The 57,671-nt window shown below is 59.5% G+C and carries 51 protein-coding genes, 1 pseudogene and 1 riboswitch (2 of these 53 cut by a window edge); of the genes and pseudogenes, 18 read left to right on the top strand and 34 right to left on the bottom strand.

What is annotated here, in order from left to right:
• Positions 1-200: the start of a zinc ABC transporter permease subunit ZnuB gene (gene znuB / locus GGD46_RS11710; RefSeq protein ID WP_184704260.1), read on the bottom strand. 628 nt of this gene lie to the left of the window's left edge; the window shows 200 of its 828 coding nt (coding positions 1-200); the start codon lies at positions 198-200; its stop codon lies off the left edge, out of view.
• Positions 193-1,086, bottom strand: a complete 894-nt coding sequence (locus GGD46_RS11705; protein ID WP_184703940.1) for a metal ABC transporter ATP-binding protein — start codon at positions 1,084-1,086, stop codon at positions 193-195. The genes znuB and GGD46_RS11705 overlap by 8 nt, the downstream gene beginning before the upstream one ends.
• A gap of 100 nt (positions 1,087-1,186) precedes the next feature.
• Here GGD46_RS11705 and GGD46_RS11700 point away from each other — a divergent pair, with 100 nt between their 5' ends.
• Together GGD46_RS11700 and zigA are read left to right on the top strand one after the other, a co-directional pair.
• On the top strand, positions 1,187-2,170 hold the full coding sequence (locus tag GGD46_RS11700) for a zinc ABC transporter substrate-binding protein (protein ID WP_184703939.1): 984 nt from the start codon (positions 1,187-1,189) through the stop codon (positions 2,168-2,170).
• A gap of 80 nt (positions 2,171-2,250) precedes the next feature.
• On the top strand, positions 2,251-3,456 hold the full coding sequence (gene zigA, locus GGD46_RS11695; protein WP_184703938.1) for a zinc metallochaperone GTPase ZigA: 1,206 nt from the start codon (positions 2,251-2,253) through the stop codon (positions 3,454-3,456).
• Between the two features lie 187 nt (positions 3,457-3,643).
• Here the strand turns inward: zigA and GGD46_RS11690 are convergent, their stop codons facing one another.
• The 14 genes from GGD46_RS11690 to GGD46_RS11625 all read right to left on the bottom strand — a co-directional run bounded on the left by GGD46_RS11690 (position 3,644) and on the right by GGD46_RS11625 (position 16,827).
• Entirely contained in the window at positions 3,644-4,366 is a 723-nt protein-coding gene (locus GGD46_RS11690) for a PAS domain-containing protein (protein WP_184704258.1), read from the bottom strand.
• A gap of 269 nt (positions 4,367-4,635) precedes the next feature.
• A complete protein-coding gene (locus GGD46_RS11685; RefSeq protein ID WP_184703937.1) occupies positions 4,636-5,568 on the bottom strand; it encodes a lipid A biosynthesis lauroyl acyltransferase in 933 nt (310 codons plus the stop codon).
• 5 nt (positions 5,569-5,573) lie between these two features.
• Positions 5,574-6,602: a zinc-binding dehydrogenase gene (locus tag GGD46_RS11680; RefSeq protein WP_004109346.1), complete on the bottom strand. Its 1,029-nt coding sequence runs from the start codon at positions 6,600-6,602 to the stop codon at positions 5,574-5,576.
• A gap of 54 nt (positions 6,603-6,656) precedes the next feature.
• Complete coding sequence (locus GGD46_RS11675; protein WP_184703936.1) at positions 6,657-7,943, bottom strand: beta-ketoacyl-ACP synthase; 1,287 nt, start codon at positions 7,941-7,943, stop codon at positions 6,657-6,659.
• A gap of 11 nt (positions 7,944-7,954) precedes the next feature.
• Complete coding sequence (locus GGD46_RS11670) at positions 7,955-9,160, bottom strand: beta-ketoacyl-ACP synthase (RefSeq protein ID WP_184703935.1); 1,206 nt, start codon at positions 9,158-9,160, stop codon at positions 7,955-7,957.
• Positions 9,161-9,202: 42 nt separating this feature from the next.
• A complete protein-coding gene (locus tag GGD46_RS11665; protein ID WP_184703934.1) occupies positions 9,203-9,676 on the bottom strand; it encodes a 3-hydroxyacyl-ACP dehydratase FabZ family protein in 474 nt (157 codons plus the stop codon).
• A gap of 122 nt (positions 9,677-9,798) precedes the next feature.
• Positions 9,799-10,077, bottom strand: coding sequence for an acyl carrier protein (locus GGD46_RS11660; protein WP_069613139.1), 279 nt, complete (start codon positions 10,075-10,077; stop codon positions 9,799-9,801).
• Between the two features lie 226 nt (positions 10,078-10,303).
• Positions 10,304-10,732: a L,D-transpeptidase gene (locus GGD46_RS11655; RefSeq protein WP_184703933.1), complete on the bottom strand. Its 429-nt coding sequence runs from the start codon at positions 10,730-10,732 to the stop codon at positions 10,304-10,306.
• A gap of 121 nt (positions 10,733-10,853) precedes the next feature.
• Entirely contained in the window at positions 10,854-11,834 is a 981-nt protein-coding gene (cbiB, locus tag GGD46_RS11650) for an adenosylcobinamide-phosphate synthase CbiB (protein WP_184703932.1), read from the bottom strand.
• A gap of 88 nt (positions 11,835-11,922) precedes the next feature.
• A complete protein-coding gene (gene cobD, locus GGD46_RS11645; protein ID WP_184703931.1) occupies positions 11,923-12,942 on the bottom strand; it encodes a threonine-phosphate decarboxylase CobD in 1,020 nt (339 codons plus the stop codon).
• On the bottom strand, positions 12,939-14,246 hold the full coding sequence (locus tag GGD46_RS11640) for a cobyrinate a,c-diamide synthase (protein WP_184703930.1): 1,308 nt from the start codon (positions 14,244-14,246) through the stop codon (positions 12,939-12,941). Before GGD46_RS11640 ends, cobD begins: the two co-directional genes overlap by 4 nt.
• Positions 14,243-15,091: a uroporphyrinogen-III C-methyltransferase gene (gene cobA / locus GGD46_RS11635; protein WP_184703929.1), complete on the bottom strand. Its 849-nt coding sequence runs from the start codon at positions 15,089-15,091 to the stop codon at positions 14,243-14,245. The genes GGD46_RS11640 and cobA overlap by 4 nt, the downstream gene beginning before the upstream one ends.
• Positions 15,092-15,301: 210 nt before the next feature.
• Positions 15,302-16,261, bottom strand: coding sequence for a nucleoside hydrolase (locus GGD46_RS11630; RefSeq protein WP_184703928.1), 960 nt, complete (start codon positions 16,259-16,261; stop codon positions 15,302-15,304).
• 161 nt (positions 16,262-16,422) lie between these two features.
• Positions 16,423-16,827 (bottom strand): cobalamin biosynthesis protein, encoded by a 405-nt coding sequence (locus tag GGD46_RS11625; protein ID WP_184703927.1) that lies wholly within the window; start codon positions 16,825-16,827, stop codon positions 16,423-16,425.
• Positions 16,828-16,976: 149 nt separating this feature from the next.
• On the opposite strand from GGD46_RS11625, the gene GGD46_RS11620 reads away from it, so the two are divergent.
• The 3 genes from GGD46_RS11620 (at position 16,977) to GGD46_RS11610 (ending at position 19,029) form a co-directional block, all read left to right on the top strand.
• Positions 16,977-17,762: a TSUP family transporter gene (locus tag GGD46_RS11620; RefSeq protein ID WP_184703926.1), complete on the top strand. Its 786-nt coding sequence runs from the start codon at positions 16,977-16,979 to the stop codon at positions 17,760-17,762.
• Positions 17,763-17,863: 101 nt separating this feature from the next.
• Positions 17,864-18,229, top strand: a complete 366-nt coding sequence (locus GGD46_RS11615) for a nuclear transport factor 2 family protein (RefSeq protein ID WP_184703925.1) — start codon at positions 17,864-17,866, stop codon at positions 18,227-18,229.
• Complete coding sequence (locus GGD46_RS11610; RefSeq protein ID WP_184703924.1) at positions 18,226-19,029, top strand: helix-turn-helix domain-containing protein; 804 nt, start codon at positions 18,226-18,228, stop codon at positions 19,027-19,029. The genes GGD46_RS11615 and GGD46_RS11610 overlap by 4 nt, the downstream gene beginning before the upstream one ends.
• A 15-nt stretch (positions 19,030-19,044) precedes the next feature.
• Here GGD46_RS11610 and cobO read toward each other — a convergent pair whose 3' ends face one another.
• Genes cobO through cobU form a run of 5 tightly spaced genes read right to left on the bottom strand, consistent with a single transcriptional unit; the run spans position 19,045 to position 25,677 of the window.
• On the bottom strand, positions 19,045-19,689 hold the full coding sequence (cobO, locus tag GGD46_RS11605) for a cob(I)yrinic acid a,c-diamide adenosyltransferase (protein ID WP_184703923.1): 645 nt from the start codon (positions 19,687-19,689) through the stop codon (positions 19,045-19,047).
• Complete coding sequence (locus GGD46_RS11600; protein WP_184703922.1) at positions 19,689-20,285, bottom strand: dimethylsulfonioproprionate lyase family protein; 597 nt, start codon at positions 20,283-20,285, stop codon at positions 19,689-19,691. Before GGD46_RS11600 ends, cobO begins: the two co-directional genes overlap by 1 nt.
• Positions 20,282-24,088, bottom strand: coding sequence for a cobaltochelatase subunit CobN (cobN, locus tag GGD46_RS11595; protein WP_184703921.1), 3,807 nt, complete (start codon positions 24,086-24,088; stop codon positions 20,282-20,284). The genes GGD46_RS11600 and cobN overlap by 4 nt, the downstream gene beginning before the upstream one ends.
• Positions 24,089-24,097: 9 nt before the next feature.
• The gene (gene cobW, locus GGD46_RS11590; protein WP_184703920.1) at positions 24,098-25,147 is read right to left on the bottom strand and encodes a cobalamin biosynthesis protein CobW; all 1,050 of its coding nucleotides are present in this window, start codon (positions 25,145-25,147) and stop codon (positions 24,098-24,100) included.
• Between the two features lie 5 nt (positions 25,148-25,152).
• Positions 25,153-25,677, bottom strand: coding sequence for a bifunctional adenosylcobinamide kinase/adenosylcobinamide-phosphate guanylyltransferase (cobU, locus tag GGD46_RS11585; protein WP_184703919.1), 525 nt, complete (start codon positions 25,675-25,677; stop codon positions 25,153-25,155).
• A 141-nt stretch (positions 25,678-25,818) separates the two neighbouring features.
• Positions 25,819-26,219: riboswitch (cobalamin riboswitch) on the bottom strand.
• A 179-nt stretch (positions 26,220-26,398) separates the two neighbouring features.
• Between cobU and GGD46_RS11580 the strand changes: the two genes are divergently transcribed.
• On the top strand, positions 26,399-28,195 hold the full coding sequence (locus GGD46_RS11580; RefSeq protein ID WP_184703918.1) for a chloride channel protein: 1,797 nt from the start codon (positions 26,399-26,401) through the stop codon (positions 28,193-28,195).
• Positions 28,196-28,216: 21 nt separating this feature from the next.
• On the opposite strand, the gene GGD46_RS11575 is transcribed toward GGD46_RS11580, so the two are convergent.
• Positions 28,217-29,671 (bottom strand): cobyric acid synthase, encoded by a 1,455-nt coding sequence (locus GGD46_RS11575; RefSeq protein WP_184703917.1) that lies wholly within the window; start codon positions 29,669-29,671, stop codon positions 28,217-28,219.
• 235 nt (positions 29,672-29,906) lie between these two features.
• Here GGD46_RS11575 and GGD46_RS11570 point away from each other — a divergent pair, with 235 nt between their 5' ends.
• The 5 genes from GGD46_RS11570 to bmt all read left to right on the top strand — a co-directional run bounded on the left by GGD46_RS11570 (position 29,907) and on the right by bmt (position 35,292).
• On the top strand, positions 29,907-30,050 hold the full coding sequence (locus GGD46_RS11570) for a hypothetical protein (RefSeq protein WP_184703916.1): 144 nt from the start codon (positions 29,907-29,909) through the stop codon (positions 30,048-30,050).
• Between the two features lie 921 nt (positions 30,051-30,971).
• On the top strand, positions 30,972-31,970 hold the full coding sequence (locus GGD46_RS11565) for an ABC transporter substrate-binding protein (RefSeq protein ID WP_184703915.1): 999 nt from the start codon (positions 30,972-30,974) through the stop codon (positions 31,968-31,970).
• Between the two features lie 234 nt (positions 31,971-32,204).
• Positions 32,205-33,116, top strand: a complete 912-nt coding sequence (locus GGD46_RS11560) for an ABC transporter permease (protein WP_184703914.1) — start codon at positions 32,205-32,207, stop codon at positions 33,114-33,116.
• Positions 33,109-34,161 (top strand): glycine betaine/L-proline ABC transporter ATP-binding protein, encoded by a 1,053-nt coding sequence (locus GGD46_RS11555; protein ID WP_184703913.1) that lies wholly within the window; start codon positions 33,109-33,111, stop codon positions 34,159-34,161. The genes GGD46_RS11560 and GGD46_RS11555 overlap by 8 nt, the downstream gene beginning before the upstream one ends.
• A 162-nt stretch (positions 34,162-34,323) precedes the next feature.
• Positions 34,324-35,292, top strand: coding sequence for a betaine--homocysteine S-methyltransferase (gene bmt / locus GGD46_RS11550; protein ID WP_184703912.1), 969 nt, complete (start codon positions 34,324-34,326; stop codon positions 35,290-35,292).
• Positions 35,293-35,448: 156 nt separating this feature from the next.
• On the opposite strand, the gene GGD46_RS11545 is transcribed toward bmt, so the two are convergent.
• From GGD46_RS11545 to GGD46_RS11535, 3 genes are all read right to left on the bottom strand, one after another.
• Entirely contained in the window at positions 35,449-37,266 is a 1,818-nt protein-coding gene (locus GGD46_RS11545; protein WP_184703911.1) for an FkbM family methyltransferase, read from the bottom strand.
• A 73-nt stretch (positions 37,267-37,339) separates the two neighbouring features.
• On the bottom strand, positions 37,340-38,818 hold the full coding sequence (locus GGD46_RS11540) for a glycosyltransferase family 2 protein (RefSeq protein ID WP_184703910.1): 1,479 nt from the start codon (positions 38,816-38,818) through the stop codon (positions 37,340-37,342).
• A gap of 106 nt (positions 38,819-38,924) precedes the next feature.
• Positions 38,925-39,671, bottom strand: a complete 747-nt coding sequence (locus GGD46_RS11535) for a phosphodiester glycosidase family protein (RefSeq protein WP_246806275.1) — start codon at positions 39,669-39,671, stop codon at positions 38,925-38,927.
• Positions 39,672-40,055: 384 nt separating this feature from the next.
• On the opposite strand from GGD46_RS11535, the gene GGD46_RS11530 reads away from it, so the two are divergent.
• The 3 genes from GGD46_RS11530 (at position 40,056) to GGD46_RS11520 (ending at position 42,282) form a co-directional block, all read left to right on the top strand.
• On the top strand, positions 40,056-40,634 hold the full coding sequence (locus GGD46_RS11530) for a methylenetetrahydrofolate reductase C-terminal domain-containing protein (RefSeq protein ID WP_184703909.1): 579 nt from the start codon (positions 40,056-40,058) through the stop codon (positions 40,632-40,634).
• A gap of 3 nt (positions 40,635-40,637) precedes the next feature.
• Positions 40,638-41,750 (top strand): methylenetetrahydrofolate reductase, encoded by a 1,113-nt coding sequence (locus tag GGD46_RS11525; RefSeq protein ID WP_184703908.1) that lies wholly within the window; start codon positions 40,638-40,640, stop codon positions 41,748-41,750.
• Between the two features lie 184 nt (positions 41,751-41,934).
• Positions 41,935-42,282, top strand: coding sequence for a hypothetical protein (locus GGD46_RS11520; protein WP_184703907.1), 348 nt, complete (start codon positions 41,935-41,937; stop codon positions 42,280-42,282).
• A gap of 56 nt (positions 42,283-42,338) precedes the next feature.
• Here the strand turns inward: GGD46_RS11520 and GGD46_RS11515 are convergent, their stop codons facing one another.
• A complete protein-coding gene (locus GGD46_RS11515; RefSeq protein WP_184703906.1) occupies positions 42,339-43,238 on the bottom strand; it encodes a LysR family transcriptional regulator in 900 nt (299 codons plus the stop codon).
• Between the two features lie 118 nt (positions 43,239-43,356).
• On the opposite strand from GGD46_RS11515, the gene GGD46_RS11510 reads away from it, so the two are divergent.
• The 3 genes from GGD46_RS11510 to GGD46_RS11500 all read left to right on the top strand — a co-directional run bounded on the left by GGD46_RS11510 (position 43,357) and on the right by GGD46_RS11500 (position 45,206).
• Positions 43,357-43,602, top strand: coding sequence for a hypothetical protein (locus GGD46_RS11510; protein ID WP_184703905.1), 246 nt, complete (start codon positions 43,357-43,359; stop codon positions 43,600-43,602).
• A 74-nt stretch (positions 43,603-43,676) separates the two neighbouring features.
• The gene (locus tag GGD46_RS11505) at positions 43,677-43,883 is read left to right on the top strand and encodes a hypothetical protein (RefSeq protein WP_184703904.1); all 207 of its coding nucleotides are present in this window, start codon (positions 43,677-43,679) and stop codon (positions 43,881-43,883) included.
• Between the two features lie 303 nt (positions 43,884-44,186).
• Positions 44,187-45,206: a GlxA family transcriptional regulator gene (locus GGD46_RS11500; RefSeq protein WP_409527678.1), complete on the top strand. Its 1,020-nt coding sequence runs from the start codon at positions 44,187-44,189 to the stop codon at positions 45,204-45,206.
• Positions 45,207-45,242: 36 nt separating this feature from the next.
• On the opposite strand, the gene GGD46_RS11495 is transcribed toward GGD46_RS11500, so the two are convergent.
• The 5 genes and pseudogenes from GGD46_RS11495 to GGD46_RS11475 form a co-directional block, all read right to left on the bottom strand.
• On the bottom strand, positions 45,243-46,574 hold the full coding sequence (locus tag GGD46_RS11495) for a diguanylate cyclase (RefSeq protein ID WP_184703902.1): 1,332 nt from the start codon (positions 46,572-46,574) through the stop codon (positions 45,243-45,245).
• A 188-nt stretch (positions 46,575-46,762) separates the two neighbouring features.
• On the bottom strand, positions 46,763-47,593 hold the full coding sequence (locus tag GGD46_RS11490) for a response regulator (protein ID WP_184703901.1): 831 nt from the start codon (positions 47,591-47,593) through the stop codon (positions 46,763-46,765).
• Between the two features lie 238 nt (positions 47,594-47,831).
• Positions 47,832-50,441, bottom strand: a complete 2,610-nt coding sequence (locus GGD46_RS11485) for a mechanosensitive ion channel family protein (RefSeq protein WP_184704254.1) — start codon at positions 50,439-50,441, stop codon at positions 47,832-47,834.
• 454 nt (positions 50,442-50,895) lie between these two features.
• On the bottom strand, positions 50,896-52,311 hold the full coding sequence (locus GGD46_RS11480) for an FAD/NAD(P)-binding protein (RefSeq protein ID WP_184703900.1): 1,416 nt from the start codon (positions 52,309-52,311) through the stop codon (positions 50,896-50,898).
• A 392-nt stretch (positions 52,312-52,703) separates the two neighbouring features.
• A pseudogene (locus GGD46_RS11475) lies at positions 52,704-53,304 on the bottom strand (RBBP9/YdeN family alpha/beta hydrolase).
• A gap of 194 nt (positions 53,305-53,498) precedes the next feature.
• On the opposite strand from GGD46_RS11475, the gene GGD46_RS11470 reads away from it, so the two are divergent.
• Positions 53,499-54,707 carry an SfnB family sulfur acquisition oxidoreductase gene (locus GGD46_RS11470; protein ID WP_184703899.1) on the top strand — a complete coding sequence of 403 codons (1,209 nt, stop codon included), beginning with the start codon at positions 53,499-53,501 and terminating at the stop codon, positions 54,705-54,707.
• A gap of 32 nt (positions 54,708-54,739) precedes the next feature.
• On the opposite strand, the gene GGD46_RS11465 is transcribed toward GGD46_RS11470, so the two are convergent.
• From GGD46_RS11465 to GGD46_RS11455, 3 genes are all read right to left on the bottom strand, one after another.
• Positions 54,740-55,210, bottom strand: a complete 471-nt coding sequence (locus GGD46_RS11465) for an RrF2 family transcriptional regulator (protein ID WP_184703898.1) — start codon at positions 55,208-55,210, stop codon at positions 54,740-54,742.
• 316 nt (positions 55,211-55,526) lie between these two features.
• Positions 55,527-56,987 carry an FAD/NAD(P)-binding protein gene (locus tag GGD46_RS11460; RefSeq protein ID WP_184703897.1) on the bottom strand — a complete coding sequence of 487 codons (1,461 nt, stop codon included), beginning with the start codon at positions 56,985-56,987 and terminating at the stop codon, positions 55,527-55,529.
• Positions 56,988-57,620: 633 nt separating this feature from the next.
• Positions 57,621-57,671: the end of an aminoglycoside adenylyltransferase domain-containing protein gene (locus GGD46_RS11455; protein WP_246806274.1), read on the bottom strand. The gene runs 693 nt beyond the window's last position; the window shows 51 of its 744 coding nt (coding positions 694-744); the start codon falls outside the window, past its right edge; the stop codon is at positions 57,621-57,623.

Below are 57,671 nucleotides of genomic sequence, written 5' to 3'. Positions count from 1 at the left end.
AGCGCCGCGACCGCGAAGACGGAGAGCGTCAGATTCAGCTGGAATAGCAACGATAGCGCCACGCCCAGCAGCGCCGAATGCGAGATCGTATCGCCAAAATAGGCCATGCGCCGCCAGATGATGAAGCAACCCAACGGCCCGGTGGTCAGCGCCAGCCCGACACCGGCAAGGATGGCACGCAGGAAGAAATCGTCAAACATGGCGTTCTCCCTCGGTGTGATCATGCCCGTGGTGATGATCGTGGTCATCGTGATCGTGGCTATAGTCGCCGTGCCCATGATGGTGGTGGCCATCTTCGGCATGGCAATGATCGGTGATCGAGCCATCTTCATGCTGCACGCGGCCGTCGGACAGATGCGTATGATCGTGATGATGGCTGTAGATCGCCAGCGATTGAGCCGCCCGCGTACCGAACAGCTTTACATATTCGGGACTCTGGCTCACCGCCTGCGGCGTACCTCGGCAGCAGACATGGCCGTTCAGGCAAACGACGGTATCGGTCGCGGCCATGACGACATGAAGATCGTGCGAAATCAGTAGGATACCGCAACCTTGCGAGTTGCGAATGGACTTGATGAGGTCATAAAGTGCGATCTCGCCGTTAAAATCGACCCCCTGCACCGGTTCGTCCAGCACCAGAAGATCGGGTTTACGGGCAATGGCACGCGCCAGCAACGCCCGCTGGAATTCGCCGCCGGAAAGATGCTGCACTTCAGCCTTGGCAAGATGCGCAATGCCGACCGCCTCAAGCGCAGTGACAAGCTCGTGCTCCGATAGAGGCCCTGTGAGAGTCATCAGGCGCTGTACGGTGAGCGGCAAGGTCCAGTCGACGGCAAGCTTCTGCGGCACGTAGCCGACCTTCAGATCGGCAATGCGATCGACGCGGCCCTCGTCCGGCTTCAACACGCCGATAGCCGTCTTGGCGCTGGTGGATTTGCCGGAACCATTCGGCCCGATCAGCGTAACGATCTCGCCGCGGCTCACGGAAAAATCCACACCCCGCACCAGCCAGCGGCCGCTGCGGCGGACGCCGACATCATGGAGCGACACCAGCGGTCGGCTCTTGCTGTCGATGGAAGAAAGCATGAAATTTCCAATTGCACTATTGCGCCATGCTATTGCACACGTTATAGCATAACGCAATTGATGTAATAACATAACATACCCATTCAAGGGCATTAATCGCATGAATGCAATAAAAGCTCTCCTACCTCTAGCCGCTTCTCTCCTGCTATCGGGCTTGCTTGCCAGCACCGCCGCGACCGCAGCCGATGCTCCAAAGGTGGTCGTCTCCATCAAGCCGATCCATTCGCTTGTCGCCGCCATCATGCAAGGTATCGGCACGCCGGACCTGATCGTCGACGGCGCCGCTTCGCCGCATACCTATGCGCTCAAGCCTTCGAATGCCCGCAGCCTCCAGCAGGCACAGGTGGTTTTCTGGGTCGGTCCCGGCATGGAGGCTTTCCTGCAGAAGCCGCTCTCTTCACTCGGTTCCAACGCCACGATCGTCGAGCTTGACCAGGCACCCGGCATCGCCAAGCTCAAATTCCGCGAAGGCGGCGTGTTCGAACCGCATGACGATGGTGATGGCGACGAGGCCCCAGCCGGCGATAGCCACGGACATGATCACGGCGACCATGATCACGGAGAATTCGACACCCATCTCTGGCTCGATCCGCACAATGCCAAGGCAATGGTCGCCGAGATCACCACGTCTCTGGTCGCCGCCGATCCGGTAAATGCACTGACTTATGAAACAAACCAGAAGACGTTGAACGACAAGCTCGATGCGCTGGATGCGGAGATCGCCTCGACACTCGCACCGGTGAGGGACAAGCCCTTCATCGTCTTCCACGACGCCTATCAATATTTCGAGCACCGTTATGGTGTACGCGTCTCCGGCTCCATCACCGTCAGCCCGGAAACCATTCCCGGCGCGCAGCGCGTCGCCGAGATCCACAGCAAGGTCGCAGATCTCGGTGCGACCTGCGTTTTCGCCGAGCCGCAATTCGAACCGAAGCTGGTCAATGTGGTGCTGGAAGGCACTTCGGCCAAATCAGGCGTCCTTGATCCCGAGGCCGCGACGCTGCCGCAGGGACCGGAACTTTATTTCGACCTGATGCGCGGCATTGCAAGCTCGCTGAAAAGCTGCCTCGCGGCGCAAGGCTGAAGCTCACCGAAGGAAGCGAGCCAGATGCTCGCTTTTTTCAGAACAAATCATGTAATGATATTACATTACAAGGAATTCTCATGAACAAGAAACTTCCGGTTACCGTCCTCTCCGGTTTCCTCGGCGCCGGCAAGACGACGCTACTCAACCATATCCTCAACAATCGCGATGGTTTGCGCGTTGCCGTAATCGTCAACGACATGAGCGAGGTGAATATCGATGCCGCCTTGGTGCGCGATGGTGGCGCCAATCTCTCTCGCACCGAAGAACAGCTTGTCGAAATGACCAACGGCTGCATCTGTTGCACCCTGCGCGACGATCTGCTGAAGGAGGTCCGGCAACTCGCCGAGCAGGATCGCTTCGACTACCTGCTGATCGAATCCACAGGGATCGCCGAGCCCCTGCCCGTCGCCACCACCTTCGAATTCCGCGCCGAAGACGGCAGCAGCCTTTCCGATATCGCCAGGCTCGACACTATGGTGACGGTCGTCGATGCGGCCAACCTTCTGGCCGATTACGGCTCGACGGATTTCCTCGCCGATCGCGGCGAAACCGCCGGCGACGGCGACAACAGGACCATCGTCGATCTCCTGGTCGAACAGATCGAGTTCGCCGACGTCGTCGTCCTCAACAAGGTCGGCGCGGCAACATCCGAGCAGCGCGACGCCGCCCGCAAGATCATGGTCGGCCTCAATCCCGACGCGCGGCTGATCGAAGCCGATTTCGGCGCTGTGGAGCCCGCAGAGGTGCTCGGCACCGGCCGTTTCGATATCGACCGCGCCGAAACGCATCCGCTCTGGTACAAGGAATTGCACGGCTTCAAGGATCATGTTCCCGAGACGGAGGAATACGGCATCCGCTCCTTCGTCTATCGCGCGAAAATGCCGTTCGACCCCATGAAATTCCAGGCATTTCTCAACCGGTCCTGGCCGGGTGTGGTGCGCGCCAAGGGTTTTTTCTGGCTTGCGACGCGCCCCTTTTATGTCGGTGAAATGAGCCAGGCCGGCGCGCTGGTACGTACCAGCAAGATGGGCCTTTGGTGGGCTGCCGTGCCGCAGGAACAATGGCCCCAAGATCCCTCGTTCAAGCAGGCTCTGTCGTCTTATCTCGATCCGGTCTGGGGCGATCGTCGTCAGGAACTGGTGTTCATTGGTGCCGATCCCATGAACCAGCAGCAGATTGTTGCCGAGCTGGATGCTTGCTTGCTCAAAGCAGATCGCTTCACGCCCGAGCGCTGGCGCGATCTGCCTGATCCCTTCGCAAGCTGGAGCCGGCCCGCGACATGAAAAAGCCGAAGGTAATCAGGTTTCGCTGCTATTGCATGGAGTGCGGCGCTGGCGATGAGCTGGGGGACGAGGCTTCGCAACGCGCCATAGCGGATTTGGATCGAAGCAGTGGCGCAAACAAGAAATTGGATCCGCCGCTAGCGGTGGATTCAATCGAAAGAATATTGTTCGGGGCCTGAACGCGCGTTCAGGCTACCAGCATGTTGGCCGGCACGACGCTGACTTCGTGCACGACGAGCAATGCACCGATCACCTGCGACCTCGCGCGCAACGGCGTCATGCTGCAATGAAACACCTTGCCCGGCTCTATCTGACGATAGGACGGGTAGAGGCACTCGGCCTTTTCGCCGGCAAAGCAGGCATCGAGCTTCACTTTGACGCTGTTCTCGAAATAGTCCGAGCCGACGAAATCAGCGATATGGCGGCCGACGAGTTCCATTTGCTTCGATTTCAGAAACTCTGAATTGGCAGGATTACTATAGAGATAGCGATAATCGCGCGTGATCACGGCAACGCGGTCCGGCAAACTGTCGAGGATGACATCGTTCAAGACGCTACCTTCGTCGAAGCCGAAGAGATTGTCGCGCTCTCCCCTGCCGGTCGAAAATCCCATCAAGACATCCGCCGCAGATTCGTTTGCGCCGCCAAAATAACGATCAATCAGCACAGACAGCGATGCAGAATTGCGCACAACCCGCGACCGATCATCCGACTCTTCCCGGATGAGATTGTTCAGGAATTGCAGCTGCATGTAAATTTCAAGCAGACTGGTGGCCTTGTAAGCCAAAATAGCTGCAATAAGTGGCTCCAGCTCGCTATCAAGCGAATCTACGAGCTCGTCGTCACCCAGTTTTATCGCACGCTGAATCTGACTGCATTTCATGGAAAACGCATGAAAGAGTGCCAGCAAATCACCCTCCTGTCCTTGACCATTGTCAAATACCGAGGCCTCGTTTCCCGGAGTTGCCATGCCCAAGGATATTCAGTTTGATGTCCGCATTCTCACCAAACTTTCTATAAGGTGAATTAACATGACTTACGGACCGTTTCAATCCGGGTGAATCGAACTTGTCCGCAAAGCAGAGCTTTCTGAAACCAAAGGCTTACCAAGGGTCGAGAATGCACTCGAACCGAGCAAATTGCTTTGCCAACGCCGCCGCGTGAAGCCATAACAGAGGATTAGAAAACCGCGTCCTTGATGTTCCAGCGATCATGGTACCAGAGCCATTGTTCAGGATGCTCCCTCACCCAGCCTTCGACCTTGTCGTTCAGCATTTGTGCGGTTGCAGTCAAATCCAGGTTGCCTTGTTCGTTGTAAGGCAATTCCAGCCTCGGCTCGATCTCAAGCCTGTAGCGATTGCCCGGCAGACGAATGCAGCGAGCCGGATAGACCTCGCAATTGAACTGGCGCACCAGTTTCGGCAGCAGCGGATTTGTCTTCACGTCGCGGCCGAAGAACAAGGTATTCAAACCCTTGCGGAATTTCTGGTCCACCAGCACGCCGACGCCGCGCTCGGCTTCGAGCTCCCTAGCAAGACTGAAAGAAGAGCCGGCATGCGACGGCACAAGTTTTCCCATGCGCTTCGCGCGGAAATCGAACACCTTCTTCGCCACATAGGGATTGTTTGGCGGCCGAAAGAGAACCGTCACGGTCAGGCCGAAGGCAGCCCCTGCGACGGGCAACAATTCGAAATTGCCGGTATGGCCGGTAAAAACGATGAAGGGGCGCGGATTGTCTCTAAGATCGAGAAAGATCGGAATGCCCGAAACTTCGACGCGGCCCGGCTTGTCGCTGTGGGGATCGAAATCGAACAGCCGGTCGAGAAAGACATATTCCGCCGCAAGCCTGCCCATATTGCCCCAGCTCGCCAGCGCAATCTCGCTGATCTCTGCCTCGCTCTTTTCAGGAAAGGCGTTGCGCAGGTTGGTCAACATCAGCTTGTGACGGCGCAGGCGTGGACCGATCTTGCGGGTCAGCCAATCGGCAAACCTGATGCCGCCGTCCGCTGGAAACAGCTTCAGAAAATTCAGGAATCCGAAGATGACCTGCGCCACCAGCCACTGCCGGAAATTTCTGAGCGCAAGGACGATCCGGGTGATGAAAAGCTTCACGCGGCTCAATCCATCTTCAGGATAATCTTGCCGAAGATCTGACGCGATTCCATCCGCTCCAGCGCCCGGTCGATATCGCTGAAGCTCACTTCGGTGTCGATGACCGGATGAACGAGCCCGCGCGCCATCTTCTGCATGGCATTGGCCATGTTTTCCATGCGGCAGCCGAAGGAGCCGAGCAGCTTCAACTGCTGCTGGAACAGCATCATCAGGTTCATTTCGGTGGAAACGCCGGAAGTCGAGCCACAGGTAACGAGACGGCCGCCGCGCTTCATGCAGAGCATCGAACCTGCCCAGGTATCCTTGCCGACATGCTCGAAAACAACGTCGACGCCCTTCTTCTTCGTCAGCTTGCGCACGACGCCCTCGAAGCGGTCGGTGCGATAGTTGATGACGTGATCGGCGCCCAGGGCCTTCGCCTTTTCGATCTTGTCGTCGGAGCCGACCGTGGTGATGACGGTGCAGCCGATCTTCTTGGCAAGCTGGATGGCAGCCGTGCCGATGCCCGAGCCGCCGGCATGAACGAGGATCGTTTCGCCCGGCTCAAGCTTGGCGTTGTCGAAAAGCATGTGCTCGACGGTCCCGAAGGTGACGGGGGCCAGTGCCGCGCCAACCGCATCGACGCCGGGAGGTGCCGGAACCAGCAGACGAGCCGGCAAATTGACCTTCTCCTGCGCGAAGCCATCAAGATGGAAGCCATGCACGCCGCCGACATGTTCGCAAAGATTGTCGCGGCCTTCGCGGCAGTGACGGCAGAGGCCGCAGGTGCGCGCACCGTAGATCGACACCAGCTGGCCCGGCAGCACGTTGGCAACGCCCGGTCCGATCGCTTCGACAACGCCGGCTGCCTCCGCACCGATGACGAGCGGCATCTTGCGCTTGGCGAATGCCATGCCGCGCCAACCCCATACATCGATATGGTTGAGGGCGACGGCCTTGACGCGCAAAGTCACTTCGCCAGCGCCAGGCGCCTCCGGCTCAGGCAGATCGGTGATCTCAAGTTTGCGGTCGTCGATCAGTTGCAAAGCACGCATGGCAAAGTCCTTCGCCCCTCGGGCGCAGTTATCATTTATGATTCAAAGGTCCGATTAAGCCGGTTCAAGCGCCATGACAAGGCTGGCGTTCTGACCGCCGAACCCGAAAGAGTTCGAAAGAACGGCATTCACCTGCTTTTCACGCTTCTTGTTCGGCACCACGTCAAGAATAATGGACGTATCCGGGTTGTTATAGTTGATGGTCGGCGGCAGCGTGCCCGTCAGCATGGTCTGCAGCGAGAAGACTGCCTCGACTGCGCCGGCGGCCGTGAGCGTATGACCGATCATCGACTTGTTCGACGACACTGGAATGCTCGGCAGCTCCGCGCCGAAAACGGCGGACATGGCGCCATACTCCATCTTGTCGTTTTCCGGTGTCGACGTGCCGTGCGCATTGATGTAGCCGATGTCGCCTTCATCCATTCCGGCATCGGCCAGCGCTGCACGGATAGTGGCGATCGCCGGGCCACCATCGGGCGAAGAGCGAGTGCGATGGAAGGAATCGGCCTTGTCGCCTGCTCCCTTCATGATGCCCAGGATCTTGGCGCCACGTGCAATTGCGGCTTCCAGCGATTCCAACACCAGCGTTGCCGCGCCTTCGGCAATGACGAAGCCGTCCCGGTCCTTGCTGAACGGCTTGGAAGCCTTGGTCGGCGGATCGTTTTGCGTCGAGAGAGCCGACAGAAGCGAGAAGCGGATCAACGCCTCGGCGCTCAACGAACCGTCGGTCGCAACCACCAGCGCCCGCGTCGTCCGTCCCTGACGGATCGATTCAATGCCTAGCTGGATGGCAGTGACACCCGATGCACAGGCGGTCGACAATGTTATCGGCAAACCGCGCGTGCCGAAGCGGTCGGCGAGACGCTCGGAAATCGCGCCGAAGAGCGCGGCCTCATGGAAGGCCGGATCCGGCCGCTGACGCATGGCAGCAAGGAAGCGCTCATAGGCATCACCTTCGTGCTCCGCTGGCGGCGAACGGTCGGCAAGCGCAAAGCGGGCGCTCCATTCCGGCTCGATCGGCGGCGCAGCAAGGAAGAGCGGTGCGTCGAAGTCGCCTGAAATTCCGGCTTGGGCCAGAGCTTCGATCGTCGTTTCGCGGGCGAACGCATAGGAACGCTCCACTGCATTCGGCGCCGGAATATCGATAAAATCCACGGTGCCGGCGATGCGCGTCGAAAGACCGTCGGTCGGGAAGCGCGTGATGTTGTGAATGCCTGAAACGCCCGAGGAAAGCGCGTTCCAATTGTCCTCAAGACCCTGGCCGAGCGAGGTGATGATACCCATGCCGGTGACGGCGACGATCGGGCGTCCGAGATGGTCCTTATAGGCGGATGCGGTCATGATGTTGGTCCTCACGCTTCAGCTGATAGTACGGCGATGCCTTCGCCGCGTACATGGCCAACAGTCGTTACAACAGCATTACGTGTACCGGCCGCCATCGGTTTTTCATGCGCGCCATCGAATGGCGGCACCTTGGCCTGATTGGCCACGGCCAGTGCAGCAAAAGCGATCCCGAGCGGGAACTGGACTTCCAGCCCGTGGCCGGAAATGCCGGAATAGGCGCGAATGGGCGAGTTTGGAATCTGCGCTTCCAGCACCGCCTTCTCGCGCTTGGCAAGATCGTGAATCGCCGTCGTGCCGGAAAAGACGATGTTCGCCTCGCCGTCCGCCTTCTTGGCAGGCGCCAGCATGCGCTCCAGCCGCGCTTCGAACTTGCCCTCATCGCGGCGGCCGCGGTCACCCTCGACCGAATCGATGGTTGCATAGATACGGGCGCCGCGGCTCTCGGCGTGAACTCGCGATTCGAGCACGAGGAAAGCGCTTACCGAACCCATGATCATGCCGCCGCCGTCTTCCGGCTTGCGCGACCAGAGGGGATGCCAGTCGCCGATCGCATGTGCATTGATCGATTCGATCAGCAGGATCATATCCAGACGCTCCGCCGAGAAGGCCGCGCCCACCAGCGCATGGCTCGACTCGCCGGACTTGATGCGGTGAAACGCCGTCTCGACGGCGGAAACGCCGGATGCTTCCTCGCCCATGAAAGTGCGCGACGAGCCCGTAACCTTGTGAACGATCGAGATATTGCCGGCGAGCAGGTTCGAAAGCTGGGCCAGGAAAAGGGTCGGCCGCAGTTCCGTCGTCAACTTCTCGTTCAACAGCAGCTCGCGGTCGTTGCGCTTCAGGCCTTCATTGACGATCAGCGTATCGACATTGATATCACGCTCGCCACCGCCGGCAGCAACGATCATGTCCATCGTGCCGCATGCTTCCAGATCATCCTTGAAACCGGCATCGTCGAGCGCCAGGCCGGCGGTGAAGACGCCGATGCGCTGCCAGTTTTCCATCTGGCGCTGATCGCCGCGCTTCGGGATCTGCTGCGACCAGTCGATTTCCGGCAGCGGATGCACCGGGTAGGGCTTGAACTTTTCGGTTTCTACGATGGTCGGCGGCGCCTTGTCCGCGGTCAGCAGGGCCACATGCGCATCCTTGCCGACGCCCTGACAGGTAACGATGCCGATACCCGTGATCACCACATCATTCTGAGCCTTGCTCATTCATCAATCCTCTTCGAATGCGGTATCCGCAAGCTGCCGGTGTCAACCGTTGGCGGCGATGGCGTCGAGAAGCCCGACCTCGCCTGCCCGCTTGCGCACGATATCGGCGAGCGGCACCTCATTAAACGGCATGGTGCGCAGCTTCAACTGCGCATCGCAGATCTTCTTTCCGGCAATCGTGATCCGCGCTTTGGTCACCGCGAACCCAGACCCGTCATGCTCCAGATCGGCTTCGATATCCAGCTCCGCTTCCGGCTCGACGAATGTCCGCATCTTGGCGCCATCGACCGACATCAGGAACGGCATATAGGCAAACTTCGTCGCGGCCAGCACAAGCATGCCGGAGGCCTGCGCCATGGTTTCGATCAATAGAACGCCAGGAACAAGCGGCATACCGGGGAAATGACCTTCGAAGACCGGGCTCTTTGCCGGAACGACGGAACGCGCCTTCAACCGGCCTTTAGACAGATCGACGGACTCGACCTTGTCGATCATCTGGAAATATTCCAGCAGCATCAACGCCTCCGCTTAAGACCCGCAACGCACGATGCCGCGGGCGGAATACGCTATTTAAGAATGAAACCGCCCGGCCGCCAGTTTCAGAGGCGGCTGGGCGTCAAAAAGTGCAAGGATGTTGCTCAACCCTTGGCGGCGCGCAACTCGTCGATCTTGGCGCAGAGGTTCTTCAGCACGAAGTATTCTTCGGTCGAAACCTTGCCTTCGTTGACTTCCTGCGTCCACTGTTCCAGCGGGATCTTGATGCCGAATTCCTTGTCGATAGCGAAGACGATATCCAGGAAGTCCAGGCTGTCGATGCCAAGGTCGTCGATCGTGTGGCTATCCGGAGTGATGGTGTCACGGTCGATTTCGCTGGTTTCAGCGATAATGTCGGCAACTTTGTCAAATGTAGCAGTCACTGCCCATACCTCTTGAAATAATAATTCAATCCCCCTCATAGGGAAATCCATTCCAAAAGCCAATGGTTTCCACCAGAAACCCCGGCAATTTGGCAGGACACTGTTGCGCAAACAGCAAAAATTACGGTTGCGCCGCAACCTAGAAGGACTGCTGCGCGACATGCGTGCAAGATGCGGCAGCATTGCGGCCGGCCGCATTCGCAAGATCTTCACACAATCCGTCCGCTCACTGGCTGATGACGATACGCGTATTGTGAAGCCCTACGTCAGACGCCAGTGCGAAGAAGGTGGCGGCATTGCGCGTCTCCAGCCGCACGCAGCCATGCGATGCCGGCCTGCCGAGATGCCTGACTTCGTAGGTGCCGTGAACGGCGTAACCGCCATTGAAAAACACCGCATAGGGCATCGGCGCATCGTCGTATTTCTTCGAACGATGATCCTTGGAAAGCCATTTGGCGGTATAGGAGCCAATCGGCGTGACATATCCCTTGCGGGCTGTCGATACCTTCCAGCGATACTTGAAAACACCATCCTCGGACACGGTCATCGTCTGCGAACGAAGATCGACCGTCGCAAGAACGGTTCCTGCATTTGCCGCACCGACGTGCAGCTGCGTACAAAGACATGCTATAGTGGCTACTGCTACATATTTCATCTTATCCCCTCCGGCTGCTTGCTTCTTCGTGAAGCAATTCAGACGATGGGAAAGCTTAACAGCAGGCCGATTATACCAAATTAATACGTATAGTGATCAGTCTATTAATTGAAACGACAGGTTACAATAAAATCAGAAAGCCCACGAAGGCGAAGAATGTCAGCACCGAGCACGCCGAATAGAAAATGGTGATCCCGGCTTCAATATCGCTGACAGTGGCCGTATCCCGGCCGGCGCCATTAATCATCGGCTCGCGCACCAGCTCACCACCATAAATTCGCGGCCCCGCGAGCTGGATGTCCAGCGCACCGGCCATGGCCGCTTCCGGCCTGCCGGAATTCGGCGACCGATGCAGGCCGCCATCCCTGACGGCAACGCGGATCGCATTGCCGAGTGCGGAGATCCCGCGCTTTGCAAGTGCGCCGATAGCGATCAGCAGGATAGACAGGCGCGCCGCTGGCCAATTCGCGATATCGTCCAGCTGCGCAGCAGCCCGACCGAAATCAATGTAAGTTTCCGATTTGTGGCCGATCATCGAATCAGCAGTGTTGAGCATCTTGTAGAGGAACAGGCCCGGTAGGCCGAAAATCCCGTACCAGAGCGCAGGCGCGACGACGCCGTCGGAAAAATTCTCAGCGAGGCTCTCGATCGCCGCGCGGCAGACGCCGGGCTCGTCCAGCGTCTCCGGATCACGACCGACAATGCGCGAAACGGCAAGACGGCCGCCTTCCAGTCCGTTGCTTCGCAAGGCCTGCGACACTTCGCCGACGTGATCGCCCAGGCTTTTCTGCGCGAGAAACACGGCAACGAGCGCTGCCTCGATCAATATACCGAGCCAGCCGAAGATGGCGAGGAACCCATGCACAGCCCAGCCGATGATCACAGCACCCATAAGCAGCGCGACGATCGACATGAAGCCGTTGCGGCGGCGAAGCACGCCCGAGAGATGTTTTCCATTGAAGCGCTGATCGAAGTAGGAAATCGCCTTGCCGAATAGCACGACAGGATGCGGCAGCCGTTGCCACAGCCAATCGGGATCTCCGACGATCCGGTCCAGCAGCAGTGCAAGCACGAGAATCAGCAAATGTTCGTCGGCGGTCATGTCGAATAATCCTCAAGAGCATGATGCCGAAAAGTGTCAGCGGTTTTCGGACGACATCATGCTCTACTTACTTTTTTCTGGAGCGGATTCAGATTTTAGGCCGAACAGACCTAAAATCATCTGACTCCAGTACCCCGGCGAGTCTTCGATCACCTTCCTCATCCGGAGCAAGGCCGAAGCGCAGCCAATTGCGCGCATAATCGAACTTGCGGACAAGAATGTGATGGCGGCAGAGATGCGTATATATGTCTTCCGCATGGTCGTCGGCAACCAGCGCGAACAGTGCCGTGCCGCCCGCGACGGATAGGCCGCCGCGGCGAAGAATCGTTTCCAGCGCGAAATGCCGATCGAGAATGCGTCGGCGAATGGCGCCCGTATCACCGTTCATAAGGGATGCCGCGATCGACAGCGCCGGCCCGGATACCGCCCAGGGGCCAAGCCAATCCTCGAAGCGCGCTATGACCGAAGCCTGGGCGATGACGAAGCCGAGCCGCAAGCCGGCCATGCCGAAGAACTTGCCGAACGAGCGGAAGATGATGAGGCCGGGCATGGACGCCGCGTATGGCGCGATACTGGCCTCCGGCTCGACATCGCCGAACGCCTCGTCAACCAATAGAAGGCCGCCGCGCCTATATTGCCTCTCGTGCAAATCGCGCAACTGACCGATTGAAAGCCGCCGCCCGTCCGGATTGTTGGGATTGACGACGACGACGAGCCTATCGTCCTCGGTCAGATCGTCCATCGTCGAAAGCTGACGCACCTTCTGGTTTGCGAGCGTGAAAGCGCGGGCATATTCGCCATAGGTCGGCGACAGGATGGCGACGCTTCCACCCGGCACCAGCCTTGGAAGCAACTGGATGACCGATTGCGTGCCGGGAACGGGCAAGGGCAGGATATCGCCGCTGCGATAATATCCTCTCGCCGCCTCGCGCGTCCGCTCCTGAAGATGCTGGTCTGGCAGCCGATGCCAGGCCGAAACGGGCACTTCCGGCAAAGCAACCGGGTTAGGATTGATACCAGTTGACAGATCCAGCCAATCTTCCGGCCGGCCGCCATATTGACGCGCCGCGGCAGTGATGCCGCCGCCATGTACGATCTTGCCCATCATTGCGTATCACCGGACAGATCGATCAGATGCATATAGGAACCGGCAACATTGGCACGCTGCAGGCCGGCCGCTGCCAGATCGGCGCCAAGCGCATCTTTGGCGGCAAACAGGCGATCCGCATCGCCTTCCGAAACGATGGTCGAGTAGTGAAACTCATGTGCCGTCATCGGCTTTTCGAAAAAAGAGCCGGCAAGTGGCATCAAGCGCCGATATCCCAGATGCCGCTGGCGCGTCTCGTAACTCGTGACGACCGGCAGCAGGCCGAGCATGGCGTGACGGGTTCCCGCCGCATCCACGAGCCCCTCGCCGAGCACCATGTAGCCTCCGCATTCGCCGTAGATTTTGGCCCCGCGCGCCGCCGCATCCCTGATCCCCGCCTGGAACTGATGGGCGCTTGCAAGCTTTCCCGCATGCAGTTCAGGATAACCGCCCGGCAGATAGACTGCATCTGCATCGGCCGCAGGCGCCTCGTCGGCCAAGGGGGAAAAGAAGGAAATCTCAGCACCGCGCCGCCGCCAGCCCAGCAGCATATGCTCATAGCAGAATGCGAACGCTATATCGCGCGCCACCGCGATCCGCTGCCCAAGCGGCATGAGCCGCGCGATGTTGGCAGCAGACGGGCGCACGATATTCTGTTGGCTAGCCCGGAGCAGCATCTCGATATTGCAGGCTTTGGATACGATGTCGGCGGCCGAATCAATGAAATGCTCCAGCGCGATGTGTTCCCCCGCCTGCACCAGTCCGAGATGCCTCTCGGGCAGCGTCAAGCCCTTGTCGTTGCCGATAGCGCCGAAAACGGGCATCCGCATCGCTTCCAGCGCCCGACGCAGCATCCCCTCATGTCTCTCGCTGGCGACACGATTGAGAACGACGCCTGCAATACGGATATCGGCGCGGAAATTGGCGAAGCCGCTGACGACGGCAGCAACCGACTGCGACATGCGCGAGACATCAACGACGAGCACGACGGGCAGGTTAAGCAGCATCGCGAGATCCGCAGGCGTACCGGAACCGTCGGCAGCGCCGTCGAACAATCCCATCATAGCCTCGATCACGAGCAATCGGCCGCCGGCGCGATGAAGCGCCGAATTCGCTGAAATCAATTCGGCGCGCATGGCCCAGGGATCGAAATTGAGACAGGGCGAACCGGCGGCAGCCGCGTGAAAGGCCGGATCGATGTAGTCCGGGCCAGCCTTGCCCGATGCGACAGCGACACCTTTCCGCCGGAGCGCCCGCAGGAGGCCAAGCGTGAATGTCGTTTTGCCGGAACCCGATGCCGGCGCAGCTATCATCAGACCGCTCATGCCGACACCTTATGGCCGTTTCCTGCCCGCACCTCCGTCGCAGGCAGAAGCTTGCGGCCGGAAAGAGCACCAAGCCAGTCGAGGGAGGGCCGCAATTTCACGACCTCGCCGACGACGACGATGGCGGGAGGCTCCAAACCGGAGGCTTCGACATCAGCCGTCGCCCGGCCGAGCGTCGTCTCCAGTACCTGCTGCGACGAGGTCGCCGCGCCACAGACGAATGCGACCGGCTCGTCCGGCGAACGGCCCGCCGCAATAAGATTGGCGCTGATCTGGGCGATATGCTTCATCGCCATATACATAACGATAACGGGCGATCCCCTGCCGATCGCATCCCAGTTGATCGCGTCGGGCACGAGGCCCGACGAATCATGACCGGTTAGGAAGGTCACGGCATGATTGACGTCGCGATGCGTAACGGGAATGCCGGCATAGGCAAGGCCGCCGATGCCGGCCGTGACGCCGGGAACGATGCGGAAAGGAATGCCATGCTCGACCAGCGTCAGGGCCTCTTCGCCACCGCGTCCGAATACGAAGGGATCGCCGCCCTTCAGCCTGAGAACGCGCTTGCCGGCGCGAGCAAGCTCCACGAGGCGCAGGGAAATATCCCGCTGCTTGGCCGACGGTTTGCCGCCGCGCTTGCCGGCATATTCGAACACGGCCCCTGGCCGGGCGAGCTTCAAGCAATCGTCGTTCACGAGGGCGTCATGCACGACGATATCCGCCTCGGCCAGCCCCTTGGCGGCCAGGAGGGTCAGCAGCCCTGCATCTCCCGGCCCGGCGCCTACAAGCCAGACGGTGCCCGGCTCCAGCGCCGGCAGATTGGAAAATAGGGTATCGCTCATCCCACCTGTCCTATGCCCGCATGGCCGAAATTGCAACGTTGAGAACGGGATAAGGCAGCGACGGCAACGCGAATGGCGTCCTGCTCGGTTTTGCGATTTTCCGAATTCGATCTGTTCGGAAATTCGACCGGCCACGGGCCAGGCTGGCAGGTCGGCCGCTTGGCGAAAATGGGGTGCGAGGAGGGCTGGATCGCCCTTCTCGCTTTAAGCTCAGTGCTTGACCTTGCCCAGGATCACGTCGCGGATCAGGTCGAGAACCTGCTGCGAACGAATGCCCGTGCAGGCGATCTGGCTCGGCAGATGGTCCCAATCGCCCGGCGGAAAGCGTCGGCCGTCCGGCTTGATGATCGTCTGGCCATCGGCGATGCCGCCGCACACGACGCGCATCGATCCCTCGATCGTGTCGAACAGCTCGGGTGCTACCACATAGACGCAGGCGCAGCTGTCATGAACCATCATGCCGTCTTCGACCGCATGCTTGTAGAAATCGATATAGGACTGCGACAGGTCCGCCAGCAACTGCACGGATGGACCGCCCTCCTTGGCCATATCGGTAAGGTAGCTGCGGCTCATCGTCGTCACAGACGTAACGTCGAGACCAACAACGACAACTTTCCAAGGCGCCTTGACGACGAAATCGGCAGCTTCCGGATCACCGTGGATATTGGCCTCCGCGACCGGGGATACGTTGCCCGGCACATAGAAGTTGCCGCCCATGATCACGACGCCCTTCACGAGCGAAGCGATCTCCGGGTCGTGCTTTACCGCCAGGGCTAGATTAGTCATGCGGCCGACAGCGACGAGGGTCACCTCGCCCGGATTGGCACGAACGGTATCGATGATGAACTGATAGGCCGGCCGCGGATCGGTCGGCAGGTCGATCGTTTCGGGCACAGCGATATCGCCGAGGCCATTGTGGCCATGAACCATCGTCGGCCAAGGGCGCTCCTGCCGCGAGGGATCGAAAGTGACGCTCGCGCCGCGTGCCACCGGGCACGGAATATTCCACTCGCGCTTCAGAAACAGCGCGTTGCGCGTCGTCGTATCTACGGAGGCGTTGCCGAAAACCGTCGTCACGCCCAGAAGGTCGATATTCGGGTGACGATGCAGGAAGAGAAGCGCCATGGCGTCATCGACGCCCGGATCCGTATCATAAATGACCTTGTGCATGATTTTTCCTTGCCAATATGCTGAATAAGCTTGATCTTCCGGAAATTTCCTCCCGTCGCGGATCATGCTTGAACTAGTGGAATACACGAGTTCCGCCGATGGCGAAACGTTGCCGTGACGAAGCGCGGATCAATTCTGAGAACATCGGGCGATTGCGGTGCCTATGCGATCCTCGCGATTGCCACGGTGGCAGAGCCTGACTTCATCTTGGGAAGCACGAGTTCCGCATCGGGGCCGGCCGCCGCCAAAGCCGCCGCTTCCGCAACGCCATGGCAACCGACATGGGCGAAGACAAGTTCGGACGGATTCTTAAGGCGAGGCGTTTCCTGCTCAAGCGCGGCCGCCTTGAAGAAGCGTACAGGCAGACGAAAATGGGTGGCGACCTCTAGGATGGCCGGCTCGTCCATGCGCGTATCGATCGAGACGACCGCCAGAAGCTGCTCGCTGCCGATACCAACCTCCCCCAAGGCCTGCTCCACAAGCGCACAGACCTCATTCCAGTCCGTGCCACGCTCACAGCCCAGGCCGAGAAAGTAGTTGCGGGTGGAATTGGCATATGTCGTCATATTCACTCCCCGGTGACGGCGGCGGACGCCGATAGCTGTAGCCACCGTATCGCGGCCCGTCAATTTTGACGGCTGTGTCCTGCGGGCGATTGCCACGGCGCTGCGGGAGTGCGAGAAGGCCCTTGATTTCTAGCCTCAGAGTTCCAGCCTTGCACGACATCACGCTTCAGATCCTGTTTCTGCTCTTTGCCACCGCTTTCTTTGCCGGTTTCGTCGACTCTATCGCGGGCGGCGGCGGGTTGGTGACCGTGCCGGCCATGTTGCTCGCAGGCATACCGCCGCTGCAGACGCTCGGCACCAACAAGGTGCAATCGATCTTCGGCTCCGCCTCGGCGACCATCGCCTATGCGCGGCAGGGACATGTGCACCTTCACGAACAACTGCCCATGGCGCTGATGGCCGTCATCGGCGGCATGTTCGGCGCGATGCTGGCAACGATCATGCCAAGTGAAGTGCTGCGTATCCTCCTGCCGTTCCTGCTGATCGCAATCGCACTCTATTTCGCCGTAAAGCCCAATCTGGGCGACGTCGAAAAACACAGGCGCATGAGCGCGTGGCTCTTTGGCATTACCTTCGTGCCCCTGATCGGTTTCTACGACGGCGCCTTCGGTCCAGGTACGGGCTCGTTCTTGATGCTCGCTTTCGTGACGCTCGCCGGCTTCGGCCTGCTGAAAGCGACCGCGCATACGAAGCTGCTCAATTTCGGCTCGAACCTCGGCAGCCTGATCGTCTTCATCTTCTCCGGCGCTATTCTTTGGAAGGTCGGACTGACCATGGGCGTCGGTCAGTTTCTGGGCGCCCAGGTCGGCTCGCGGCTTGCGATGCGCATCGGCGCAAAGCTGATCAAGCCGCTGCTGGTCGTCGTCTGCATCGCCTTTGCCGTCAAGCTTCTGGCGGATCCCGCCCATCCCGTGCGCATCTGGCTTGGGCTCTAAGAAACAGGCTTTTGATTACCTCTGACGTAATTGATACTGCTTCGGTACGCGCCGATGATCGCCCTGCCTGAACGGTTCAGGCGATCCAAAGGAGTTGACCGATGACTGATGTAAACGCCATTGCCGACCGCTATATCGCCATCTGGAACGAGGCCGATGCCGAGCGCCGGCGTGCGCTCATTGCCGAGGCCTGGACGGAAAACTGCAGCTATATCGACCCGATGATGCGTGCCGACAACCGGGAACAGATCCATGCGTTGGTCACTGCCGCTCACGACCGCTTCCCCGGCTTCCGCTTCACCTTGATCACGGATGGTGATCGTCACGGCGACAATCTCCGCTTCTCCTGGGGCTTCGGTCCGGCCGATGCTGAGCCGCTGATCAAGGGCACGGATTTTGCCATCCTGGAAGGCGATCGGCTGAAGTCGGTTCACGGCTTCATCGATCAGTTACCGGCCGCCGCATGATGAGCCCTGCCCGCTCTCTCGGCGATCATCTGCGCGAATGGCGGCGGCGACGCCGCCTGAGCCAGCTCGAGTTCGCCCTTGAAGCCGATATCTCGCAGCGACATCTAAGCTTCATCGAGAGCGGGCGCTCGCTTCCAAGCCGCGAAATGCTGATGCATCTCGCAGAAAGGTTGGGCATCCCCTTACGCGAGCGCAACCCGATGCTTCTTGCGGCGGGGTTCGCCCCGGTTTTTCGCGAACGCAAGCTGGACGATCCTGCCCTCGCTCCGGCGCGGCAAGCGATCGACCTCATTCTGAAGGGGCACGAGCCCTTCCCCGCCCTCGCAGTCGACCGGCACTGGACTCTGGTCGCGGCCAATGCTGCCGTCTCGCCGCTGCTTGCCGGCGTCGTCGATACCTCGCTGACCGAGGGGCCGATCAACGTCCTTCGGCTCAGCCTGCATCCGCAAGGCCTTGCGCCTAGAATCGCCAATCTCTTCGAATGGCGGGCGCATCTGCTGGAACGCCTGCGTCAGCAGATCGCCGCCACGGGTGACCCGGAGCTGACCAAACTGCTGGAGGAATTGTCCGCCTACCCAGCACCGGCGGCGCATCGATCAAACACCCCGGAGCGAGACTTCGCAGGCATCGCGGTGCCGCTTGAGCTTATCACCGGAGCGGGACAGCTTTCTTTCCTCTCGACGACGACAGTCTTCGGAACGCCCGTCGACGTGACGCTGTCGGAACTCGCGATTGAATCCTTCTTCCCCGCAAACCCGCAGACGGCCGAAGCGCTAAGGACGATGCTGCCGAGCCGCTGAAAGCCCGGCCTACGATCAGAATTCGACGCCCGGCTGGCCCTTGATGCCCGAGCGGAAAGGATGCTTGATCAGTTCCATCTCGGTGACGAGATCGGCAATCTCGATCAGCTCTTCCTTGGCGTTGCGACCCGTCAAGACCACATGCGTCATATAGGGCTTTTCATTCTTGAGGAATTCCAGCACCTCGTTGATATCGAGATAGTCGTAGCGAAGCGCGATGTTGATCTCATCGAGCAGGACCATGGAATTCCGCTCGTCGCGGATCAGTTCCTTGGCCTTTTCCCAGGCGGCAGAGGCAGCCGCGACGTCGCGGGCACGATCCTGCGTCTCCCAGGTGAAACCCTCGCCCATCGTATGGAACTGGCAGAGATCGGAGAAGTGCTTCTCGATCAGGTCGCGCTCGCCGGTCCACATGGCGCCCTTGATGAATTGCACGACGGCGCTCGGCTTGCCATGGGCGATGTGACGAAAGATCATGCCGAAAGCGGAAGATGATTTTCCCTTGCCCTTGCCGGTATGGACGATGATCAAGCCCTTCTCATCGGTCTTGGTCGCCATGATCTTGTCGCGCGCAGCCTTCTTCTTGGCCATCTTGTCGGCATGACGCGCGTCGTCGTTCCTCGGTGCTTCCGCGCCGGTTTCGGCCAGTTCGTCACTCATTATAGTCTCCCGGATATGATTGATTTTTGCGCCAGTGGGCCGCCGCGCCAAAGATAGAGCGCGACAAGCGGCTCGTCTTCCGTCCGCATGGCATGGCGAATATTCGAAGGGTGATGGATGATCCCGCCTGACCAGTGCGGCAGGAATGGCTGACCATCCTTGCTCCACAGGGAGCCATCGGTCAGCGGGATGTAGATTTCCTCTGCCGTATGATGATGGTCGGGATAGTGCACACCAGGGCCGAGCAAGAGAAAGCCGCCGGCCATCTCCGCACTTGCGAAATGCCCGCGTGTGCCGAAGAGCTCGACCCAGCCGTATCTCTGCAGGAAGTCGCTGCCGAAATCGGTGATGCTGTAGGTCTGAGCCCAATGAAGCGTATCAGCCGCCTGCAAGAGCCGATGGAATAATGCCCCTTCCGCTCCGTTCCCTGCCCGGTGGATCTCGCGAAGACTGCGGACGACAGGCAGATCATGCGAGGCAAGCGGCCGCTGCTCCATCGACCAGTCGAAACCCTCGATGAAATGCTTCAGCGTCAGGTCGCTGCGCGACAGGAGATAACCATGAAACGCAACCATAAGCTCGTCGACCGCACTCACGCCGCTACCTCTTTGCCATCCTTCAGGCTTTCCAGGTCGAATCTCGCCGAATTGCTTCTCGGCGTCCAGAGCTTGCGGTCGATCGCCTCCAGCAGACGCTCGCGCATATCCTTTAGCGCGGCCGGGTTCTTCTCCGCCATGAAATCGCGCACATGTTGGTCGACAACGAACGCTTGGTATACGGCTTCGAAGTGATGATTGCGGACCGCGCCTGTCGTCGCGGCAAAGGCGAAGAGATAGTCCACCGTTGCGGCAATCTCGAAGGCACCCTTGTAGCCGTGGCGCATGATGCCGTCGATCCACTTGGGATTGACAACGCGGCCACGCACCACTCGACCGATCTCTTCTTCGAGCGAGCGGATCACGGGCTTTTCCGGCCTCGAGTGATCGTTGTGATAGATCGAAGGCCGCGCCCCACCAAGCTGCTCGGCCGCTGCCGCCATGCCGCCCTCGAACTGATAATAATCGTCGCTGTCGAGCAGGTCGTGTTCGCGATTGTCCTGGTTCTGCACCACCGCCTGGATCGAGCGCAACCGCTCCTCGAAGACGCCGCGCTCCGCTCGGCCTTCCTCGCCGGCCCCATAGGCATAGCTGCCCCAGACGAGGTAGGCCTCGGCCAAATCGGCGCGCCGCTCCCAGCCCTTCTCATCGATGAGCGCCTGAAGGCCGGCACCATAGGCTCCGGGCTTGGAGCCGAAGATGCGATAGCCGGCCCGGCGGCTAGCGGAAGCCGTGTCGAGGCCAGCGGCTTCCAACCGCGCGATCTCGCCACGCATGCGCGCCGCAATGGGATTATCCGCCGCATCTTCATCAAGCATGCCGACGGCACGGATTGCCTTGTCGAACAGGGCGATCTGCTCGGGAAAAGCGTCACGGAAGAAGCCGGAGATTCGCAGCGTGACATCGACACGAGGCCGCCGCAGCATGGCAGGCGGAATGATCTCGTAGCCAGTGACACGACGCGAGGTCATATCCCATACGGGCTTGACGCCGATCAGCGCGAGCGCCTGTGCAACATCATCGCCGCCAGTGCGCATGTTCGAGGTTCCCCAGGCCGTCAGGCCGAAGGAGACCGGCCATTCGCCATGGTCCTGAACATAGCGGCGGATGAGTAGCTCAGCCGATTTGCTGCCGAGCTCGTAGGCAGCCGGCGTCGGCACGGCGCGGCTATCGACCGAATAGAAATTCCGCCCCGTCGGCAGAACATCCGGCCGTCCACGCGTCGGCGCGCCGGAAGGTCCGGGCGGAACAAAACGGCCGTCGAGGCCTTTGAGCAGAGCGGAGATTTCCGCATCGCCGCAGGCGAGGATGGACGGCTGGAGCTTGGAGGCAATCTCGTTGAGAACCATGCGGGTGTTTGGCCAATCTTCAGGGCAAACTGCTTCGCCATCCACGAGTTTTGCGGCCAGAAGTTCGATGCGCTCGACGGTATCGCCCTGAGTGCGCCAGGGGGCGTCTGAGATGTCTTGAAGGATTGGGGCGCGCGGGCCGGTCCAATCGGCGGCCATGTCGCAGTCCAGCGGGTCGAATGGTTTGCGTGGCGAGATACCCCCCTCTGTCAGCTTCGCTGACATCTCCCCCATAAAAGTATCCCACGCAATCGCCCGCTGCAGGCTCTGATCACCACCCTCGCCAAGCCCACGCGGCACCCGTGCCAGCGCCACCGTCAAATCCGTCAGCAACCGTCCGAACGGCGAAACGCCGAAAATGTGCAGGCCATCGCGGATCTGCATTTCCTTGAGATCGCAGAGATAGGCGTCGAGCTTGCGCAATGCCTCGTCTTCGCCCTCACCCTTGGCGATGCCTGCATCCTGATCGAGGCCGATATCGGCAACGAGATCGAGGATCTGCTTGCGCAGGAGACGGATACGGCGGGGATCGCCGCCCGAAGCCTCGTAGTACTCGTCAACCAGCGCCTCCAAATCCTTCAACGGACCATAGCTTTCGGCGCGTGTCAGCGGCGGTGTCAGATGGTCGATGATGACGGCACTGGTGCGACGCTTGGCCTGCGTACCCTCGCCGGGATCGTTGACGATGAAGGGATAGAGGTTCGGCAGCGGTCCGAGGATCGCTTCCGGATAGCAGCTTTCCGAAAGCGCCAGCGCCTTGCCCGGCAGCCATTCGAGATTGCCGTGCTTGCCCACGTGGATGACCGCATGGGCATCGAAGGAGCGGCGCAGGAAGGCATAGAAGGCCAGATAGCCGTGCGGCGGGACGAGATCGGGAGAATGATAGCTCTCCTTCGGATCGATATTGTATCCGCGCGCCGGCTGGATGCCGACAAGCACCTCGCCGAAGCGGGCAAACGGCAGGGCAAAGCCGCCATCGAGCGCGTAAGGGTCCGCCTCCGGCTCACCCCAGCGCGCAGTCATCTCATCCTGAATCTGCTTGGGAAGCGACGCAAAGAAATCCCTGTAGTGGCTAAAGGAAAGCGTCTCGCGAACAACGCGGCCATCATGCCCCGAATTTGTCGGGCCTTCCGCCAGATGCCGCATCAACGCATCGCCATCGGCGGGCACATCGGCAACACCATAGCCTGCCGTTCGCATCGCCTTTAGCACCTCGATCGTGCCGGCCGGCGTATCAAGCCCGACGCCGTTACCAAGGCGCCCATCGCGATTGGGATAATTCGCCATAACCAGCGCGACGCGGCGATCGCTGGGCGATGCGTTGCGCAGCCGCGCCCAATTGGCGGCGAGCCGTGCCGTATAGCGCACACGATCCTCAAGCGGTTCGCTGGCGACGATATTGGCCTCGACCCTTTCGTCATAGCGGGCGGCCGCCTTAAAGGACACGGCGCGGGCAAGAACGCGCCCATCGACCTCGGGCAACGCCACGTTCATACCGAGATCGCGGGCAGAAAGCCCTTGAGATGACGCCTCCCAGGCTTCTTTCGAAGAAGCCGAGAAGATGGCCTGCAGAACGACGGCCTCGCCCGTCTCCAGCACCGTCGCCTGACGATCCGCGCCCGGCGCCGAAACGGCAAAGCCCGTGGCGTTGATGACCACGACCGGCTTCAATTCGGTAAAGACACTCTCGAGAATGCCGACGGACACGGCATCCTTGAGACTATAGGCAAAGACCGGAAGGGGCCGCATGCCCTCAGCGACAAGCGCCTGCATCATGGCTTCGACAGGCTTTGTCTCACCGCTCTGGACCAGTGCGCGATAGAAGGAAATCGCTATCGTCGGGGGTTCGAGTCCCTCCGGGACCGCCACCTCCGAAACGGAAACCCTCCTCCATTCCTCAACGCCGATCACACCTTTGCCCGGCCACCAAATGCCGGCCTTCATCAGCGGCACGGCAGGCATGGGCTTCTCGGCGCCTGATAGCATCGCCTCGGCGTAAGCGAGAAATGCCTTGGAATTCGCTTCGCCGCCCTCGATCAGATAAGACCAGAGCGCATTGAGATCATCGAGCGCAACGTTGGAAAAAGGCGTCAGCCCCGGATCGGGCTTCGAATCCCCCGGCAGCACCGCAATCAAGGCACCCTGACGCGCCGCACAGGCATGCAGCGCCTCCAACGCGTAATGGAAGTAGCTTGCGCCTCCCAGCGCCCGCACGATGATCAGCTTCGCATGCCGGGCCGTCCTGTCGACATAGGTATCGACGGACATCGGATGCTTGAGGCTCATCAGACTTGCAAGCCGAAGGGAGCGACCACCCTCGCCGTGCGCTGCGGCAATCGCCGCAAGCTCGGTGTCGGCGGCCGACAGAAAGAGGATATCGCCGGGCGATTGCCCGAGGTCGATCGCCTCCTCACCGTCGCTGATCGTTCCCTTTTGAGCTAGGAGAAGGTGCATGGACTGACCTTAGACCAGCGCCTCGATCGCCTTGCGAACGATCGCCTCGTCCATCTCGTGCAGACCGATGACCACAAGCCGGGTTGCACGGGCTTCGCCCGGTGTCCAGGCGCGATCGAAGTAGGTATCGATACGGCTACCGACGGCCTGCAGCTGCAGGCGCATGGGCTTGCCGGGGACATCGACGAAGCCCTTGAGGCGCAGCACGTCATGCTCGGCGATCACGCCCCTCAGCGCATCGACAAAGGCGGCCGGGTCGGCAATGGGGCCGAGTTCGACGACGAAGCTATCGAATTCGTCGTGGTCGTGCGGCGTGCCATCCTCATGCTCCAGCTCGTGATGCGATTTGCGGTTGACGATATCGTCTTCCGTGCCGATGCCGAGGCCGAGCAATACGGCCGCCGGCACGTCGCCGTTCTTCGCTTCGATGATCGTCGGCTTGCGGGCGGTGCGCGAGGCGACCTCAGCACGGACGCGGCCGAGACCTTCACCGTCGATCAGATCGGTCTTGTTGAGCACGATGAGGTCGGCGCAGGTCAGCTGATCTTCGAACAGTTCTTCGATCGGGCTTTCGTGATCGAGCGAGTCATCCTCGATGCGGCGGGCTTCGACTGCGTCATGATCGTCGGCAAAGCGGCCAGCGGCAACGGCAGCGCTATCGACCACGGTGATCACGCCATCGACGGTAACGTGCGTACGGATATCAGGCCAGTTGAAGGCGGCGACCAGCGGCTGCGGCAGCGCAAGGCCCGAGGTCTCGATGACGATGTGGTCCGGGCGCGCATCGCGCTCCAGAAGTTTCGTCATGGTCGGGATGAAATCGTCGGCGACGGTGCAGCAGATACAGCCGTTGGTCAGTTCGATGATATCGTCTTCGGTGCAGTTCTCTGCGCCACAGCCCTTCAGCACGTCGCCATCGACGCCGAGATCTCCGAATTCATTGATGATCAAGGCAATCTTCTTGCCGCCGGCATTCTGCAGGAGGTTGCGGATCATCGTCGTCTTGCCGGCTCCAAGAAAGCCGGTGATGACGGTGGCGGGAATCTTTTCCTGATTCATATGGATTAACCCTTCATTTTCAGCGGCAAACCCGCTGCGATAAAATAGACTTCGGCACTTTCCGCCGCGACCATCTGGTGCAGACGGCCGGCATGATCACGAAACGCGCGCGCCATGCGATTTTCCGGCACGATTCCAAGACCCACCTCGTTGGAGACGAGAACAAGCCGCGATCGCGCCTTGGGCAGGAATTCCGTGAGAGCGGCAAACTCCGCCGCCATATCCCGCTCGGCCATCATCAGATTGGTAACCCAGAGCGTCAGACAATCCACGAGTATTGCGCGCCCTTCAGCGTCGACGGCGGCAAGCTGCGCCACCAGATCGAGCGGCTCCTCATGTGTCCGCCACAGGTCGCCGCGATCGGCACGATGCTGCGCGATGCGCTCGCGCATCTCATCGTCCCACGCCCGGCCTGTCGCCACGTAGTGACGTTCAAGCCTGGTGTCCACAATCAGGGATTCGGCGAATCTGGATTTGCCTGAGCGCGCCCCACCAAGAACGAAAACAGCCTGAGAAGTCGAAGAGGACATGTGCTATTTCCGCTCGCGCACAACGAGGCGTGTCGGCAGCACGTGGCTGAAACCGGAAAAATGGCGTCTACACGCCGAAAACTCGTCTTGCGCCATGACAACCTCCGTGCTGGCAGCGGAACTCGCGTTCCCGAAACAGGCTTTTCGCCCGGCACGCCTGGCAGGTCTCCTGGCTCGCGGATAAGGCGCCGCGACGGGGGCGGACCGAAACCGGTCGCCCCCGATCGTGCGCCAGCGGGTCTTTCTCGCCTTCCCGGCAATCCCATCATGAAAAGGCGGACGATTCGTAGAATGAGAGGCGTCCAACCCCGGTTGATCATGATGCCACGCCAGTGGCTTTTCCGGCTTACGCCTACCCCGCCTCGTTCGCCCCATGCGAATCATCGACGAAATAGGCTTCAAACCGAACGAAAGACCCTGACCGCTCTACAGTCGCGGGGTCGGCTGTGATGAGAACGCCCGGATTGGGTCCGTCCCTTCACATTCCCTTTTCATCCCATGCGGCAGATCGCCGCTTAGGAACCAATCGTTATGGCGATCATGATTAGGCTCTCGCCCAGTTCGAGTCAATCAAGGGCGTCATTGCGACATTCTCCGCTTCACGCGCGAACTCGTAGCAAATTCCCCAGAGAGCAGCAGTCTTTTTGCCGCATTTCTTTGATGTTAGGAGTTTATAGAGGTTAAGCCCCCACATTCGAGTAGAATATATCGTCCGCTCCCCATGCTACAGAAATTTCAACCTCGCCGTCTTGGCGTCTTCTCGGTCCTATTCGATCTCGGTCGTTTCAGGGCATTGCTGCGCCGTGGCGAACTGGGGCTTGTTTTTGCCGGCGCATTGGCAGGTGTGACCTCAGGCTGTGCCGTGATTGCGATGAGCTACATCTCGCGCAAGCTGCATAGCCTCATTTACGGCATAACGGACTACGAGCGCCTCAGCTCGGCAGCCGTCGCAATTCCCGACAAGTCGGTACTGCTGATTGCGCCGATCGCCGGCGGCATCATTCTCGGGATTCTTCTCTACATATTGTCGCGCACGCGCAAAAAGCCCATGGTCGACCCGATCGAGGCCAATGCGCTGCATGGCGGCCGCATGTCGCTCACCGACAGTATCATCGTCGCCGTGCAGAACCTGATCTCCAACGGGTTCGGCGCCTCCGTCGGGCTTGAGGCTGGTTATACGCAGCTTGCCGCCGGCATCGCTTCGAAGTTCGGTTACAAGATGCAGATGCGCCGTGCGGATCTGCGCATGCTCGTCGGCTGCGGCGCGGCGGGCGCCATTGCTGCCGCATTCAATGCACCGCTGACCGGCGCCTTCTACGCCTTCGAGCTGATCATCGGCAGCTATTCCATTCTGACACTGACGCCGGTCGTCGTTTCGGCGCTGATCTCCACGATGATCGCCCGGCTGCTCGCCGGAGACGATTTCGCCATCGATATCGATCATTTCGGTGCGATCGTCCCGGCAGACTACCTTCCGGCCGTCCTGCTCGGCGCCTTCTGCGCCGGTATCGGCATACTTATCATGCAGGGCGTCGCCTGGGTCGAGGAACTGGCGCGCAAGAGCGCCATCGCGATGCCCTTCCGGCCGGCCCTCGGCGGGCTGGTCGTCGGTCTGCTGGCGTTGATCTCGCCTCAGGTCCTGTCGGCCGGCCATGGCGCATTGCATCTCAATCTGTCCACGGACGTAACGCTGGGCGCGCTCGTCGGGCTTTTCCTCCTCAAGTCGCTCGCGTCAGCCGTATCGATCGGCTCCGGCTTCAGAGGCGGCCTGTTCTTCGCCTCCTTGTTCATGGGCGCGTTGCTCGGCAAGATCTTCGCCTATTGTGCGCCCTATCTCGATCACGCGACCCTGACGCCTGCCGTCTACGCGGTGGTCGGCATGAGTTCGCTGGCTGTCGCCATCATCGGCGGCCCGCTAACCATGACGTTCCTGGCCTTGGAAATTACCGGCGACTTCCCGATTACCGCGCTGGTGCTGGCGGCAGTCATCACGTCGTCGCTCGTGGTGCGCACCACCTTCGGCTACTCCTTCGCGACGTGGCGCTTCCATCTGCGCGGCGAAAGCATCCGCAGCGCGCACGATGTCGGCTGGATCCGCAACCTCACCGTTGCCCGCATGATGCGCCCCGATGTTCACACCGGCAGCATCGACATGAGCATCGAGGAATTCCGCAAGAACTTCCCGATCGGCTCGGCCCAGCGCGTCATCCTGATCGACAAGAACGAGAAATATTCCGGAATGGTTCTCGTGCCGGACGTTTATGCCAGCCCGATCGAAAAGGACGACGAAGAACACGGCCTTGCCGATTTCATCCGTCTTCGCAACGAGTTCCTGCAGCCGCAGATGAATGCCAAACAGGCCGCCGCGATGTTCGACCAGACCAAGAGCGAAGCGCTGGTAGTCGTCAACGACCTGATCGAGCGCAAGGTCATCGGCCTGCTGACGGAAAGCTATACGCTGCGGCGCTACAGCGAAGAACTCGATCGCCGTCGCCGCGAAGTTTCGGGCGAACTCTAGAACAGGCCACCGACACCGGTCTTAGTGAACGAGGCTGTCCAGCCAGGCGGGGTCAAGTACTTTTTCAAGCTCCCGGGCAATATCGTCCAGCGCCGCATCGACGCTGGCCCGATAGTCCATGCGTTCGCCGGCGAGACCAAAGCTTGCCAGCAGCTTTGCCCGATAGGCGTCGCTGCCGAACAGGCCGTGCAGATAGGTGCCCATCACGCGACCATCCGGCGATATGGCGCCATCGGGTCGCCCATCGATGACGGCCGACGGCCGCTCGCAGTCGCTCCCTGTCGTCACGCCGAGATGAATTTCATAGCCGGAGAGCGGAACATCGTACTCTTTGGAAACGGCAAGGCTGTTGCGCACCGTCTTTTCCGGCGCCATTTCCGTCTCGATATCAAGCAAGCCCAATCCAGGCGTTTCGGTAACCGTCCCCTCGATGCCGAGCGGATCATAGACCATCCGTCCAAGCATCTGATAGCCGCCGCAAATGCCAATAACGCGGCCGCCACGGCGCATATGCGCGGCAATATCGCGATCCCAGCCCTGTTCACGCAGGTCCAGCAGGTCGCCGATCGTAGACTTCGAGCCCGGCAGTACCACGAGTGCCGCATCGGCAGGCAAACGCTCGCCGGGGCGCACAAAGACGAGATCGACATCGGGCTCGGCCCGCAGCGGATCGAGATCGTCGAAATTGGCAATGCGCGACAGCACGGGCACAGCAACCTTCAGCGCACCCGCTGAACCGCGTGCGAGCCGTTCCAGCACGACGGAATCCTCGGCAGGCAGGCGCGATGCCGCCTTGAGCCACGGCACGACGCCATGGCATTGCCAGCCCGTGAAGCCGCCGATCGCCTCGATGCCCTCTGCGAACAAGGATACATCGCCGCGAAACTTGTTGATGAGGTAGCCGCGGATCATGCGCCGGTCCTCTTCCGGCAGGATATGGTAGGTGCCGACCAGCGACGCGATGACGCCGCCGCGATCGATATCGCCGACCAGAACCACGGGCACGTTGGCGCGCGTCGCAAAACCCATATTGGCGATGTCGCCCCGCCGCAGATTGATTTCGGCCGGCGAACCCGCCCCTTCGACGATGACCAGATCGGTTCCCGCCCGCATGGTGGCAAAGCTCTCGAGCACGGCCCCAAGCAGCTGCGGCTTCAGCGCCTGATAATCCCTGCCCTTGGCATGCCCCCAGACCTTGCCCTGCACGATAATCTGGCTGCCGATTTCCGATTGCGGCTTCAGCAGCACCGGGTTCATATGCACGGAAGACGGGACACGCGCAGCAAGCGACTGCAGCCACTGGGCACGGCCGATCTCGCCGCCATCCTCAGCTACGGCTGCATTATTGGACATGTTCTGCGGCTTGAATGGACGGACCCTTACGCCGCGATTGGCAAACAGGCGGCATAGTCCGGCGACCAATACCGTTTTTCCGACATCGGAGCCGGTTCCCTGCAGCATAATCGCCCTTGTCATTCCCCTGCGCTCCAAGATGGCGTGCCCCCTGAAAACCCGGCACTCTGCCTTGATTTCGCCGCGATCTTTAACGGCCAGATGCCATCTGCGCCAGGCAAAAATGCATCAGTCGTCATCATGCTCCATTTGCGACATCGGATGACGATTCCATCCGTTGTTAGTTATCCCGAAGAGGATTATTTCCATCGCGAAAAGATACAACGAAACGGGCCGCTGCGGCTCGGAGGAAACCCCAATGCTCTTCATCTTCAACAGACAGAATTCCATCCAGATCGCCTGGAATGGCAAGCTTCCGACGCACCGTCCGGAAAGCCGCGTACAGCAGCTGGACATACGCTTCGGCACGATCGGCTTTATCCGCACCTACAACGTCGGCTAATACCGGGTCAAGCCGCAGCTCCTCAGCGCGAAAAGCCGCCATGCGCCCGCATCGGCGGCTTTGTATTTTGTCGCTGCGGGAACGAAGCCGGCTGATTGGCCAATATTGGCACAGGCACGAAAGTGCATCGCGATCTCTAAGGTTCGCTCGTCGCGCTTCCGGCCTTTTGATTTCGCCCATGGTGCAAGTCGCAACACCGCTCAAGACACCTGTGCAACTTGCGTTAGAAACGCGAAAACCGCGCGATCCGAAGATCAGCGCGGTTTGCCAAAAACGCCGGCTTCCTTGCACATACGCCGCAAGGTTCGCTTCCCCCGGTACGCAATACCTGATCCGGAGAAGCAGCGGTGTCCCCCGCCACGCATTGATTGATAAACCGACATCGTTACCGGACGGTTATTAAGTGCTTAACCAAGAGTGAATTTGAATTTTTTTTGAAAATTTTCCCATTGTCGTTATGAAATCGCAAACGACGCAAATGGAATAAAAAACGTCTTCCAGGGACGCGATATTTTAGGCTTATTTAATTTCATCCAGGCCGGATGGCTTGCGCGGGGCTCGCATTGCCCATTTTGCAGCCGTGAATAGCAGAAAATAGGCTAATTCATAAGCTTATATCCGCTTCTCCAACAGGCACGATAAGTCCATGTCGTGGCCTGGCTGTTGATTTCTTTCTTTAAATCCTTAGGCTGCCCGTTGTCGATGCAAAGAATGCCCGACCGCGACAGGGTTCCGCGGTCGCAAAAAGACCAAATGCACGACAGCAGCAAAGGGGACCGTGCGGGCGTCGTCAGCGGCGTATGAACGGTTGTGGTTGAACCACCGCTGACAGGGATCGACAGACATCATGCCTGCTTCGCATATCATGCATATGTCGCGCCGATTTCCGCAACCTAACGAAAAATTGGGAGACATCATCAAATGAAGAAGCTTCTCGCTTCCGCCATCTTTGCATTTGGCGCCTATGCTTTGGCTGGCTCGGCGCACGCGGCATCATGCGGCGACGTATCGATCGCCGAGATGAACTGGGCCTCTGCCGGCGTCGCCGCTCAGGTCGATAAGATCATCCTTCAGAACGGCTACGGCTGTAACGTCACGCTGGTCACCGGCGATACGCAACCGACCTTCACTTCCATGAATGAAAAGGGCCAGCCCGACGTCGCGCCCGAGCTTTGGGTCAACGCCGTGCGCACGGCACTCGACAAGGCCGTATCCGAAGGCAGCCTGATCGAGGCTGCGCCGCTCCTCAGCGACGGCGGCGTCGAAGGTTGGTGGATTCCGAAATTCCTTGCCGACGCCCATCCCGATATCAAGACCGTTCAGGACGCGCTGAAGCATCCGGAACTCTTCCCTGCCCCTGAAGATTCCTCCAAGGGCGCGGTCTATAACTGCCCTGCAGGCTGGAACTGCCAGATCTCCACCGCCAACCTCTATAAGGCACTCGGCGCCGACAAGCTTGGCTTTACGCTGGTAGACACCGGCTCCGCTGCAGGACTCGACGGTTCGATCGCCAACGCCTTCGAAAAGAAGAGCGGCTGGCTCGGCTACTACTGGGCACCGACGGCCATCCTCGGCAAGTACGAGATGGTACGTCTGAGCTTCAACGTGCCGCATGACAAGAAGGAATGGGATGCCTGCACTGCGATCCAGGATTGCGCCAATCCGAAGGTAAACTCCTATCCCGTCTCTGACGTCTATACGGTCGTGACCAAGGCTTTTGCATCGAAGGCCGGCATCGCCATGGATTACATGAAGACCCGCAAGTGGGATAACGCCACCGTCGGCAAGGTTCTGGCCTGGATGACCGACAATCAGGGTACCAACGAGGACGGCGCCAAGTACTTCCTGAAGACCTACCCCGACATGTGGACCAAGTGGGTTTCGGCTGACGTCGCAACGAAGGTCAAGGCATCGCTCTGAGCAGCACGAAAGCATAGGCGGCAGGCCTACGCCTGTCGCCTATTTCATATTCGCTGGAGGCAACGACCGACGGACAGACGCGGTCGCAGGTCGCAACGAGCACAGATTGGCGCCGGCAAATGTAGTAGGAATTGAAAAGCAGCCTGCAGAACCGGTCGCAGCGCTGTAATACAGTTCGAACATGAAAGGCCACATGCTCAGACTGGACAGAACCGGATCAAGAAGGGGAAATACATGGCTATTCAATGTACGATCCTGCCGGACGTGCTTTGCAATTTTCCGGCAATAAACGAATCGCTCATACGCGCCGCACGCAAGAATATCGATGATGGATTCAGGGCATCCGTGCGCGCCTACGGCAATCTCATCGACGCCATAGTGCAGCCGCTGCAATGGTTTCTGAATTATTTGGAGTGGCTTTTCACCAACACGCCTTGGTTCATTGTGCTTGTCGTCATGATGCTCGTCGTCTATGCCGCCAGCCGAAACCTCAAGATCGTCGCCGGCACCGCCATTTCCATGATTCTCATCGGAGTGTGCGGCCTTTGGGGCGACACGATGATAACGCTCGCAATGGTGACGGTCTGTACGCTCATCGCCGTCGTCATCGGCCTGCCGATCGGCATATTGATGGCCCGGTCCGACCGGCTGCAGTCGATCGTCAACCCGATCCTCGACATCATGCAGACCATGCCGAGCTTCGTCTATCTCATTCCCGTCGTCATGATCTTCGGCATCGGCAAGGTACCGGGTCTCATCGCCGTCGTCATCTATGCCATCCCGCCGATGATCCGGCTGACCAACCTCGGTATCCGTCTCGTCGACAGAGAAGTGCTTGAGGCTGCGGATGCTTTCGGTTCATCGAACCGACAGAAGCTTTTCAACGTGCAGATTCCGCTCGCGCTGCCCACCATCATGGCCGGCATCAACCAGACTATCATGATGTCGCTCGCCATGGTCGTCGTCGCCTCCATGGTCGGTGTGGGTGGCCTCGGCAGGAATACGCTGGTGGCGATCAATAGCCAGTTCTTCACCGTCGGCTTCCTCAACGGCTTTGCGCTGGTCGCGATCGCCATCATTTTCGACCGCACGAGCCAAGCCTATGGCAGACGGCTCCAGAAGCACTCGGAGGTCATCCATGGCTAGTCACGCGATCCAGATCAAAAACCTCTACAAGATCTTCGGTCGCCATGGGCGCGACTGTGTCGATCTGGTCAAGGGCGGCATGGGCAAGGCGGAACTCAACGAGATACACGGCCACGTGCTCGGTCTGCAGGATATCAGCATCGATATGCCGGCCGGCGCGATCACCGTGGTCATGGGCCTGTCCGGATCCGGCAAGTCGACATTGATCCGCCATATCAACCGGCTGATCGATCCGACCGTTGGCGAAGTCCTCTATGACGGCGTCGACGTCTGCAAGATGAACGAGAATGCCCTGCGTGAATTCCGGCGCCACAAGACGGCGATGGTGTTCCAGAAATTCGCCTTGCTGCCTCACCGCACGGTTCTTGAAAACACCATCTACGGCCTGGACATTCAAGGCGTGGCGCGCAGCGAAAGCGAAAAGAAGGGCCACTACTGGATCGAACGGGTCGGCCTCAAGGGCTTCGAACGGCACTATCCGAACCAGCTTTCCGGCGGCATGCAGCAGCGCGTCGGGCTGGCCCGCGCTTTGACCAACGATGCCGATATCCTGCTGATGGACGAGGCCTATTCCGCGCTCGACCCGTTGATCCGCGTCGACATGCAGACCGTCCTGCTCGATCTGCAAAAGGAGTTGAAAAAGACCGTCGTTTTCATCACCCACGATCTGGACGAGGCGCTACGCCTCGGCGACAAGATCGCGATCCTGCGCGACGGCAAGGTCGTGCAGCAGGGAAGTGGCCAGCAGATCGTGCTGCAGCCGGCCGACGACTACATCACCGCCTTCGTCAAGGAAGTGAACCGCGGTCGCATCATCCAGGCCCAGACCATCATGAAGCCTTTTGCGGGCGAACCCAGCGGTACGCATGTCGCCGGCGACATGACGCTGGAAATCGTCGCCAAGCAGATAACCGAAGCGGGACAGACGGGAGCCACCGTCACCGATGCCGGCGGCAAGCCCATCGGCGCGATCGATCTGCAGAGCATTATCGCTGCCATGGTCACTCCCTCCACGCATCAAGCGGCGCAGATGGTAGCCGCATAGGCAAGCGCAGCTCTATCCGATCACCGAGAGCGCCCTCATCGGGCGCTCTCATTTCTAGCGGCGATCGGTCTTGCGTCGGGACCGTTCGCTCGTTGCGCCTGTCGGCAGATATGTCCATATTGACACCTCATACTTTTGCGCCCGCGTATCCCAAGAGATGTCATGCCGACCCCAGCCAATCCCCTCGCCGCTCTTCTTGCTGAAAAAGGCGTCCTGCTGGCCGACGGCGCAATGGGCACGAGCCTCTTCGCTTTGGGTCTGGAGCCCGGTCAAGCGCCCGAACTCTGGAACGAGCGGCACCCGGAACTGGTCGTAAAGCTGCATCGGGATTTTATCCAGGCCGGCGCCGACATCATTCTCACCAACAGCTTTGGCGGAACGCACCATCGCCTGAAATTGCACCATGCGCAGGAACGCGTGCACGGCATCAACAAGATAGCGGCAGAAATCGCCCGTTCCGTCGCCGATGAAGCCGATCGCACGATTATAGTCGCCGGATCGGTAGGGCCGACGGGCGAACCGCTGATGCCAACAGGCGCATTGGCCTATGAAGACACCGTTTCCGCCTTTGTCGAGCAGATCGAGGGATTGCAGGCTGGCGGCGTCGATATCGTCTGGATCGAGACCATGTCGTCTCCCCACGAAATTCGGGCCGCCGCCGAAGCCGCCGTCAAGGTCGGCCTGCCATATATCTATACCGCTTCATTCCACGTCGGGGGTAGGACCATGGCAGGCCTGCATCCAGAGGACATTCACGGCATAGCGGCAGATATAGGCGAAGGTCCCCTCGCCGTCGGCGCAAATTGCGGCACAGGTCCCGCTGATACACTAGCAAGCCTGCTCTTCATGACCGAGGCCAACCCATCGGCAGCGGTTGCGGTCAAGAGCAATTGCGGCATCCCGGAAGCTCACGACGGCCAGCTTCACTACCCAAGCACGCCACGGCTGATGGCTGACTATGCCAGCCTTGCCCGGGACGCCGGCGCTAGGATCATCGGCGGTTGCTGCGGCACCTCCTGCGATCATCTGGCCGCCATGCGGCAAGCACTGGACGATTATCGGCTTGGCCCTCGCCCGACGCTGGAGGCGATCATCGAACGGATCGGGCCGCTAAGTTCCCCGGGGAAGTAAGCCAAGCACAGCGCGCCAAAGCCCTGCAAACTCTACATATGCCGCCAGTGCCGGCGGAAAATTGCCGCCGGCTCACTGGAACGGCTTCGGCTCTCGTCGAGCCAGAGCACGCTCATTCATGCGGAATGGATCACGCCGGCGAAAACACCGTGGACGTCACATCGACGAGCGCTCTATCGGCTCGAACCAGTTTCCCCACTCGTCGGCATCCACCATCTTGAGTTCGTTGCCGTTGCGAAGCGTCCACGCCCGGATACGGCCGGCATGTTTCCACAGTAGTTCCTTATAGTTCGACACATGTTCGCCGCTGCGCGCGACAAGATGTACCTCGCAAAGAAACTCGGGGTGAAGCACCGTACGGCGCATATCGTCCGTCTCGTGATCGCAGGTGACGAAGATCACCGGATCGCGTTCACGTCCGCCCACGGCCAATATGAACTCCACCAAGCCATCAGCCTGGTCGGCATCGACAAGATAGATGATCGACGAGGCATCGGCTACGTCCGAACGCAACAGCGAGACCGGATATGCCGATGAGGGAATATCATCCCGCTTCGTCGAGCTGTCATAGGCCAAACCGAAGCCCATGTTCGATTGACCGTAACTCGCAGGTCGCTGCCCTTCTATCGGCTGCAGCCACCGCTCCCTTCTCGGTACGATATAAGCGGGAATGCCTTCACCATGGAGATATTCTGCGAAACAAGCATCCGCCGTCTTGCTATCCTGAAAATCGCTCAGCTTCATCTTCACCATGCTGGAATGGAAAGCAGAGGCGTTAGTGCCGACCACATGGACCCGGCGACGACGCATCAAAGCCCGTTCCAATTCGACAACGACCCGTTCGTCATGCGGGTAGTAGCCCCGGCTCGATTGCAGCATAATCGTGCCACGAACACCGACTGCCGCCAGACCGCGCGCTTGCGCCAGCTCGCCAATCATTCGCGCTACGAAATCGTCGGGATAGACGATGTCGTCATCGCAGGTAATGTAGACGGCATCCTCGACCTGCTCCAAGCCCCAGAACTTGCCGGCATCGCCGTAGCGAACGCCGTCCGTATCGATGAAATGCTGGATCTTGGGGTGCTCGGCAATGAAGCGCGGCGCTTGCGCGAAACCGTTCAGGTAGAGGTAGAGACAATCGACTTGGGGCAACAGCGACATCACCGCTGCGCGCAGAGCAATTTCGTTCCCGGCAACGCTCGCCATGCCGGCGACGATACGCTGCGTCGACGGCAGCATGGTCAGATTGCGGGGATCGATCAAATCGACTGCGCGGGTCGGAGCAGCGGCTCCCGAATGGATCGGCTCGAACAGATAGGTCGGAGTATCGTTGTAGAAGCGGATCTTCCGGTAGCCGAGCGGCCGGAGTACGGCTTCGACGGCCCCCAGGATCTCTCGCGTGGCGGCGCTGACAAGTAGCTTGGGCCGAGAGCGGGCGATGATCTCCTGCGCGCCGCGAAGCACGTCGGCTTCTGCCCCGCCGACATCGACCTTGATCAGATGCACTCGATGCTCCAAGAGGAGATCGTCAAGCTTCGCCATCTGGACGGCACCGTGCTCTCCTGGCTGGAAGTGCGCGTCCCCGAGATCGGCGGAGTCCGCGCTCACGATCTCCCCCACACCCGGACCGGCGCCAAGAGCAAGCGGGCTGAGCTCGACAAGCCCGTTGATGCCGTTGAGCTCCACATTGGCCTGCAATGTGGCGAACGTCGCCGGGTTCGGTTCGAAGGCAATGGTGCGGACACCAAGGACGGAGCCGAAGAAGAGCGTATGATTGCCGATATGTGCGCCAACGTCGACGACCAAGGCATCTTCCGGCAATGACGAACCGACATCCTCCAGCATGGCCCGCTCGTAGAAGGCGCTGTTCTGCACGATGATCCTTTGGATGTGATCGTTAAGGTCAGGAAGGTGGAACCGGACTGGATTCCGGTAACTGTTCACTTCACAGGCGATCGTGGCTTGCAGCGTCATCGCAGTTCTTTCCAACATGCAAAGGTTTAGGGGCAAGGACTTATCGGGCATATATCGGCGGGTCGAAATGCCGTCAGCGACCGCCGACGACCAACAATCCACTGCCACCGATGGCATCAAGGCTGAACTTCAATCCCGCACTGACGCTGGCCCATCGCTCGGCCACCAGCGCCTCGGTTGCGCGGTCCTGCGCGAACAGGCAGAGGCTGAAACCCATAGGCGACAGATTATTCGCCAGCGCTGGCAAAGCCAGAAACGCACTCTCTGCCGGATAGGGTGTATTCTGCAGATCCACTACGACCAGATCGAACTTGATACCCTCTGCGATCTGGCGCGTATCGGGAAAAGTCGACGTAATTTCTTCGAAGCCCACCTGAGCGACTTCGGTCTCGATGATGGAAATGCCCTCCGTCAGGCCACTCGCGGTGAAACGCCCTTCCAGATCAACGACGTCTTCCGGCGTCATGCACAGGCAGTTCAGACCGGCGTCGCGACCGGATAGCAACGATGCCAGCGCTAATGCGGAGCGCGGTGCTCCAATATGCAGAACATTCGGCCGCTCGCTTCTTCCGAATGCCGCGCGACGAAGCGCCCATATCTGGATCGGCGTCAGCAGATTGCGACCGGCAACGCATTGAGCATCGAGCAGGCTCGGATAGTCGGCGGCAAGAATTCCGCCTGCCACCGCCTGCCAGGCGTCCGCGCCACCGCCCACCGCAACGGTAGAACCGGCGTCAGCTGTGCCACCATCGGCGAAAGCGGGTGCAACGACACGCCGCTGTATTGCCGATTTCAGCGGTCGCGTCAGCGGCAACGGCGGCTTGGTGAAAGCATGCTGTGCCGAACGCTGCTGCGCAGTGGAATTCAGGCCGCGCGAATGCGGGTCAAGATTGTGATGCGAGTAAGGATTGGTCGCGGTGTAGCAATGCGCGTTGACCGGCATGAATTCGTAGTGCCGCGTCTGATCGAGGATGGGCAATGCAAGAGCAATATCGCAGGCGGCCATGAACCACTGCCCGGCATCGTCCTTGAAATAGTCTTCGGGAATATTGGCGAGCAGGGACGCGCGAAAACTGAAGAGATGGCTGGTTTTCCAGCCTTGCCGACGCGGCGACAGATTGGGATCGAGCGGACCATTGCCGCCAAGGCCCCCGCCATCGGTGATGAAGTTCGTCCAGACGACGTCCTTGCCGTTCGCATAGCTGTACGACATCTGCTCGAGAATGTCGGCGATGATCAGCTGGTCGTCGCCGTCGAGAATGGCGACGAACTCGGCCATGTCAGCGCGGGGCCTCAAGTGCTCCCAAACGTTGCGCGATTTTCCGAGCTGCACATCGTTGCGGATGAAGGTGTGCCGGTTTGGAAAAAGATCGTCCAGAAGGCCTGCGGCGATTATGCCCGTATCGTCCTTGGAGCAATCATCGACAAAAAGGACATGCAGCTCGTCGAGCGTCTGCCTCGAAAGACTAGCGAGGGATTGCCGGACATACATTTCGCAATCACGCGCCGTCATGAAGATCAGCGCCTTCACCTCGTTTGCAGTATTTGTCATCAACGTTTCGAAGCCTCAATCCGACAATGTGCAGCCAGAGGATATGACATCCCCATTTATCTCGATTAGCTGATGTGGCTGGCTCCAACCTTGCGCGCCGCCGGGCTCAGCCCGGCAGCATTTCCGTCACGGCGATGATGGGGCCAAGCGGAAATAGTCCATCGCGCCGCTGCCATTCGGGAATATCGAGGCTGGAAATGCTTCCGTCGAGAAACAGCGCATTCGCGCAACCGAGGTCGTCGCGGAAGAGCGTCGCGAAATGGTGGAAACGCACCGGGCCGTCGGAGATTGCGAAGACCACCTTGCCGTCTTTCATGACACCGACCCCGTTTCGTGTCTTGAGACTGGTGCTGTCGGCAAGGAAGGACGGGTGTAGCTGGCCGCCGATGACGAGCATGGGACCGGATTGAGTGGCATAGAACGGTTTGATGCCGGAGGCAGCGAAAGCCTTGCTTTCCATAATGCCTGCCCGCCCTGGCAGCAGATAGAAGATCCCGTTCGGCAGCAGGTGGAAATTGCCCCACCCCTTGTTGGTATTGATCGCCTTCAACTCGCGCCCGTTCTCGATAAAAAGGCCGACGGACGACTGGTCGTCGAGATACATACCGCCATTCATGGCGAAGCGCACATAGATGCGATCCTGGCGCAGGTCGTTCTCCAGCGCCCGGAAGGAACCATAGGGCCTGCCGCTGCGATCGTTCTGAAACAGCTGGATATCGTCCACCGCCGGATCGAAGATGCATACCGTGTAGCCCTCGCCGAGATGCTGGACCTTACGGCACGGCTCGCCCGCCGCCGCGCCGCCGGCGCAGACAAGAACGGCAAGGATCATCATCAGTCGAATCAAGCACATGTCCCCGCGAACATAGCATGCGCGAGTGAGCGCGGTGCAATCATGCGCGAGGAGGTGTTGTCTCCCGTGAGATCGGTCGCCGCCGCCTCACTCGATGGTGTCTTACCGCAACATCTCGGCGCCGCCCCTGTAAAAATCCCGGCAACTTTGAAAGTACTCGTTGTAGCGCTGCACTTGCAGCTACGCTGGACCTATGCAGAGCAAACCCGACGACGTCTGATCTCTGGCACCTCCGCACAATTGCGAATATGGTGCTGCGCGCCGTCGCTTTTCGGCCCGGGCAGCGTCGTGCCAAGCGCAGCCCGCTGATCGGCAGCGGTGCATTGTTGGATAAAGGGAAGGGCCGACCTTCTCAAACGGTGGCTCAAGCCGGAGATATCGACGATGGCCGACGCCATGCAAAAATCGAATGCGGCGACACCCATTGTGAAGACTGACGCCAGCAATCGTGCATCAGGCATGTCTTCGCCAAGTCCCGACAACCGGCGCAAATACGCGGTTCGTCTTTGGGTCGTGCGTCACTCCCGTTTCTTCGAATGGTTCTACGAGCATTTTGCCAACGCCTTTCTGCTGCTCCATCCGCTTTGGGCGCTGATCGGCTATCAACGCGCGGAGCGGCCGGTTGCCTTCGTCGAACGCCATGTGAAAAGCTTCCTGTTCGACTGTCGCATGTGCGGCCAATGTGTGCTGTCGTCCACCGGCATGTCCTGCCCGATGAACTGTCCCAAGCAGCTGCGCAACGGCCCCTGTGGCGGCGTGCGCGCTAACGGCAATTGCGAAGTCGAACCTGAGATGCCCTGCGTCTGGGTGCAGGCTTGGAAGGGTGCCAGCAACATGCTCCACGGCGATGCCATCCTGAAGGTGCAGGCACCCGTCAACCAGTCGCTACGCGGTACCTCTTCATGGCTGCGCGTTACCGCGAAAGCAGCGGCTGCGCGCAAGGCCGTAAAAGAGAAAGCCTGACCAATGGCGCAGATCGACGAAAATCCCTTGGGCGCCGGTCTGCCGCTGGATCCCCTGCCCGGCCACTCCTCGCTCGGTCGACTGGAGCGGGTTTTGCGCCGTGGCGAGTTCGCGGTCACCGCTGAGCTTAATCCGCCTGACAGCGCCAATCCGGAAGATGTCTATGAGCGCGCCGCGATCTTTTCCGGCTGGGTCGACGGCATCAATGCTGTCGATGCGTCCGGCGCCAACTGCCATATGTCCTCCGTCGGCATTTGCGCGCTGCTGACCCGCATGGGCTATGCGCCCATCATGCAGATCTCCTGCCGCGACAGGAATCGGATCGCCATACAGGGCGATGTGCTCGGCGCGGCGGCCATGGGCGTATGCAATATCCTGTGCCTGACCGGCGACGGCGTGCAGGTCGGCGACCAACCGGGAGCCAAGCCGGTTTTCGATCTCGACAGTATGTCGCTGCTCGAAGCCGTGCGCACGATGCGCGACGAGGCGAAATTCCTGTCCGGCCGCAAGTTGACGTCACCGCCGAAAGTCTTTCTCGGTGCCGCCATCAATCCGTTCGCCCCGCCTTACGACTTCCGCCCGCATAGGTTGGCGAAGAAGATCGAGGCCGGCGCGCAATTCGTGCAAAGCCAATATTGTTACGACGTGCCGATGTTGCGGGATTACATGAAGAAGGTGCGCGACCTTGGCCTTCACGAGAAGTGCTTCATCCTGGTGGGCGTCGGTCCATTGGCATCGGCCAGGACCGCCCGCTGGATGCGGACGAACGTGCCCGGCGTGCATATCCCTGACGATGTCATCCGAAGGATCGAGGGAGCTTCCGACCAAAAGAAGGAAGGCAAACAGCTCTGCATCGACATCATCAATGAGGTGAAGGAGATCGAAGGCGTATCCGGCATTCATGTCATGGCCTACCGGCAGGAAGAATATGTCGCAGAAATAGTGCATGATTCAGGCGTGCTTCGGGGCCGCCGGCCATGGAAGCACGAAGCCGGCCGCAGCGACGCGCTTGTCGCGGAACGTCTCGGCCACATCCGTGAGGGTGAGGAGGAAAACCAGCTGGCTATGGTGGAGGCAGCCTCCCACCCCCAGCCTCGCAAGGCAGATCGAGACTGAACCACGGATCGGCAAAGCCGTCCGAACGCGTCAACGAACGGAAATCACTGGCGCGCATGACATATGCCGCTGCCTCAATCGTCCTAGAAGACATAAATGGCTGCGACCGACTCTTGCGGTGTAGCGAAGTGCCCGCCGATTACAATGTCAGGAACTGACCACGCACCAAAACGAAGGAGTAGCGATGTCGCCGAGCCGCCGCCTTTCCAACGACCTGGCCACCCTATGGATTGAAGCACCCATGGTCATTGCGATGCGCATGCAACACATGTGGATGTCTGCCCTGACCGGCAGCGTGAATGCCGCGGAGCTCAACCGAATGGTCATGGAAAAGCTTATCGCAGCGGGAGAAAGTGCAGTCGCCGTCAACATGGCGCTGACTCAGCAGAGCATCTCGACGGTGACAGCCATTGCCAACGGAGCCGCTGTCTCATCGCACCGTGCCGCCGACACCGTCGCCCGGGCAGCGGTCAAGCCTTACAGCAAGCGCGTTCGGGCGAATGTCACTCGTCTCAGCAAACACAAGAACTGATCGGCGAAGCCGGCAGAACCACCGCCACGACAATTTGGCCGGCGACTATCCGCACCTCATGCCGCCATCTTTCGCCCGATCTCGACAAATGCCTGGCGTATGCTGTCGGCCACGGCCTTCATCGGACCCGTCATCTGCGATGCCGTCAGAAGACGAATGTCGAAGGAGGTCAGTTCCGGCAATCCCTCGTTCGGTCCGAGGATTTCCATATCCTCCGTAATGTAGGAGCGCGGAAACGGCGCGACCGCGAGATCCGAGACGATAGCAGCCCGTTGCGCCATGGTATGGGCGCTGAGATAGGATACGCGATAGGGCCGCTTCTGCCGCTCAAGCTGCGCCATTGCCTCCGATCGCCAGATGCAGCCCTCTTCCCAGATGGAGATCGGCAGCGGGTCGCGGCGATAGGCAGTACCGCATTTGGCGCCGGCCCAGACAAGACGCTCGGTATAGATCACTTCGCCTTCCGTCGGGAACGGCCGCGTCGCGCAGTTGATCAGTGCCAGATCGAGCCGTTGCTCTTCGATGCGCTTCTTCAGCTGGATGCTCATATCCACGACGACATCGACCATGATGCCGGGATAGCTTTCCGAGAAGTTTTTCAGAATGGTCGGCAGCAGGCGTTCTCCGATATCGTCAGGTGCACCGAGCCGCACCACGCCGCTCAGTTCCGGCATGATGAAGCGCGATACAGCCTCGTTGGAAAGCGCCAGAATGTTGCGGGCATAAGAAAGTAGCATCTCCCCATGCTGGGTGAGGCTCACCGAGCGGGCGTCGCGCAGGAATAACGTCACGCCGAGTTGCTCTTCCAGCTTCTTGATCTGCATGGAGACGGCGGAGGGCGTGCGAAAGACCGCATCGGCGGCCGTGGAGAAATTGCCGGTTTCGGCGATGGCCACAAAGGTGCGCAGAACTTCATTGTCAAGCAACGGTATGGGCCGGCGGAGCGGAACGGTCATATCGACACCTTCAATTTTTCTGATCTTAACCACCATATCATTTCATTTGTCTGAATGTCAACGAAACACCATATTAGGCTTAGGAAATTGATACAGGCCGCCGCAAAGGAGTAAAGCCATGGCTGACACGGCACTCAGCGAAACGTCTCGCCTTCTGAGCCTTCTGCATGTGCGCAAAGTCCAGCGGATAGCGCAACACACGCTGGATGAGATCGCCGCACGCTTTCCGTCGCATCTGATCGACGACGTCAATGCGCGCGGTCTGCCGCCGGATCGTACGCTCTCCGCGCTGGAACGGAAGCCCGGCAAGCTACCGTCGTTCAAGAATTCTAATGCCAACTATAAGATCTATTCGTTTGATTGATGAATAGCTCGGGTTCATATTACCATTCGATGGCGGAGATCGTTTGAAAGTCCAACAAAGAAAGGAGCCTGAAAATGACGTCCATCACCTACAGACATGCTGGCAGGACGCAGGGTTCGTCTCTCTCTAACGGCAGCCACACGCCCCTCTTCTCTCGTGTTGCTGATCGCTGGCAACAGTGGCGCTCGCTGCGTGAGCTTGAGTCCCTGTCCGACGACGTGCGCAAGGATATGGGCTGGCCGGCCGCAAACGAGACCAAGGCCCCAAAGGCTACGCGATGATCGCAAGAGCCGGTAAATGGCAAAGGCGACGCTCAACTCCGACGAGTGTCGCCTTTTGAACATCCGCTCACTTCCGCGCGCATTCCACCATAAACTTGATAATTAGACACATATATATTTGATTATTCCGGCAGTTTGCTTGCCTTCCTCCCACCTCCCCTTTCCAGTGATGCATTTTTCAGAGTAAACGCAAATATCCCTTTGCGGCCGCGATTATCCATGCCAATGTCGCTAACAGACCATCCAGTCGACGTATTTGACGCAAGGAATACAGTATGGTCCTGGAGGATGGATTTTCACGATATGAGCAAGACTCCGATTAAGACGCGTTCCCTGGTTTTCTTCCTCGTTCCACACTTCACCATGCTGCCGTTTTCCGCTGCGGTAGAAACGCTGCGGATTGCCAATCGCATGCTGGGCTACCCTGCCTATACATGGCGGCTCGCCTCGACGGACGGTCAGAAGGTCTATTCTTCCAGCGGCATCGGGCTCGAGGTCAACTCGGCGCTTGCCGATGAGCGCCGCTACCTCGGCGGCGAGAACCGCCCGAATATGGTGCTGGTCTGCTCAGGCATCTATGTCGAGGAGTTCCAGAACAAGTCAGTCAATGCCTGGCTGCGGGAAACCTACAATCGCGGCGTCGCCGTCGGCAGCCTCTGTACGGGCGCACATGTGCTTGCCCAAGCGGGTCTGCTGAACGGCAAGCGCTGCGCGATCCACTGGGAAAACCTGCCCGGCTTCTCCGAAACCTTCCCTCAGGCCGAAGTCTATGCGGATCTCTACGAGGTCGACAGCAATCTCTACACCTGCGCCGGCGGCACCGCCTCGCTCGACATGATGCTGAACCTGATCGGCCAGGATTTCGGCGAGAACCTTGTCAACCGGGTTTGCGAGCAGCAGCTGACCGACCGCGTCCGCAGTCCGCACGATCGCCAGCGCCTGCCGCTGCGCGCCCGCCTCGGCGTGCAGAACGCCAAGGTTCTCTCGATCATCGAACTGATGGAAAGCAACCTCGCCGAACCCTTGTCGCTGCTTGAAATCGCCGATGACGCAGGCCTGTCGCGCCGCCAGATCGAACGCCTTTTCCGTCAGGAGATGGGACGCTCCCCTGCTCGCTACTATCTCGAAATCCGGTTGGACCGTGCCCGGCACCTGCTCGTGCAGTCCTCCATGCCGGTCGTGGAAGTGGCCGTTGCCTGCGGCTTCGTCTCTGCCTCACACTTTTCCAAATGTTATCGCGAACTCTACAATCGCTCGCCGCAGCAGGAGCGCGCCGAACGCAAGCTGACCATGTCGACAAACCGGACCGGCGTCGTCGTCTGAAGACCCTCGATTGCGATCAGCAGCAATGCAGGCGGCTTACTCGGCCGCCTGTTCGGCCATCCGATAGTCTGAATAGACCTGATTGCGGCCATTGTGCTTGGCCATGTAGAGAAACTGGTCGGCAGCATTGAGATAATTGTCGAAAGATTCGTAGCCGACGATCTCGGCAACACCGATGGAAACGGTAACCGAAAGTTCCTCGTCGTCAGCGTGCACCTTCAAATTTGCAAGGCTGAGACGCACCTCGTCGCACAATGCCGTTGCCGCACGCGAATTCATCTCCGTGAAGAGAATCGAGAATTCCTCTCCACCGAGGCGGGACAGCAGGTTGCCGCTTCCTTCAAACAGAGACTGAAGCCGGCCCGCGACCGCCTTCAACACTTGGTCGCCGATCTCGTGACCATAGGTGTCGTTTAAATTCTTGAAGTGATCGATGTCGAGGATGGCGACCGAACTCGGGCGCTGGCGGCGCAAGCACTCGTTCACGAGCTTCGGCCCGTGGTCGTAGAAATAGCGCCGGTTATAGAGGCCCGTCAGATAATCGCTCGCGGCCGCTGCGCGCAATTGCTTCAATTGCGTCAGCGTCTCGACATTCAAGGCGATGCGGCACTGCAATTCTTCCGGAACATAGGGGCGATAGATGAAATCGCTGGCACCGGCTTTCAGGAATGTCGCAGACAGCAACCGATCGTTCGAGGAGGAAATGCCGATAATACGCATTCGATCCGACCCATGGCGGTGGCGGATGCGCCGGGTCAGCTCGTGCCCATTCATATCAGGCATGTTGTAGTCGGTTACGACAACTTCGATGTCGTCGAATTGTTCGAGCATCGCCAGCGCTTCGACGCCGGTGCAGGCTTCGGCCACCTTGAACTGCTGGGCCTGCAGCAGATCCGTCAGCATCTTGCGAGCCGATGGCAGATCATCCACAACCAGAACGCGCGTCGAACGGTTGGCTATGGCGCGCCGCACGGCCGAGACCAGATTGTCTAGCGCGAATTCGCTATCTTTCAGCACATAGTCGACGACACTGCGCTCCATGATGCGATTGCGTGTTGCGATGTCGAATGACGCGGTGAAGACAATTGTCGGAATATCATGGGCGACGGCGACATCGAGGGCTTCGCCGTGCGCGGCATCCGGCAGGTTGAGGTCGATTACCGCCATGGTGAAGTCGCTTCCGACAGACTCCAGCGTCTCATTGAGTATCTTCAACGAGGAGCAATGGGTGACGGCGAAGCCAAGCTCGGTTTCGAACCGATGCGAGAGGACGGCGGAAAACATGCGCGAGTCCTCCACCAGAAGTATCTTCTGGCTGCTATGGCGACGGCTTACGCCATCGCCGAGGGATCTCGCATGCAATACCATTTCCCTTCAATTCCTCCCATGCCTTCCGGCACACACGAATATTCAGTCAATCGCAGGTCTGCCAAACCATCTTCCACGTATCCTGAACAGGATTCGTGAAAAAATTGGAACCACCGATTGCAGACTTTCACATAAAAATGAATCTTCCTCACATTTTGTCGGAGCAATTTCGCCTGGAACGGCTTGCGTCAGGCGGATTCGGTGACCCGACGGGCGAGCTGGATCTGCGATAACGTGTCCAGGTTTTGATTCACGCGGCAGTAGAATTCCTCATCAATAAACGGCCGCAGAATGAAATCATTGCCGCCTGCCTTCAGGAAACGCGCAGAGAGCAGGCGATTGTTGGACGAGGAAACACCAATGATGCGCAGCTCATGGGAACCGGTCGTCGCACGAATACGCCGCGTCAGGTCGAAGCCGTCCATGTCGGGCATGTTGTAGTCGGTGACCATCAGGCCGATATCAGGATTGCTCTTCAGCAGTTCCAAGGCCTTGGCGCCGCTTTCAGCAACGCTGACACGGAAATTGTAGCGCTTCAGCCGGCTGGAGAGCAGAGCACGCGCCGTCGCGCTATCGTCGACGATGAGGACGTGATGGCGATGATTGGTGAGAAAGCGGCAGATCGACTCCGCGAGCATATCGACGGCGAAAACGTTGTCCTTCAGGATGTAGTCGACCACATCCTTGGCGATCAGTTCGTCACGCGTGCCTTCCAGGAAGGTGCCGGTGAAGGCGATCGTCGGGATGCTGAGATCGAGCAGATAGGTCAGCGCCTCGCCCTTTTCTGCACCCGGAAGGTTCATGTTGGAGATCGCCAGCTTGATCGGCTCCGACGACTTGTCGTAGGCAAGTTGCAGCTCATCGAAATTGCGGCAACTCTCGACATCGATATCCAGAAGCTCCTTCAGCTTGGCACTGATCATCGACGTAAAGAGATTGGAATCCTCAACGAGAAGAATACGCGAGCCCGCAAGCGACGCGCCGGAATATTGCATCCCCGAAACACCCAGAAATGGCATAGTAAAAAACCTGTTTGAAAATTACCCCTCTATAGTTTTTCTAGAACGAAAGTCTTTGAGTATTTATTAAGTTGCCTCGCGTCCCAACGATGAAGGAAGCGGGCCGTCGTTTGCGCGCAATTCTTCAGGCAGGCGCCCTGGCCGGCCGCCAGCACCTGCGGACCTGCAGGATCTCACTCAGTCCTGGCAAATGCCGAAGCGGCTTCAATCCGGCGGCGTTATCCCGAGGTGAGTTCGATTATTCGGCCGCCGATCGTCCGCGCCGACGGCCCGTGCTCTTCGCGTCGGGCACGCGGTCCTCGGCGGATGAGAGAATGCTCTCGGCCGCATCGCTCTCTCCTTCGGGACCATCGGCCGAATCCGTCAGCTTCTTGTCGCCGACATCGGTCCGCCGGCCACGCGCGCTATCGCGAACGATGTGCAATTCCTGATGCGGATAGGGAATGGAGATCCCCTCCTCGCGGAACCGCTTCAGGATCTCGATGCGGAGATTGTTGCGGGTCTCCATGCCGTCGGAAAGATCCGAGAGATAGAAGCGCATCTCGAAATCGAGCGATGAAGGGCCGAAACGCAGAAATTCTACGTGCGGCTCCGGATTTCTCAGAACCTTCGGAACGCCGCGCACGAGCTCCAGCAGGATCTCCATGACCTTGCGCGGATCGGAATCGAAGCTGACGGAGACCGGAATTTCCGAGCGTGCAAGCCGGTTGCGATGCGTCCAGTTACCCACGGAGGCATTGATGAGCTCGGAATTCGGCACGATGATCGACTGCTTGCGGAAAGTCTCGATCTCGGTCGCGCGAACCGAGATACGCTTGACGATGCCTTCCGATGTGCCTGACACGATCCAGTCACCGACCTTGAATGGACGCTCGACCAGAAGGATCAGGCCGGAGACGAAGTTCGACACGATGTTCTGCAGACCGAAACCGATACCGACCGACAGGGCGCTGGCGACGAGCGCAAGGCTCGACAGATCGATACCTGCGGCCGAAATGGAGATGATCGCGGCAACTGCGATGCCGAGATAGCCGATACCGGTCTTGACCGAATTGCGGACGCCGAGATCCACCTGCCCGCGCGCCATGACATTGCTATCGAGCCAGCGCTGGAACCAGCGCGTGACAAGATAACCGCCGGCAAAAAGCAGGATGCCGACGCAGATGCCGAGCAGCGAGATCGATATGTTGCCGATCTTTATCTCGGTGAAGAGCCTGTAGGCGAAAAGTTCCAGATCCTGGATATGGAAACCCCATGACAGCAGGATCAGCGGAATGCCCGTCAGCAGTGCGACGGCATAGGTCGCAAGTCCTGCCACGAGGCCGCCCTGATCGAGCGCCACTTCGCCGAGCTTGAGGCGGCTTTCCAGGAACCGACCGATGATGGTCTCGGCAAAGACGCCCTGCTTGGACACGGCCTTGCCGAGCTGGATGCCGAGATACATGGTGGCGATGACGGCGCTCGTCACGATCATCTGCGTTGCCATGAAACGGGCAAGACCGACATAACCGATGAACGAGGTGAAGATGACCAATATGCCGAGGCCGCGAAGAATGATGGCCATGCCATGCGGCCACCGGCGGCCCGGCGCATCGGGATCGCCGTTCTTGGCCAGCATCGGTGAACCGAAGGAAGCTGTGATGAGGATCACTCCGATCAGCATAGCCGCAAAGAAGCTCTTCGCCACAGTGACGACGACCGGAGATCCCATCGACTCGCTGATGCGGTCGAAGACATAATCCAGCCCGTTGACCACGGCCATGGCCTGCAGGCACCAGGTCAGCGAGTAAGCGCCCTTGTTCGACAGCTTCACCAGGCGCCAATGCGGCCTGAATGGTGCAAAGACGGCATTGCTCAGGCGTCCGACGAAATAGACGAGGCCGATGAAGCCGAAGAGCGCCGCCAGTATCGGAGCGATGTCCGGCCGCAGCACGTTGAAATTCGAAAGGAAGAAGAAGGAGGTGACGAGAAAGGCCGCCAGCGACATGGTGCGGATCAGGGTCGACCAAAAGGCGACGGAGAGCCGGCTGATGTAGGGCGGGCTCTCGACGGCCTCATCCTGTACATAGTAGCGCCGGAACAACCGATAGCCACCCACCAGGAAGATGAGCGCGGCGCCCATCGACAGCAAGACGGCGGCAAGGAGCGAACCGAGCTTGGCCTTCAGTACAAAACCGATCCAGCTCATGATGGCATCGCGGAAACTGACGCTCTCTTCGATCAGCGCCGATCCTGCATCCTGCAGTGTGCCCGCTGAAATTTCCGTGCGCCTCAGCAATGTCTCGGCGAACAGCTTTCGGCGTTTTTCCACCAGCTGCATGGATATCCGATTGGTCTCTGCGGTGAGATTGTCGGCATCGAGCATCAGGGCGCTGATTTGCGAACGCTCGGCATTCAGCCGATCACGCTCCTGGGTGACGATCACGGCTTCGGGCGGTTGGCCTTCCTTGGGCACGGGACCAAGCTGCGTCAGGCGTGCATCGATCTCGGCTGTACGAGGCTTCAGCTTTGCCGAAACTGCTGCGATCGAGCGCCCGAGCTCGTCTGCACGGCCGGAAAGCGCCACCAGCGTCTCGTCGTCGCCGCCCGGCTGCTTTGCGTTGTCATGCAGCGACGCGTATTCTTTCCTTGCCTTGTTGAGATCGGTGACGGCGGCGTCCAGCAGCCCGTTGGCGAGTGGCTGGAGCTGCTGTTGGGCCGGCTGCGGCGATGGTGCGTCTGCCGGTGCTTCTACCTCTATCGGCTGCTGATCCTGTGCGAAGGCATCCGCGCTCCCCAGCGGAAAGACAGCCACAGCGGCGCTCAATCCCAGCAGCAAGACGGGCAGCAGAAGAAGGCGGAAATTCAACAGGCGCAAGCAAAGCTCCTCGTCGCACGTGACGTCACGGGTAATGGATGACCAGAAACGCCACATAGAAGGAAGAATCGAGTCGTTTCCATCGTGGTTGCGAATTTCATAGCCTTTGCGCGTACGCCTTGTAAGACAAAGAAAGGCGACACAAAGGCATTCCGGCGATTATGAAGCATCTGGCCGCACCGATCGCAAGATCGTGTCTCATGCAGCTCGTTGCTTGCTCGAAATAGGCTGAAGAAGGCGCACGGCAATAGGTAGTTTCGCGTGCATCCTCTTGCGATTGGGAAAGAGGCAAAGCCACTCCACCAACCAGCATCGGCCAAAACTAAAACCACACGCTCCACGCTGCGTCCTACGATACGACCCAACCGAACGCTCCGGGCGCGCCCGTCCTTTCGGCGGTTAGCAGGCGTCGCCGATAGGTTCGTCGCGACATGGAGAAAACGGCTTACACCGCCTTGCACTGCGGATGAAATCGCGCTGCCATACTCTCTGCAGCAGCATAGGCCTGCGTGACGATTTCGGGCACCAGGTCGATGTCCGGGAGGCTCCCGAGGCCTAAAGGACCGATGGCAAAGAGCGCGCCCGCCGTGTTGCCATCTACCGCCAGCGCTCCAGTCGCCTCGACCGCCAGACCAAGGCCGAGCTCGTCCGGCACCGCCAGTCCCGCATCGATAAGACTGCGCAGCAAGGAGGCATTCAGATTCGGCGCCTGGCACCGACAGTCGATGACATCATCCGCGTAGAGCTGCTCGGTATCCTGTCTTCCCGCTGGCCTCAGCACCAATCCGGTCGGCGTCCGGCGAATCAGGTGTCCGCGCCGCAGCAAGGTATTGCCCTCGGCCAGCTCCTGCTTCAGGCGAACATGCAGCGCCTCCGGCAATCGATTGCGGTGGCTGTCATACAGCGCCCGCAAATGACGATTGAACTGCTGCTTTTGTCCGGCGGGCAGAGAGCGCCAGAGGGAGCGTGCGTGCTTGCGGAAGCCGTTCATGATCGATTGCCAGTTCTGACCATCGGCCTCGGCTGCCTCGCAAGCCCTGCGAATGAAACGGACGATCTCGCTCAACCGATTGGGTAGCTCATCGGCGGGAAACGCAGGATCGGCATTGCTGCGCGTATGGCTTTGCGGCAAGAAACCGCGCCTCGAGACGATGGTGATCTGGCCGGCATAGCCATTGTCGCGCATCTGCAGCAACCGGTCCACGACCCGCAGGCCGCTGCCAAGTAGGATCGTGTGCGGCCGAGAGACCAGACGACGTGCGCGCACCGTTGTCGGAATGCTAGCTAGGTCACCGTCCTGCGCTTCCTGATCGGCCATACCGTAGCCGGTTGCAAACACGACCATGTCGAACGGAGCATTGACCGCACCATCGCTTTCGACAACAAAGCGTTCACCTCGGATACGGCGCAGCCCGAAAACCATGTCGCTGCTGACCTGCACGGTCACATCGCGCCGCGAAGAAAAGGCTTCCGAAAAGCGCTGATAGACATAATCGCTGAAAATGCTCTTCGGCACGAAGATTTGCAGAAAGCCCGGTATTGCGGCCGGAACGGCACTGCGGAAGGGCGCATTTCCGCAAAGCCACTGATTGAAATCATCGGGATCGCCAACGGAAACGGAAAGATCGCGAACGCGGCTGTTGAGGATTTCGCTGCTGTGACCGGATGCCAGCGCCTGACCGCCGCTGACGCTGGAGTTCGGATCGAAAAGCTGAAGATGAAACGGAAAGCGAACCGTCTTCATCAGCGCAATCGCCATCATCATGCCGGAAAAGCCGCGGCCGATCACGGCGATACGGGGAATCGCATAGGCCCGGCTCGCCGCATTCGCCTTGGCGGAAAAAAATCCCTGAACCGTCATATCAACTCCTGGAGCAAGAGGTGGTCGATCATGCTTCTTCTGGGTTTACTCGGTTTCGCGACCGATTACTGTCTGCGAGACATCAGAGCCCGTCGCCTTACGCCTGCCAGCCAACGCGCTACAGCCCGCGGAACGCACAAAACGCATCGGCTCTCAAAATTCGGCGCATCCGCTTAAATTCGGGTTTCAAGCCCCGTTTCCGGAGGGACGCGACACGCGGGTCCAACTCTGATCTTAAACCAGATGCCCGCAATCGGCTGCACGCATGACGACCAATACAAAGGGTCAGGGCAGCAGGATTATTGCAATTGTCTACTTATTTAGTCGTATATGAAAGCGCGAAAAGGCGCCGCAAGCAAGTGCTTTCTTGTCGGCAGGGCAATCTCAGCGGATCAGGCGGACGCGGTGATTGCGCGAGAGACGCGTTGTGGCTGCGTGCCTTTCGGCGCTCTACGACCGGGCGCATCGGTAAGGGAAGAGAATAGCTGGTAGCCCTCCCGCCACTGTCCAAACCCGCTTTCGATATTGATATGCCCGGCATGTCCAAGATCGTGCAGCTCCGCCCCCCCAAAGCGCCGCATACCGGCGAAGCCTGATGAAATCCATGTAGCGATCGTCGCGGCTACCGACCACAAAAGTCCTGAAAGGCGAGCGATCTGTCGGCATCTCACCGAAATCGATGACGCCAGGATGCAGCCGCTCGGTCCGCTCCAGATCGCAAGGTGCGACAAGGAAGGCGCCTCTTACATGCCGCGCTGCCGGACGGGTGGCGATATGAGCCGCCAGCAGGCATCCGAGGCTATGTGCAACCAGCCAGGCATCCCCCACCCTCTCAAGTTCGCCTTCGAGCGACTGCAGCCATTCATGCAGCGCCGGCCTCGACCAGGAGGCCTGCCGCACGATGGTCGAAGACGCATTGTCACGCGCCCAATGGCGTTGCCAATGGCCTTCTGCAGAGCCGTTCAAACCGGGAAGAATCAAGGTCGCGCCCATGGCAATCTCCTGCCTGCAAGTGCCCGCCTGAGCCGACGGCACGCTTACAATTTTCCATTTGATCCCTATTATGCTCAACGGCACGGCGCGAATAAGCAAAGAAAATCCATTGTATACGACGTCTATAGAAATTAAGATCTTACTGATTTGCCCTGCCTGAAACACCGATTTGGCAACGGCCGATGGAGTGATGAATGGGGACTGTTTCGCAGTTGCACGAACGCGTCAGGCAACCCGCGCATCGCATTCAAAGCGAAGAGGAAGCGCTCGATATCGCACGGTCGTTAGCGGCCGGTTTCGCGCAGCAGGCAAGCGATCGCGACATCAACCGCGTCCTGCCCTACGATGAAATCGAAATGCTCTCCCAATCCGGCCTGCTTGGCATTTCCGTGCCGTCGGAACATGGGGGCATCGATATCTCCAACTCCGTCCTGACCGAGGTCGTCGCAGTCCTGGCGGAAGCCGACCCTTCCATCGCACAGATCGCGCAGGCACATTTTCACGTGCTGGAGGCCGTGCGGATCGGCGGCAGCGACGAGCAGAAGGCGTCCCATTTCGAAAGAGCCATCATCGGCGACCGCTTCAGCGGCGTGTTTGAGCAGATCGATGTCAAAGGGCCGGAGCAAGACGATCTCCGGCTGACCCAGGTAGGTCTCGGCTACCGCCTGAATGGCCGCAGCTTTCATTCACCCAGCATCCTGTTTTCCGATTGGATCGCCATCTTCGTCCGCGACGAGCGCGATGGTGTCTTCGTCTCGGTCCTTCCGAGGAGCGCTGATGGCATCCAAATCATCGACGACTGGGATGGCTTTGGCCAGCGCACCTCCGGAAACGGAACGACCATCCTGCACAACGTCTATCTCAATGCCGGTGCCGTACTCGCACATAGCGAAAAATTCAGAGAGCGCAACGTCATCGATGCAGTGGATCAGCTTACCCATGCCGGTATCAATCTCGGCATTGCCCGATCGGCCATGGCGGCCACAATCGACTTTATCAGTTCACATGACAATCCAGGGGCAGACGGAGACGCGAAACGGACTGTCAGCGACCCGGTGATCGTTGCCAGGATAGGCGAAATCGCCGTTCGCATCGAAGCCGCAACCGCCGTGGTGGAGCGTGCCGGCAGCAAGATCGATGCCGCCCAGATCAATCTTACCGAAGCTCATGTGATAGACGCCGCACTCTCCGTCGCAGCCGCGCAGACGATGACGGCCGAAATCGCGATGGAAACGGCTAATACGCTGTTCGACCTGGCCGGCGCTTCGGCGGCGCGCATCGGCCTCAATCTCGACCGTCACTGGCGCAATGCCCGCATTCATACGCTGTACGACCCAGCGCGACGGAAATACACAATGGTCGGAGATTATCACCTGAACGGCATCAAGCCGCCGATGCGCTGAACGCTCCGGTCCTCGACGGCGTGCCGAACCACTCAACCGATGTGTGAGGTACGGAAGTCTTCCTGCTCCTGGATCTCGATCCCCTGGCCACCGCCGGCAACGAACTGCTCCAGCGTCATGTTGTCGAGAATTTCGGCAATGGCATCGCGGACTTCCGTCATCGAGCGCCGCACCTGACAGCGCTCGGGATCGGAACAGTCGTCGCAGGCTTCGTAGGCCGTGCGGCTGGCGCAGCGGATCGGCGCAAGCGGGCCGTCCAGCGTGCGAATGACGTGGCCGATACGAATATCCGCTGCGGGACGGGACAGAGAATAGCCTCCACCCGGTCCCTTCTTCGAGCGAAGCACACCGGCGTTGCGCAGTTCAAGCAGGATAGTGTCGAGGAACTTCTTCGGAATGTTGTTGCGCTGCGCGATATCGTTGATGAACGCGGTTTCGCCGGGCGCCAGGCGCGCCAGATCCACCAGCGCCTTCAATCCGTATTTTCCTTTTTTCGTAAGCATCGCTATCCGCTTTACTGCAAAGTCGATTGTTGGAAGCCCGGCTTGGTTCAAGAGAGACTCAAGCGGCCGATCTTGTCATCATGGATTGCGGACGTAACCCTGCCATCCCGGACGAGCAAGATAGTAACTCACAAATTGTATAGTTTATATGAGTAAATTTAGGCAGATGTATCGTCTAAGCAACGATTTTGCGGCTTTTCTTGGATTTGCAGCATGTTCAGCCAAAATATGCGGCAGTTTTGCGATAATGACGTACGAGACATCCAAAGTTCAAACATCACCAGGCCGACGAGATCAGGAATGGCCATGGGCCTCGTCAGGCAGCGCTACTGGCCCGATGTGCCTTGCTATACTCATTCTCCCGCTCCGCAATTGACGCCGCCACCTGTTCGGCAACGAAAACCGCATGTTCGACAACTTCGGGCAATCCCATGAGTTCGCCGAAAGTCCCGCGGGCCAGCGGCCCCGATATGAACAAGGAAGGTACGATTGCGCCAGTCTCATCCAGTGCCCGTGATTGAGGGTCGCAGGCAAGCCCGAGGCCCGTGGAATCCATCGCTAGACACCCTGCGTCCGCCAGCGCCTCGATCCAGTCCTGCGAGTGTAGAATGCCGCGATGACCTGGGCCTGTCGTGACGACCACGGCATCAAATTGCCGTTCGATGCTCCGCTCGGAGCGACTGAGATGGAATCTGCAATCGACAACGCCGTCCGTCACCGCGACGCTGGCAACCGAGGCGGCAAGCACCTCGAGCCGGCCGCTCTCGATCGCCTCTTCGCTGACAGCCTCCACCTGTGGGGCAACGCGAAACCGGTGAACATCCCAGAATGGCCGCAAATGCCGCACGACGCGGCGACGCTCTTCGAGCGGAAGCGCCTGCCATAAATGCCGCCCCTGCGCCCGCACCTGATCGATGACGCCATGCCAGCTGCGCCCCTCGCCTTCAGCCTCCTTTATGGTGGCGCGCACACGCCGTAGCAGCGAAACCGCCGTTGTTGACGGATGATCGACGAAATCGCCGAAGAGATCCTGCTTCACATGTGGATGACCGCGTGAACGCAGCCCGCGACGGGATATGGCTGTGACAGGCCCCCTGTGCCCCCGCAGGTCAAGCGAGGCGATGACATCGGCCGACGTCAGACCATTGCCGACGACCAGCACACGATCATCGGCGCGAATGGCCGCGAGCGCATCCGGCCTGGTCGGATCCGGAACGAAGCGCGGATGGGCGGCGAGGACGTCCCTGAGCAAAGACGGCGGCAGCGGCGACGGATGGCTCGTCGCTATGATGAGAATATCGGCATCCAGACGCTGACCGGCCTCCCCGGTAATCGTCCACATGCCGCCGGACCGCTCGATGCGCTCGACGCCCTGTCTGACGTGAGCAAGGTGCCCACTCTCGACAAAAGGGCGTATCATGCTGTTGATATAATTGCCGAAAACAGCGCGGCGCGGAAACAGGCCACCATTGGCCGCAAGCGCGGCGCTGTCGTCGCCGACCGCATCATGCTCCTGTATCCACTTTTGAAAATGCTCGATGTCATCGGGAAGCAAGCTCATTCTGGCAGCCGGCACATTGATCCGATGCGCGGGATCGCGCGTGTCGTAAGCAAGTCCTGCCCCGAGGCGTTCGCGCGGCTCGAAGATGAACAGCTTGCCGGGATGCACTGACTGACGCTGCAGCAAATGAAACGCAACTGCCGCACCGGAAACCCCACCGCCGACAATGGCGATAACGGGTAGATCACGCGCCTGATGGTCAGAGCCAATGGTCAATGGCCAACTCCTTCCGGATTGATCGGCACTGAGCTACCGGCCCGCCGAACAATCGCAATTGCCTTACCCGACGAGGATATACTCTATAAATTTTATTGACAATACGATCCGGACGCGAGCGCTCGCGCAACTACAAACGATACCGGGAAACGAGGCCGATAAAGCTTTATAAACAAGTATTTAATTGTGCCCCGCACAACATTGTTTTTGCACCGCAGGATGTAAAAAACTTGGCACACAACGAATAAAAGAACATACTAATGATTGTTCTGATCCGTTTTCTCTTCGGGAGGAGAAACTCATGGAACTGCTTCGTCTACTCACCGCTTTCGACTATACATTGATACTGCTGCTGGTGGTCATCTTTGTATTTAGCGTGATGGAAGGCGACCACAGAAAACACTAAAGCGCGTCGCGATCTCTCAGACCCGCCATTTGAGTTTTAGGTTCATGATATCGCGCTTGTCGTTGTCGCAAGATCACTGTACCTTTTTGCGCGGCATGCGTTTGGCTGGCACGTCAAGGCGGTGACATTCGCTGTCGGCAGCGGCCCCACAGGTGAATGCGCACCGTGTCGTTAGCGCATATATCCGCAGGCCCAATCGACCGACGACGCCAGAGGCTCAGCGGCATCTATTCCGAGTGCAGCTGTGCCGACACCTCACGATGAAGATAAGCTGCTGC

Origin of the sequence: Martinezella lusitana (assembly GCF_014207095.1) — a bacterium.
GTDB lineage: Bacteria > Pseudomonadota > Alphaproteobacteria > Rhizobiales > Rhizobiaceae > Rhizobium > Rhizobium lusitanum_B.
Note: the sequence above shows the minus strand (reverse complement) of the source record. Positions and strands in the feature narration are given on the sequence as shown.

What these genes read in the sequence shown, in the direction of transcription:
- GGD46_RS11705 (WP_184703940.1), bottom strand. Translation starts at nt 1,086, where the DNA reads ATGCTTTCTTCCATCGACAGCAAGAGCCGACCGCTGGTGTCGCTCCAT.
- GGD46_RS11700 (WP_184703939.1), top strand. Translation starts at nt 1,187, where the DNA reads ATGAATGCAATAAAAGCTCTCCTACCTCTAGCCGCTTCTCTCCTGCTA.
- zigA (WP_184703938.1), top strand. Translation starts at nt 2,251, where the DNA reads ATGAACAAGAAACTTCCGGTTACCGTCCTCTCCGGTTTCCTCGGCGCC.
- GGD46_RS11680 (WP_004109346.1), bottom strand. Translation starts at nt 6,602, where the DNA reads ATGCGTGCTTTGCAACTGATCGACGACCGCAAACTTGAGATCACCGAT.
- GGD46_RS11675 (WP_184703936.1), bottom strand. Translation starts at nt 7,943, where the DNA reads ATGACCGCATCCGCCTATAAGGACCATCTCGGACGCCCGATCGTCGCC.
- GGD46_RS11670 (WP_184703935.1), bottom strand. Translation starts at nt 9,160, where the DNA reads ATGAGCAAGGCTCAGAATGATGTGGTGATCACGGGTATCGGCATCGTT.
- GGD46_RS11665 (WP_184703934.1), bottom strand. Translation starts at nt 9,676, where the DNA reads ATGCTGCTGGAATATTTCCAGATGATCGACAAGGTCGAGTCCGTCGAT.
- GGD46_RS11655 (WP_184703933.1), bottom strand. Translation starts at nt 10,732, where the DNA reads ATGAAATATGTAGCAGTAGCCACTATAGCATGTCTTTGTACGCAGCTG.
- cbiB (WP_184703932.1), bottom strand. Translation starts at nt 11,834, where the DNA reads ATGACCGCCGACGAACATTTGCTGATTCTCGTGCTTGCACTGCTGCTG.
- cobD (WP_184703931.1), bottom strand. Translation starts at nt 12,942, where the DNA reads ATGATGGGCAAGATCGTACATGGCGGCGGCATCACTGCCGCGGCGCGT.
- GGD46_RS11640 (WP_184703930.1), bottom strand. Translation starts at nt 14,246, where the DNA reads ATGAGCGGTCTGATGATAGCTGCGCCGGCATCGGGTTCCGGCAAAACG.
- cobA (WP_184703929.1), bottom strand. Translation starts at nt 15,091, where the DNA reads ATGAGCGATACCCTATTTTCCAATCTGCCGGCGCTGGAGCCGGGCACC.
- GGD46_RS11630 (WP_184703928.1), bottom strand. Translation starts at nt 16,261, where the DNA reads ATGCACAAGGTCATTTATGATACGGATCCGGGCGTCGATGACGCCATG.
- GGD46_RS11625 (WP_184703927.1), bottom strand. Translation starts at nt 16,827, where the DNA reads ATGACGACATATGCCAATTCCACCCGCAACTACTTTCTCGGCCTGGGC.
- GGD46_RS11615 (WP_184703925.1), top strand. Translation starts at nt 17,864, where the DNA reads ATGACTGATGTAAACGCCATTGCCGACCGCTATATCGCCATCTGGAAC.
- GGD46_RS11610 (WP_184703924.1), top strand. Translation starts at nt 18,226, where the DNA reads ATGATGAGCCCTGCCCGCTCTCTCGGCGATCATCTGCGCGAATGGCGG.
- cobO (WP_184703923.1), bottom strand. Translation starts at nt 19,689, where the DNA reads ATGAGTGACGAACTGGCCGAAACCGGCGCGGAAGCACCGAGGAACGAC.
- cobN (WP_184703921.1), bottom strand. Translation starts at nt 24,088, where the DNA reads ATGCACCTTCTCCTAGCTCAAAAGGGAACGATCAGCGACGGTGAGGAG.
- cobW (WP_184703920.1), bottom strand. Translation starts at nt 25,147, where the DNA reads ATGAATCAGGAAAAGATTCCCGCCACCGTCATCACCGGCTTTCTTGGA.
- cobU (WP_184703919.1), bottom strand. Translation starts at nt 25,677, where the DNA reads ATGTCCTCTTCGACTTCTCAGGCTGTTTTCGTTCTTGGTGGGGCGCGC.
- GGD46_RS11580 (WP_184703918.1), top strand. Translation starts at nt 26,399, where the DNA reads ATGCTACAGAAATTTCAACCTCGCCGTCTTGGCGTCTTCTCGGTCCTA.
- GGD46_RS11575 (WP_184703917.1), bottom strand. Translation starts at nt 29,671, where the DNA reads ATGACAAGGGCGATTATGCTGCAGGGAACCGGCTCCGATGTCGGAAAA.
- GGD46_RS11570 (WP_184703916.1), top strand. Translation starts at nt 29,907, where the DNA reads ATGCTCTTCATCTTCAACAGACAGAATTCCATCCAGATCGCCTGGAAT.
- GGD46_RS11565 (WP_184703915.1), top strand. Translation starts at nt 30,972, where the DNA reads ATGAAGAAGCTTCTCGCTTCCGCCATCTTTGCATTTGGCGCCTATGCT.
- GGD46_RS11560 (WP_184703914.1), top strand. Translation starts at nt 32,205, where the DNA reads ATGGCTATTCAATGTACGATCCTGCCGGACGTGCTTTGCAATTTTCCG.
- GGD46_RS11555 (WP_184703913.1), top strand. Translation starts at nt 33,109, where the DNA reads ATGGCTAGTCACGCGATCCAGATCAAAAACCTCTACAAGATCTTCGGT.
- bmt (WP_184703912.1), top strand. Translation starts at nt 34,324, where the DNA reads ATGCCGACCCCAGCCAATCCCCTCGCCGCTCTTCTTGCTGAAAAAGGC.
- GGD46_RS11545 (WP_184703911.1), bottom strand. Translation starts at nt 37,266, where the DNA reads ATGACGCTGCAAGCCACGATCGCCTGTGAAGTGAACAGTTACCGGAAT.
- GGD46_RS11540 (WP_184703910.1), bottom strand. Translation starts at nt 38,818, where the DNA reads ATGACAAATACTGCAAACGAGGTGAAGGCGCTGATCTTCATGACGGCG.
- GGD46_RS11535 (WP_246806275.1), bottom strand. Translation starts at nt 39,671, where the DNA reads ATGTGCTTGATTCGACTGATGATGATCCTTGCCGTTCTTGTCTGCGCC.
- GGD46_RS11530 (WP_184703909.1), top strand. Translation starts at nt 40,056, where the DNA reads ATGGCCGACGCCATGCAAAAATCGAATGCGGCGACACCCATTGTGAAG.
- GGD46_RS11525 (WP_184703908.1), top strand. Translation starts at nt 40,638, where the DNA reads ATGGCGCAGATCGACGAAAATCCCTTGGGCGCCGGTCTGCCGCTGGAT.
- GGD46_RS11520 (WP_184703907.1), top strand. Translation starts at nt 41,935, where the DNA reads ATGTCGCCGAGCCGCCGCCTTTCCAACGACCTGGCCACCCTATGGATT.
- GGD46_RS11515 (WP_184703906.1), bottom strand. Translation starts at nt 43,238, where the DNA reads ATGACCGTTCCGCTCCGCCGGCCCATACCGTTGCTTGACAATGAAGTT.
- GGD46_RS11510 (WP_184703905.1), top strand. Translation starts at nt 43,357, where the DNA reads ATGGCTGACACGGCACTCAGCGAAACGTCTCGCCTTCTGAGCCTTCTG.
- GGD46_RS11505 (WP_184703904.1), top strand. Translation starts at nt 43,677, where the DNA reads ATGACGTCCATCACCTACAGACATGCTGGCAGGACGCAGGGTTCGTCT.
- GGD46_RS11500 (WP_409527678.1), top strand. Translation starts at nt 44,187, where the DNA reads ATGAGCAAGACTCCGATTAAGACGCGTTCCCTGGTTTTCTTCCTCGTT.
- GGD46_RS11495 (WP_184703902.1), bottom strand. Translation starts at nt 46,574, where the DNA reads ATGGTATTGCATGCGAGATCCCTCGGCGATGGCGTAAGCCGTCGCCAT.
- GGD46_RS11490 (WP_184703901.1), bottom strand. Translation starts at nt 47,593, where the DNA reads ATGCCATTTCTGGGTGTTTCGGGGATGCAATATTCCGGCGCGTCGCTT.
- GGD46_RS11480 (WP_184703900.1), bottom strand. Translation starts at nt 52,311, where the DNA reads ATGACGGTTCAGGGATTTTTTTCCGCCAAGGCGAATGCGGCGAGCCGG.
- GGD46_RS11470 (WP_184703899.1), top strand. Translation starts at nt 53,499, where the DNA reads ATGGGGACTGTTTCGCAGTTGCACGAACGCGTCAGGCAACCCGCGCAT.
- GGD46_RS11465 (WP_184703898.1), bottom strand. Translation starts at nt 55,210, where the DNA reads ATGCTTACGAAAAAAGGAAAATACGGATTGAAGGCGCTGGTGGATCTG.